Annotated in this window: 51 protein-coding genes and 3 pseudogenes (1 of these 54 only partly in view); 38 read left to right on the forward strand and 16 right to left on the reverse strand. The window is 68.7% G+C overall.

What is annotated here, in order from left to right:
• Window positions 1-642, forward strand: the 3' end of a protein-coding gene (locus tag AB0B28_RS03440; RefSeq protein WP_360115757.1) for an ATP-binding protein. It extends 2,043 nt beyond the left edge of the window; the window shows 642 of its 2,685 coding nt (coding positions 2,044-2,685); the start codon falls outside the window, past its left edge; its stop codon occupies window positions 640-642.
• A 210-nt stretch (window positions 643-852) separates the two neighbouring features.
• Window positions 853-1,575: a hypothetical protein gene (locus AB0B28_RS03445; RefSeq protein WP_360115760.1), complete on the forward strand. Its 723-nt coding sequence runs from the start codon at window positions 853-855 to the stop codon at window positions 1,573-1,575.
• Window positions 1,576-1,625: 50 nt separating this feature from the next.
• On the opposite strand, the gene AB0B28_RS03450 is transcribed toward AB0B28_RS03445, so the two are convergent.
• The 4 genes from AB0B28_RS03450 to AB0B28_RS03465 all read right to left on the reverse strand — a co-directional run bounded on the left by AB0B28_RS03450 (window position 1,626) and on the right by AB0B28_RS03465 (window position 6,447).
• Window positions 1,626-2,324 (reverse strand): helix-hairpin-helix domain-containing protein, encoded by a 699-nt coding sequence (locus AB0B28_RS03450; RefSeq protein ID WP_360115763.1) that lies wholly within the window; start codon window positions 2,322-2,324, stop codon window positions 1,626-1,628.
• Window positions 2,321-3,757, reverse strand: a complete 1,437-nt coding sequence (locus AB0B28_RS03455; protein ID WP_360115766.1) for a serine/threonine-protein kinase — start codon at window positions 3,755-3,757, stop codon at window positions 2,321-2,323. Before AB0B28_RS03455 ends, AB0B28_RS03450 begins: the two co-directional genes overlap by 4 nt.
• 352 nt (window positions 3,758-4,109) lie before the next feature.
• Window positions 4,110-5,195: a hypothetical protein gene (locus AB0B28_RS03460; protein WP_360115769.1), complete on the reverse strand. Its 1,086-nt coding sequence runs from the start codon at window positions 5,193-5,195 to the stop codon at window positions 4,110-4,112.
• 181 nt (window positions 5,196-5,376) lie between these two features.
• Window positions 5,377-6,447 carry a hypothetical protein gene (locus tag AB0B28_RS03465; RefSeq protein WP_360115772.1) on the reverse strand — a complete coding sequence of 357 codons (1,071 nt, stop codon included), beginning with the start codon at window positions 6,445-6,447 and terminating at the stop codon, window positions 5,377-5,379.
• 426 nt (window positions 6,448-6,873) lie between these two features.
• Between AB0B28_RS03465 and AB0B28_RS03470 the strand changes: the two genes are divergently transcribed.
• The 15 genes from AB0B28_RS03470 to AB0B28_RS03540 all read left to right on the forward strand — a co-directional run bounded on the left by AB0B28_RS03470 (window position 6,874) and on the right by AB0B28_RS03540 (window position 19,091).
• Window positions 6,874-7,494, forward strand: a complete 621-nt coding sequence (locus tag AB0B28_RS03470; protein WP_360115775.1) for a DUF4272 domain-containing protein — start codon at window positions 6,874-6,876, stop codon at window positions 7,492-7,494.
• 36 nt (window positions 7,495-7,530) lie between these two features.
• On the forward strand, window positions 7,531-8,631 hold the full coding sequence (locus tag AB0B28_RS03475; protein WP_360115778.1) for an adenosine deaminase: 1,101 nt from the start codon (window positions 7,531-7,533) through the stop codon (window positions 8,629-8,631).
• A 9-nt stretch (window positions 8,632-8,640) separates the two neighbouring features.
• Window positions 8,641-9,879, forward strand: a complete 1,239-nt coding sequence (locus AB0B28_RS03480) for an amidohydrolase family protein (RefSeq protein WP_360115781.1) — start codon at window positions 8,641-8,643, stop codon at window positions 9,877-9,879.
• Window positions 9,880-10,643: 764 nt separating this feature from the next.
• Window positions 10,644-11,282 (forward strand): class I SAM-dependent methyltransferase, encoded by a 639-nt coding sequence (locus AB0B28_RS03485; protein ID WP_360115923.1) that lies wholly within the window; start codon window positions 10,644-10,646, stop codon window positions 11,280-11,282.
• 84 nt (window positions 11,283-11,366) lie between these two features.
• Window positions 11,367-11,825: a MarR family transcriptional regulator gene (locus AB0B28_RS03490; protein ID WP_360115784.1), complete on the forward strand. Its 459-nt coding sequence runs from the start codon at window positions 11,367-11,369 to the stop codon at window positions 11,823-11,825.
• Window positions 11,826-11,962: 137 nt separating this feature from the next.
• On the forward strand, window positions 11,963-12,334 hold the full coding sequence (locus tag AB0B28_RS03495) for a hypothetical protein (RefSeq protein WP_360115787.1): 372 nt from the start codon (window positions 11,963-11,965) through the stop codon (window positions 12,332-12,334).
• A gap of 6 nt (window positions 12,335-12,340) precedes the next feature.
• Window positions 12,341-14,182, forward strand: a complete 1,842-nt coding sequence (locus AB0B28_RS03500) for an alpha/beta hydrolase (protein WP_360115790.1) — start codon at window positions 12,341-12,343, stop codon at window positions 14,180-14,182.
• 20 nt (window positions 14,183-14,202) lie between these two features.
• On the forward strand, window positions 14,203-14,778 hold the full coding sequence (locus AB0B28_RS03505) for a hypothetical protein (protein WP_360115793.1): 576 nt from the start codon (window positions 14,203-14,205) through the stop codon (window positions 14,776-14,778).
• The gene (locus tag AB0B28_RS03510) at window positions 14,775-15,398 is read left to right on the forward strand and encodes a hypothetical protein (RefSeq protein WP_360115796.1); all 624 of its coding nucleotides are present in this window, start codon (window positions 14,775-14,777) and stop codon (window positions 15,396-15,398) included. The genes AB0B28_RS03505 and AB0B28_RS03510 overlap by 4 nt, the downstream gene beginning before the upstream one ends.
• Before the next feature lie 110 nt (window positions 15,399-15,508).
• Window positions 15,509-16,015: a hypothetical protein gene (locus AB0B28_RS03515; protein WP_360115799.1), complete on the forward strand. Its 507-nt coding sequence runs from the start codon at window positions 15,509-15,511 to the stop codon at window positions 16,013-16,015.
• Complete coding sequence (locus AB0B28_RS03520; RefSeq protein WP_360115802.1) at window positions 16,012-16,587, forward strand: hypothetical protein; 576 nt, start codon at window positions 16,012-16,014, stop codon at window positions 16,585-16,587. The genes AB0B28_RS03515 and AB0B28_RS03520 overlap by 4 nt, the downstream gene beginning before the upstream one ends.
• Window positions 16,588-16,664: 77 nt before the next feature.
• A complete protein-coding gene (locus AB0B28_RS03525) occupies window positions 16,665-17,570 on the forward strand; it encodes a hypothetical protein (protein WP_360115805.1) in 906 nt (301 codons plus the stop codon).
• Between the two features lie 55 nt (window positions 17,571-17,625).
• Complete coding sequence (locus AB0B28_RS03530) at window positions 17,626-18,093, forward strand: HAD hydrolase family protein (protein ID WP_360115808.1); 468 nt, start codon at window positions 17,626-17,628, stop codon at window positions 18,091-18,093.
• An 8-nt stretch (window positions 18,094-18,101) separates the two neighbouring features.
• On the forward strand, window positions 18,102-18,488 hold the full coding sequence (locus AB0B28_RS03535) for a hypothetical protein (protein WP_360115811.1): 387 nt from the start codon (window positions 18,102-18,104) through the stop codon (window positions 18,486-18,488).
• A gap of 168 nt (window positions 18,489-18,656) precedes the next feature.
• Complete coding sequence (locus AB0B28_RS03540; RefSeq protein WP_360115814.1) at window positions 18,657-19,091, forward strand: HEAT repeat domain-containing protein; 435 nt, start codon at window positions 18,657-18,659, stop codon at window positions 19,089-19,091.
• A gap of 345 nt (window positions 19,092-19,436) precedes the next feature.
• Here AB0B28_RS03540 and AB0B28_RS03545 read toward each other — a convergent pair whose 3' ends face one another.
• Window positions 19,437-20,930, reverse strand: a complete 1,494-nt coding sequence (locus tag AB0B28_RS03545) for a DUF222 domain-containing protein (protein WP_360115816.1) — start codon at window positions 20,928-20,930, stop codon at window positions 19,437-19,439.
• Between the two features lie 876 nt (window positions 20,931-21,806).
• Between AB0B28_RS03545 and AB0B28_RS03550 the strand changes: the two genes are divergently transcribed.
• Window positions 21,807-22,940 carry a DUF6183 family protein gene (locus tag AB0B28_RS03550; RefSeq protein WP_360115819.1) on the forward strand — a complete coding sequence of 378 codons (1,134 nt, stop codon included), beginning with the start codon at window positions 21,807-21,809 and terminating at the stop codon, window positions 22,938-22,940.
• Between the two features lie 70 nt (window positions 22,941-23,010).
• Here AB0B28_RS03550 and wrbA read toward each other — a convergent pair whose 3' ends face one another.
• Complete coding sequence (gene wrbA, locus AB0B28_RS03555; RefSeq protein WP_360115822.1) at window positions 23,011-23,631, reverse strand: NAD(P)H:quinone oxidoreductase; 621 nt, start codon at window positions 23,629-23,631, stop codon at window positions 23,011-23,013.
• A 446-nt stretch (window positions 23,632-24,077) separates the two neighbouring features.
• Here wrbA and AB0B28_RS03560 point away from each other — a divergent pair, with 446 nt between their 5' ends.
• From AB0B28_RS03560 to nuoN, 15 genes and pseudogenes are all read left to right on the forward strand, one after another.
• Complete coding sequence (locus tag AB0B28_RS03560; RefSeq protein ID WP_360115825.1) at window positions 24,078-25,364, forward strand: geranylgeranyl reductase family protein; 1,287 nt, start codon at window positions 24,078-24,080, stop codon at window positions 25,362-25,364.
• 2 nt (window positions 25,365-25,366) lie between these two features.
• Window positions 25,367-25,726, forward strand: a complete 360-nt coding sequence (locus AB0B28_RS03565) for an NADH-quinone oxidoreductase subunit A (RefSeq protein WP_360115828.1) — start codon at window positions 25,367-25,369, stop codon at window positions 25,724-25,726.
• An 11-nt stretch (window positions 25,727-25,737) separates the two neighbouring features.
• Window positions 25,738-26,373, forward strand: coding sequence for an NADH-quinone oxidoreductase subunit B family protein (locus AB0B28_RS03570; RefSeq protein WP_360115831.1), 636 nt, complete (start codon window positions 25,738-25,740; stop codon window positions 26,371-26,373).
• 11 nt (window positions 26,374-26,384) lie between these two features.
• A pseudogene (locus AB0B28_RS03575) lies at window positions 26,385-27,014 on the forward strand (NADH-quinone oxidoreductase subunit C); the annotation flags it as partial.
• A complete protein-coding gene (locus AB0B28_RS03580) occupies window positions 27,011-28,345 on the forward strand; it encodes an NADH-quinone oxidoreductase subunit D (RefSeq protein ID WP_360115833.1) in 1,335 nt (444 codons plus the stop codon). The pseudogene AB0B28_RS03575 and the gene AB0B28_RS03580, both read left to right, overlap by 4 nt.
• The gene (gene nuoE, locus AB0B28_RS03585; RefSeq protein ID WP_360115836.1) at window positions 28,342-29,040 is read left to right on the forward strand and encodes an NADH-quinone oxidoreductase subunit NuoE; all 699 of its coding nucleotides are present in this window, start codon (window positions 28,342-28,344) and stop codon (window positions 29,038-29,040) included. The genes AB0B28_RS03580 and nuoE overlap by 4 nt, the downstream gene beginning before the upstream one ends.
• 8 nt (window positions 29,041-29,048) lie before the next feature.
• Window positions 29,049-30,368 carry an NADH-quinone oxidoreductase subunit NuoF gene (nuoF, locus tag AB0B28_RS03590; protein WP_360115926.1) on the forward strand — a complete coding sequence of 440 codons (1,320 nt, stop codon included), beginning with the start codon at window positions 29,049-29,051 and terminating at the stop codon, window positions 30,366-30,368.
• 2 nt (window positions 30,369-30,370) lie between these two features.
• Window positions 30,371-32,818, forward strand: coding sequence for an NADH-quinone oxidoreductase subunit G (locus AB0B28_RS03595; protein WP_360115839.1), 2,448 nt, complete (start codon window positions 30,371-30,373; stop codon window positions 32,816-32,818).
• A complete protein-coding gene (nuoH, locus tag AB0B28_RS03600) occupies window positions 32,815-34,119 on the forward strand; it encodes an NADH-quinone oxidoreductase subunit NuoH (protein ID WP_360115842.1) in 1,305 nt (434 codons plus the stop codon). The genes AB0B28_RS03595 and nuoH overlap by 4 nt, the downstream gene beginning before the upstream one ends.
• On the forward strand, window positions 34,120-34,686 hold the full coding sequence (nuoI, locus tag AB0B28_RS03605; RefSeq protein WP_360115845.1) for an NADH-quinone oxidoreductase subunit NuoI: 567 nt from the start codon (window positions 34,120-34,122) through the stop codon (window positions 34,684-34,686). It begins immediately after the preceding gene.
• Window positions 34,683-35,465 (forward strand): NADH-quinone oxidoreductase subunit J, encoded by a 783-nt coding sequence (locus tag AB0B28_RS03610; RefSeq protein WP_360115848.1) that lies wholly within the window; start codon window positions 34,683-34,685, stop codon window positions 35,463-35,465. The genes nuoI and AB0B28_RS03610 overlap by 4 nt, the downstream gene beginning before the upstream one ends.
• Window positions 35,462-35,761, forward strand: a complete 300-nt coding sequence (nuoK, locus tag AB0B28_RS03615; RefSeq protein ID WP_360115851.1) for an NADH-quinone oxidoreductase subunit NuoK — start codon at window positions 35,462-35,464, stop codon at window positions 35,759-35,761. The genes AB0B28_RS03610 and nuoK overlap by 4 nt, the downstream gene beginning before the upstream one ends.
• A 19-nt stretch (window positions 35,762-35,780) precedes the next feature.
• Window positions 35,781-37,673: an NADH-quinone oxidoreductase subunit L gene (gene nuoL, locus AB0B28_RS03620; protein WP_360115854.1), complete on the forward strand. Its 1,893-nt coding sequence runs from the start codon at window positions 35,781-35,783 to the stop codon at window positions 37,671-37,673.
• Window positions 37,670-39,214, forward strand: coding sequence for an NADH-quinone oxidoreductase subunit M (locus AB0B28_RS03625; RefSeq protein WP_360115857.1), 1,545 nt, complete (start codon window positions 37,670-37,672; stop codon window positions 39,212-39,214). The genes nuoL and AB0B28_RS03625 overlap by 4 nt, the downstream gene beginning before the upstream one ends.
• Window positions 39,207-40,745, forward strand: a complete 1,539-nt coding sequence (nuoN, locus tag AB0B28_RS03630) for an NADH-quinone oxidoreductase subunit NuoN (protein ID WP_360115860.1) — start codon at window positions 39,207-39,209, stop codon at window positions 40,743-40,745. Before AB0B28_RS03625 ends, nuoN begins: the two co-directional genes overlap by 8 nt.
• 54 nt (window positions 40,746-40,799) lie before the next feature.
• Here the strand turns inward: nuoN and AB0B28_RS03635 are convergent, their stop codons facing one another.
• From AB0B28_RS03635 to AB0B28_RS03650, 4 genes are all read right to left on the reverse strand, one after another.
• Window positions 40,800-41,342: a hypothetical protein gene (locus AB0B28_RS03635; RefSeq protein WP_360115863.1), complete on the reverse strand. Its 543-nt coding sequence runs from the start codon at window positions 41,340-41,342 to the stop codon at window positions 40,800-40,802.
• Between the two features lie 191 nt (window positions 41,343-41,533).
• Window positions 41,534-42,124 (reverse strand): Uma2 family endonuclease, encoded by a 591-nt coding sequence (locus tag AB0B28_RS03640; protein WP_360115866.1) that lies wholly within the window; start codon window positions 42,122-42,124, stop codon window positions 41,534-41,536.
• Between the two features lie 72 nt (window positions 42,125-42,196).
• Window positions 42,197-43,129: a polyprenyl synthetase family protein gene (locus AB0B28_RS03645; RefSeq protein ID WP_360115929.1), complete on the reverse strand. Its 933-nt coding sequence runs from the start codon at window positions 43,127-43,129 to the stop codon at window positions 42,197-42,199.
• Between the two features lie 140 nt (window positions 43,130-43,269).
• The gene (locus AB0B28_RS03650) at window positions 43,270-44,442 is read right to left on the reverse strand and encodes an MFS transporter (protein ID WP_360115869.1); all 1,173 of its coding nucleotides are present in this window, start codon (window positions 44,440-44,442) and stop codon (window positions 43,270-43,272) included.
• A 593-nt stretch (window positions 44,443-45,035) separates the two neighbouring features.
• Here AB0B28_RS03650 and AB0B28_RS03655 point away from each other — a divergent pair.
• On the forward strand, window positions 45,036-45,812 hold the full coding sequence (locus tag AB0B28_RS03655; protein ID WP_360115872.1) for a helix-turn-helix domain-containing protein: 777 nt from the start codon (window positions 45,036-45,038) through the stop codon (window positions 45,810-45,812).
• Between the two features lie 101 nt (window positions 45,813-45,913).
• Window positions 45,914-47,050 carry a hypothetical protein gene (locus tag AB0B28_RS03660; RefSeq protein ID WP_360115875.1) on the forward strand — a complete coding sequence of 379 codons (1,137 nt, stop codon included), beginning with the start codon at window positions 45,914-45,916 and terminating at the stop codon, window positions 47,048-47,050.
• Window positions 47,051-47,100: 50 nt separating this feature from the next.
• Here AB0B28_RS03660 and AB0B28_RS03665 read toward each other — a convergent pair whose 3' ends face one another.
• From AB0B28_RS03665 to AB0B28_RS03690, 6 genes and pseudogenes are all read right to left on the reverse strand, one after another.
• Complete coding sequence (locus AB0B28_RS03665; protein ID WP_360115878.1) at window positions 47,101-48,120, reverse strand: 2-oxoacid:ferredoxin oxidoreductase subunit beta; 1,020 nt, start codon at window positions 48,118-48,120, stop codon at window positions 47,101-47,103.
• Window positions 48,113-49,966, reverse strand: a complete 1,854-nt coding sequence (locus AB0B28_RS03670) for a 2-oxoacid:acceptor oxidoreductase subunit alpha (RefSeq protein ID WP_360115881.1) — start codon at window positions 49,964-49,966, stop codon at window positions 48,113-48,115. Before AB0B28_RS03670 ends, AB0B28_RS03665 begins: the two co-directional genes overlap by 8 nt.
• The gene (locus AB0B28_RS03675; protein ID WP_360115884.1) at window positions 49,963-51,300 is read right to left on the reverse strand and encodes an NADH-quinone oxidoreductase subunit C; all 1,338 of its coding nucleotides are present in this window, start codon (window positions 51,298-51,300) and stop codon (window positions 49,963-49,965) included. Before AB0B28_RS03675 ends, AB0B28_RS03670 begins: the two co-directional genes overlap by 4 nt.
• Window positions 51,301-51,404: 104 nt before the next feature.
• A pseudogene (locus AB0B28_RS03680) lies at window positions 51,405-51,884 on the reverse strand (NADH-quinone oxidoreductase subunit B family protein); the annotation flags it as partial.
• Window positions 51,875-52,243 carry an NADH-quinone oxidoreductase subunit A gene (locus AB0B28_RS03685; protein WP_360115887.1) on the reverse strand — a complete coding sequence of 123 codons (369 nt, stop codon included), beginning with the start codon at window positions 52,241-52,243 and terminating at the stop codon, window positions 51,875-51,877. The gene AB0B28_RS03685 and the pseudogene AB0B28_RS03680, both read right to left, overlap by 10 nt.
• 138 nt (window positions 52,244-52,381) lie before the next feature.
• Complete coding sequence (locus AB0B28_RS03690) at window positions 52,382-52,621, reverse strand: hypothetical protein (RefSeq protein WP_360115890.1); 240 nt, start codon at window positions 52,619-52,621, stop codon at window positions 52,382-52,384.
• Between the two features lie 112 nt (window positions 52,622-52,733).
• Between AB0B28_RS03690 and AB0B28_RS03695 the strand changes: the two genes are divergently transcribed.
• The 3 genes and pseudogenes from AB0B28_RS03695 to AB0B28_RS03705 form a co-directional block, all read left to right on the forward strand.
• A complete protein-coding gene (locus AB0B28_RS03695) occupies window positions 52,734-53,336 on the forward strand; it encodes a sigma-70 family RNA polymerase sigma factor (protein WP_360115893.1) in 603 nt (200 codons plus the stop codon).
• Window positions 53,333-54,214: a hypothetical protein gene (locus AB0B28_RS03700; protein ID WP_360115896.1), complete on the forward strand. Its 882-nt coding sequence runs from the start codon at window positions 53,333-53,335 to the stop codon at window positions 54,212-54,214. Before AB0B28_RS03695 ends, AB0B28_RS03700 begins: the two co-directional genes overlap by 4 nt.
• Window positions 54,215-54,221: 7 nt before the next feature.
• A pseudogene (locus AB0B28_RS03705) lies at window positions 54,222-54,324 on the forward strand (hypothetical protein); the annotation flags it as partial.

The following is a 54,324-nucleotide window of genomic DNA, read 5'->3' on the forward strand; positions in this document are numbered from 1 at the left end:
GAGCGGGGCCTGGCCGTGCTCTCCCCGTTCCGCGCCCAGGCCGAGGCCATCGAGGCGGCCCTCATGAAGCGCTTCGACCTCACCACCATCCGCGAGCGCCGCATCCGCTCGGGCACCGTCCACGCCTTCCAAGGCTCCGAGGCCGAGACCGTGATCGCCGCGCTCGGCGTCGCCGACGGCGACAACGCCGGACGCAAGCGGTTCCTGGCCGGGGCGAACCTGTTCAACGTCATGGTCACCCGCGCCCGCGCCCACCTCCACGTCGTCACCGCGCTCACCGAGCCCACCGGGCTGGTGGGGGAGTTCCTCGACTACGCCGACCGCCCGCCGCGCTCCCCCGAAGGCGGCGTCGAACCCGCCGATTGGACCGGGAAGCTCGCCGGGGCGCTCGCGGGCGCCGACGCGACCGTGCGCGTCGACTACCCAGTGGGCCACTGGACCGTCGACCTCGTCGTCGGCGAAGGTGACGACGCGCTCGGCGTGGTGTGCCTCCCACATCCCGAAGGGCCCCAGGCGCACCTGGCCCGGCACCGGGCCCTGCGCCGGGCCGGGTGGCGGCTCGTGGACGCGTTCCCCTCCGCCTCGGGCGACGATCCGTCCCGCGCCGCGGTCGCCGTCCTGGCAGCACACTCGCAAGGGTGATCTTCGCCATGCGTTGTGGTCGTTGATTTCCGGAATTCCCTGAAACCGCTGGTCGATGCCCATTGCATGCGTCCTGTAGCGGTATGCGCCGCCACGGTAGTTGAGTGCTGCACATATGGTCGCCGCTGTATTCCCGCGTCACCACTCCCCGGTAGCGTGGTCTCGATTCCCAGCGCCGTGACGATCCCGGCGCCCCACAGAAAGCAGCACATGAACCTCAATTCCGAGACCTTCGGTCCCATCCGCCGCGTCCTCGCCATGGGCGGCCTCGCCGTCGCCGCCGCAGCGGCCCTCTCCGGCTGCGGTTTCCTCGACGACGCCGGTACCGACACCGATGAAGGCGAAGTCAGCAACGCGCAACTCGACGCCGCCGGCGACGCCTCCCCCGGCGACTGCCTCCCCGAAGAGGTCCTCGCCTCCGACGGCAAGACCTTCGCCGTCGACTGTTCGGGCGCCGAAGCGTTCTGGACCATCACCGCGATCGAGGCCGACCCCGGCGTCACCGCCTCCGGCGGCGACATCGCCGACACCCAGGCCATCTACGACGTGTGCGGCACCGAGGTCGGCGCCCAGCTGCCCGGCAAGCCCTGGACGGACTGGAACATGATCTACGACCAGACCACCGGCTCGGTCGACTACCTGTTCTGCGTCGAGGCCATCGACCAGCCCAACGCCGAAGGCGTCGTCCCGGTCGTGCCCTCCGCCGCCGGGGAGTGCTTCTCCAGCGCCGAGTGGAACTTCGGGACCTTCCCGTGCGACTCGCCCGCCGTCGACTCCACCGTCGTCCAGGTCGTCGAGATCGACCAGGCCGAGTGGGAGACCGTCGACGCCGAGACCGTCGCCATGGAGCAGTGCACCGGTGACGACTGGACCTACTACATCGGCGCCGTCGACCAGTTCGGTCGCACCGCCGCCGTCTACTGCACCAACTAAGCGCCGCAAGTGAACAGGGCCCCGAGGTTCGCCTCGGGGCCCCTTCGCGTCTACGGGATGAACACGCAGTACTCGTGCAGGTGGTACTCGTACGCGGGACTGATCTCGACCACGAGCATCACCTCGCCCAGGTTCGCGAAAGGCCCCACCCGCTCCACCCGGTCCTGGATCTGACGCGCGCTCGACTCGCCCACCCCCGGCAGCGTGAGCAGCACATGCAGCGGCGCGTGGTTGAGGTCGACCAGGCCGCCGTCGTCGTACTGCCGCGGCAGGTCCGGGCGGCCGATGCCAAGCCGCTTGGCCAGCATCGGGTCCGCCGAAGCGGTACGCCTGGCCTGCTCGCGCAGCATCCGCGCCTGGTCGACCGCCTCCATGCCCGCGGACCGCTCGACCGGCTGCGGCGGAAGCGGCGGCAGCGCCCACACCGCCGAACGGATGATCAACAGATGCGCGGTCGCCCCGACCGAGGTGATCCCCACGGTCGCGTAGAACAGCGCGTTCGCCCACTCCGGCGGCGGCGAATCGTGCACACCGATCGCGGTGCAACCGGACACCATCAGTACCGAGTGGACGATCAACGCGGTGAGCGTCAGATTGTCCCGCCGCTTGGCCAAAGCGGTGGCGAACCCGATCGGGGCGGCGAAACCGCACGTCAGCAACGGCATGAACGCCCACAGGTAGGTGCCGACGACGCCTACGACTGAGCGGCGCTGATGATATCGGGGGACTTGGGGACCGGGGACGGTCATCGCGGAGGACTCCCAGGCGAGGCGGGGTAGGCGGGCAGGCTCGGCTGGGGCGGCGCGGACCAGGTCCGCAGCAGCCGTTCGGCGTCGATCGTATCGGGGGCGGCCGGACCGAACACCGCGGCCAGATCACGCACCAATGTAGACAACTCCCCGAACGCCTCCGCGCTGCGCCCCAGCGCCGCGAGCATGTCCACGGCCACCCGCCGCGACCGCAAGGTCGCATGCGCCCGTTCGCCTTCGAGGCGCTTCTGCCGTTCGATCACGCCCCGCAGGCCATTCAGCGCGCTGGCGGCGTTCCCCAGGGACGCCAGGCACTGCGCGGCCCGCACCTGGCAGTGCAGGGCCAGCGCCGGGTCGGGGCTCTCGGCGTCCTTGGCGAGGGACCTGAACGCCGAGAGCGCGCCGTTGAAATCGCCTGCGGCCCAAGCGCGGTCGGCGGCGGCGAGGCGTTCGGAGGCCCGGTCGGCGACCGGGCCGCGCCTCGCGGCGGCGGCCACCGCTTCGCGGGCGACGCGGGCCGGAGCCAGCGGGGCCCGCATCGGCCAGGTCGGGTCGCCGCAGTCGCGCGCGGGCGCTGCGGATACGGGCGCGGCCGCGAGCATCGCAGCGAGTCGCAAGTGGACGGCGGCGGCGTCGGAGCCGCGCTCGGCCGGTTCCTTCGACAGCAGGCGCGAGACCAGCCCGTCGAGTTCGGCCGGGAGGTCGGGCCGCCTGCGGCGCACCGGTTCGGGGACTTCCCGCAGGTGCGCGGTCTGGACCTCGTAGGCCGAGCCGCGGCCTGCGAACAGCCGCTCGCCCGTGGCCATCTCGTAGAGCAAAGCGCCGAGCGCGTAGAGGTCGGCGGCGGGCCCGGCCGGCTGGGCCCGGATCTGCTCGGGGGCCATGTATCCGCGGGTGCCGGGCTTGTCGCCGGTGGCCGTCAGGCGCGAGACCTCGGGCTCGAGGACGGCGGCGATCCCGAAGTCGACCACGTGGACGAGTCCGGCGGGGCCGACGATGATGTTGGCGGGCTTGAGGTCCCGGTGGATGACCTGCCGGGCGTGGGCGGCTTCGAGCACGGACGCGAGCTGCGCGCCGATGGCGAGGGTCCAGTCGCCGGGGAGCGCGCCGGTCTCGTCGAGGAGGTCGCGGAGATTGAGCCCGGGCAGGTAGGCCATGACCAGGAACAGCTCGCCGGATTCCTCGTTGAGTCCGGCGTCGAAGATCGCGGGCACGCCGGGGTGCTCGATCTGGGCGGTGACGCGGGCTTCGCGGCGGAAGCGGGCCACGGCCTCGTCCTTCAAGGGGCCGGCGAGGAGGTCGGGTTTGACGACCTTGACGGCGATCTCGCGGTCGAGGTGGAGGTCGGTGCCCTGCCACACGCGCCCCATGCCGCCCGCGCCGACGGGCCGCACCAACTGGTAGCGGCCGCCGACGACTTGGAGTGTGCTCACCCGCTCAAGGATGCCCGTTCGCCGCGCGTGACCGGACGCGGCACCGGCCGGTGCGAAGCGTGCCGCAGTGCCTCTGCGCCCCAAGCTGAGCGGGTGCCGGTGGTGCGATAGCGGCTGGGCGGTGGGACCGGGGTTGCGCCCCAAGGGAACTAGGGGTCGGTGGTGCGTTGGCGGCTGGACGGGGGTTGCGGCCCAAGCCAAGCGGGTGTTGGCGGTGCGATAGCGGCTGGGCGGTGGGACCGGGGCTGCGCCCCAAGGCAAGTGGGGGTCGGTGGTGCATTGGCGGCTGGACGGGGGTTGCGCCCCAAGGGAAGCGGGTGCCGGGCCCCCTCGGGCCCGGCACTGCTCGCTGTTACTCGCAGGTCCAGGTGACGGCCTTGAGGATGTGCCAGTCGTATTCGTCGTCACCGGCGTAGACCTGCCCGGCCAGGAGCTTCCCGGTGGGGTCGATCTCGGTCGCCATGTCGCCGAACCAGTTGTCCTCGGGCGCGGTCAGACCCGGCAGTTCCACGACCTCGCCTCCTGCGGGCTGGTAGACCGCCGAGGGGTATCCCTCGCCCGCGGCGGTGCCTTCGGCGTTGACGCCGGGGGCGTAGACCATGTCGAGGACTTCGACGGTGCCTTCGGCGAGGTTCCAGCGCACGCCCCCTTCGTATTCGGGGGTGAGGACGTAGCCGGTGGCCCAGTCGCCTGCGAGGTCGAGCGTGTAGAGCACGTCCTCCTTGCCGAAGCCTTCGGGCGCGGGCAGGGCCTCGCCGGTGCCGTCGGGGTGCCACACGTACGGCGTGGACACGTCGATGCCGTCCTCGTCGAACTGGATGCCGAGCGTCCCGATGACGGTCCCGTCGTCGCGGATCTCGTCGGCCGAACCCCAAAGGGTGCCTTCGGGAACGGGGAGTTCGACCGGCTCGGTCTTCCCGGCGGGCCAGAGCGCCGGCAGCCACCATTCGTCGCCGCCGACGCTGCCGACGATGTCGCCGGACTCGTTGATCCCGTTGGCCGAGCCTGCGCCGTCGAGCTCGGTGAGGACGCCGTCCTGCCACACGTACGGCTTGTCGACGTTGTCGACGAGGCTGCGTCCGACGGCGGTCCCCGAGGAGTTGACGTCGTTGAGGAGCTGCTCGACGCCGGGCATGACGACTTCGGTGGCCTCCCCGTCGAGGTAGACCATCGGGTAGCGCTCGTCGCCGGAGATCCCGACCGGGTAGGCGCGGTAGGCGATCGCCGATCCGTCCTCGCTCATGCCGGTGACGATGCTGAAGTACGTGTCGCGGGGCATGGGGAGCTCGGTGATCTCACACGCGGCCCCGTCCGCGGGCTCGGCGGCCTCGGCCGCGGTGGCCGACAGCGCCGCCGCCGCGACGGCCGCGAGCGCGGCGGTCCCGGCGAACAGGCGCGCGCGGCGGGTTCTGGTTGCGATTGCCGCTGTGTTCGACATGCGGTAGTCCTTCCCAGGTGGGTTCGCCGGATCCGTCCGGATCCGGCACCCCTCAATACCGGCGTTCGTCCCCGCCGGGTTGCCCCGATCGGTCCGTGAATCTGTGCAATTGCGTTGTGACACAAGGGAATAGACGCGACGAGGCCCGCTCGTGAGTCGGGCGGGCCTCGTTCGATGTGTGTTACTCGCAGGTCCAGACGACCGCGTTGAGGAGGTGCCGGTCGTTCTCGTCGCGGCCGACGTAGACGCTGCCGGCGATCGTGGTGCCGTCGGCGCTGATCTGGTCGGCCTGGTCGCCGAAGTGGTCGTCGGACGGTTCCGCGACGCCCGGCAGCGTCACGACCTCGCCGCCGAAGGTCTGGAAGGCCGCGCTCGGGTACAGGTCGCCCGCGACGGTGCCCTTGGCGTTGACCGTGGCCCGACCTTCGAGGTCGGTGACGTGCGCGGTGCCCTCGGCGAGGTTCCAGACCACGCCCACCGCGTCCAGGCCCGGCGCGCTCAGGAAGCCCGAAGCCCAGTCGCCCTGGATGTCCGAGGCGTAGGCGTGCGCCTCGTCCGGGTCGACGCCCTCAGGCATCGGCAGCGGTGCGCCGTTGAGGTCGGCGTCCCACCAGTAGGGCACGAAGTCGCCTTCGGCGTCCTCGTAGTAGCCGACGATGACGCCCTCGTCGTTGATCTCGCTGGCCGAACCCGAACCGGCGCCCTCGGGCAGCGGCAGGTCGATCACCGTGCCCTCGAACCCGGGCGCGAACACCGGCACCTGCGGATACTGGCCGCGCGCGCCCACGACGTCGCCCTGCTCATTGACGCCGTTGGCCTCGCCGCCGTCCTCCCAGGACAGCTGGGCGACCTTGCCCTCCTGGACGATGTAGGGCAGGACCCTGCCGTCGATGTAGGTCGACCCCGAACCGAAACCGGTGGAGTTGACGTCGCTGACCTCTTGGTCCTCGCCGGGGATCGGGACCGCGTGGGCCTCGCCGAAGATGTACATCATCGGGAAGCGCTCGTACCCGCCGTCGGTCGGGTAGCCGCGGTAGACGACGGCCGAGCCGTCGTCGCTCATGCCCGTGGTGAACGTGAAGAGCTGACCGTCCGGAATGGGCAGTGTCGTCATCTCGCACGTCGGCGCCCCGGTCTCGGCGGCCGCGGCCCCCTGGACCGGCAGCGTGATCGCGCCCGCTGCGGCGGCTACGGCTGTCGCCGCAATGAATGCCTTGCGGCCGTTGATCTTTCGTTTCGCCGTGGTTGACATCGTGGCGTCGTCCCTTCGGGAAGCGGAGTGTCGGAATCTTGTGATTTCAACACCACTACGACGCTCGTCGCGGTACGCCGGGTTGCCCGGGGGCGTCGGTTTCATCGCCTTCGCGGCGCTTGTCGAGCTCGCGCCGTTGTGCGCCTCCACACTGCTTCGCCGGAAAACTGTCAACAACCCGGGGCATTTCGCCCCCCAGGACATTCGCGCCTCACTCATGCCCCGATGAAACCCCTGCGTAACACGCCTACTTGCAGGTAAGAATTTCCTGTGCCCGCGTTGACGGTGGCATGTGTCGGACGCTACAGTTCTTCACTATTACCCTTCCGAGTGACTGCGCACTCGCCCCCACAGGTGAACCCCAAAGTGGCAGGGAGCCATATGCCGACGGTGATCTCAGACCCCCGGAGCGTCCGCCTGCGAACAGTGGACGGACTCAGTGCCCTCGGCATCCCCGCGCCTCCCGCGCAGTTCCCGCTGCCGTTCCCCTCCGGACGCCTGCCCCGGCTGCGCTCCAGGGGCCACCTCGAAGCGCGCGCGGCGATCCTCAACATCGTCCAGGCCCGCGTCTTCGACATGCCCGAGGAACTGGCGATGCGCTGGCTCCTCGACGCCCATGTGCTCGACCACCTCGCCCCCGACGAATGGGGCTTCATCGCCTGCGGCCGCGGCGAGCGGGAGCGCTACGCCGATCAGCTCGAAAGCCTCTACACCGTCTCCTGGCTGCTGGGCCTCGTCGACGACCTCGACCCGGCCGTGCCGTGCACCGAGGAGCTCCCCGAGCTCCTGCCCGACCTGCGGCGCCCGGAGTCCTTCGGGTCCTGGCGCGACCGCCAGCTCACCCCCACCCGCGACCCCGGCGCGGTGGCCGAGATGCTCGACCTCTACTACTGCCTCGACTGGCTGTGCGACCAGGCCCGGCGCGCCGGGCAGGCCCCGCCTAGGGGCGTGGACGACAACCTGGTGTGGCACCGGCGCTGGGCGCTGGAATGGGCCGTGGTCTTCGCCGACGAGCGGCCCGTCCACTGGGACGAAGTCCGGCTGTGAGGCGGCCTCGGTTCATCCGAGGACTATATTCATAGGATGAATTCGACGCCGCTGTCCCACGACGACCTCCGCGCCGCCCCCAAGGTGGTCCTCCACGAGCACCTCGACGGCGGCCTGCGCCCCGAAACGCTCATCGAGATCGCCGACGAGATCGGCCACGAGCTGCCCGCGACCGAACCCGACGCGCTCGCCGAGTGGTTCTTCACCGCGGCCGACTCGGGGACCCTGGACCTGTACCTGGAGACCTTCGCGCACACCATCGCGGTGTCGCAGAAGGCCGAGCACTGCTTCCGCATCGCCTCCGAGGCCGCGCAGGACCTCGCCGCCGACGGCGTGGTCTACGCCGAGATCCGCTACGCCCCCGAGCAGCAGCTCCTCGGCGGGCTCAGCCTCGAAGGCGTCGTCGAGGCCACCCTCGCCGGGTTCGAGGAGGGCGAGCGCCTCGCCGAGAAGGCCGGGAACCCCATCAAGGTCCGCACGCTCCTGTGCGGGATGCGCCACGCCGACCGCACCCTGGAGATCGCCAAACTCGCGGTGTCCTTCCGCGACAAGGGCGTCGTCGGCTTCGACATCGCCGGCGGCGAGATCGGCAACCCGGCCGAGCGCCACGCCGAGGCCTTCGCCTACCTCAAGCGCGAGTCGATGCCGTTCACGATCCACGCGGGCGAGTCCTGCGGCCCCGAGTCGATCTGGGGCGCGGTCGCCGTCTGCGGCACCGACCGCATCGGCCACGGCGTGCAGCTCATCAAGGACATCGACCTGACCGGCGACGAGGCCAAGCTCTCCAACCTCGCGCACTACATCAGGGACCGGCGCATCGCCCTGGAGGTCGCGCCGTCCTCGAACCTCCAGACCGAAGGCGCCGAGTCGATCGAGACGCACCCGATCAAGGCCCTCTACGACCTCGGCTTCCGCGTCACGGTCAACAACGACAACCGGCTCATGAGCCGCACCAGCACCTCCCGGGAGTTCCAGCTCCTGTCGGAGACGTTCGGCTGGGGCTGGGCCGAGGTGCGCCGCTGCACCGAGAACGCGATGAAGGCCGCGTTCGTCCACCACCCCGAGCGGCGCCGCATGATCGAAGAGGTCATCCGCCCCGCCTACGCGGCACTGGAGACCGGCACTGCCGCTGAGTAAGCTCGGCTGATGCACGTTTACACCGCTCCCGTCGTCGTCCCCATCGCGACCGAGCCGATCCGCGACGGCGCGGTCGGGGTCGACGACGGGCGGATCGCCTACGTCGGCCCCGCCGCCGACGCCCCCGAAGCCGAAGGGACCACCGCCTTCGACGGCGTGCTCCTGCCCGGCCTGGTCAACGCCCACACCCACTTGTGCTACACCGCGTTCGCCGACATGTACGGCAACGAGAAGGAGTTCTTCGAGTGGATCCAGGAGTTCGCGCGGCGCAATCCCGAGACCGCTGACGACGCCTGGAAGGCCTCGGTGCGGCTCGGCATCGAGGAGTCGATCGCCAACGGCGTCACCGCCGTGGCCGACATCGTCACGCCCGCAGCCGGTTTCGAACCGCTCTTCGCCTCAAGCCTCGCCGGGGTCGCCTACTGGGAGGCCTGCTTCATCGACGACGCCGCGTGGGAGGTGCGCCGCACCCCCTGGCGGGAGGTCGTCACCGAATCCCGCGCGGTCAACAACTCCGACATCGCCGTCGGGATCAGCCCCCACACCCTCTACACGCTGGGCACCAACGTCGGCAAGGGCCTGGCCGAACTGGCCCGCACCCTCGACATCCGCCTCCACCCGCACCTGGCCGAGACCACGCACGAGGACATGTTCGTGCGCCGCGGCTCGGGCCCGTTCGCGTTCATGAACCGCCGCGCCGGGCTCGACCTCGAACTCGGCGACGGCGGCGCGGGGCACTCCCCGGCCGCGCAGATGGAGAAGGTCGGCTGGCTCGGCGCCGACGCCCACGTGGCCCACGGCGTCCACCTCGACGAGGACGACCGGGAGATCCTGCGCGCCAAGGACACCGTGATCGCCCTGTGCGCGCGCTCCAACGCCCGCCTCGAAGCCGGCGAGCCGCCCGTGGCCGCGCTGCGCGCCGAAGGCAACGCCGTCGCCGTCGGCACCGACTCGCGGGCCTCGGCCCCCGACCTCGACGTGGCCGCCGAATGGCCGCTGCTGCGCCGCCTCGCCCTGGCGCAAGGCGACGACGGCGCCGGGCTCGACGAGTGGATCGTCCGGGCCGCCACCGAAGGCGGCGCGAAAGCCCTCGGCCGCAGGGACATCGGCCAGATCAAGGTCGGCGCGCGCGCCGACCTCGCGCTGTTCGCCGTCGACACCGAAGGCGACCCGTACGCGGCCCTGGTCAAGGGCGCGGCGGGCAACTGCAAGGCCACCGTGCTCAAGGGCGAACTCATCGAACGCTGAGGAACGCTCCATAACGCTTCGATATCGGACCTTGCCGATCCCGGCCCGGTCCGCGATGCTCGATGGGGCCCCTGTGACGAACGGGGCCCCCGAGCCTGATTCACAGGAGAGGTCTCCTCTCCGTGTATCCCCTGGAGAAGGCGGGGCGCGCACCGCGCGCCCCGCCGTTCCTCTCTCTTCTTCGGACGGGCTTCGCCTCGCAAGGGCTCCGAAACCACCGCAACAGCGCCGCAAACCAGCGCTATCGGGCTTTCGTGACGAGGCGGCCGCTCTTTGTGACAACCCCCACGCCGTAGTTATCGGAAGGGTTACGCGCGATAACGGTTCGGCTTCATAGATCGACATCACAGCCCGCATGCGTCAAGGTAATCCTGTAGCGCAGGCCGCACTCGGGGGAACTCTCAGCGACGTCCCAGCCGGGCGAGCGGCGCCACTGCGCCGGTCCGAACCGACGACGACGAGGAGGCGCAGGTGCCAGGTCCACACCCGAACCGCATCACCGTTTCCTTTGCGCCACAAGCACTGTCGTCAGATCAGGTCGGACCCCGAATCTCCTCACCGGGCGAGTGCGCGGCCCATCCCCGCACCCTCGTGGCCGCACACGCCGTGTAACCCCGCGCGCGCCCGATATAACCCCTTGATCCGCCGGGGCCCACACCGACAGGGCTCCGGCGGATTTTTTCTGCGCCCTGTGCAAGGCTGTCGAGGTGATCGAAGCGAACGAAGCGAGTACCCCGCGTAAAGAACCCGGCCGCATCGCCGCGATGTTCGACCGGGTCGGACCGGGCTACGACCGCACGAACACCCTCATGTTCGCCGGGCAGGACAAGCGCTGGCGAAAGTCCGTGCGCGAGGCCTTGAGCCTCCAGCCCGGCGAGCGCTGCCTCGACCTGGGCGCGGGCACCGGCGTCTCGACCGTCGAGCTGGCCAAGTCCGGCGCCGACGTCATCGGCGCCGACTTCTCCCTGGGGATGCTCCAGGCCCACCAGGACCGCCAGGTCCCGCTGGTCAACGCCGACGCGCTGCACCTCCCGTTCGCCGACAACGCGTTCAACGCCGTCACCGGCTCCTTCTTCATCCGCAACGTGGTCGACCTCGACGCCTGCCTCGCCGAGATCCTCCGCGTCCTCGCCCCCGGCGGGCGCCTGGTCCTGTGCGAGGTCTCCCAGCCGGTCTGGAAGCCCTACCGCAAGGCCCACGGCGTGTTCGTCAAGCACGTCATGCCCCGCGTGGCCGCCCGAGTCGCCTCCGACCCCGAGGCCTACCGCTACCTCGCCGAATCCACGCTGGTCTGGCCCACCCAATCCGAGTTCGCCGACCGCATCGTGGCCGCCGGCTTCCGCAAGGTCGCCTGGCGCAACCTCGCCGGAGGAGCGGTCGCGATGCACCGCGGCTTCAAGTAGCGAACTCCGAGTGGCTCGATCCGATCCGATCAGGCGCGGGGTCGGGTTGCTTGACCGGTCAAGTATCGAAGTTAAGCTGGTGCCATGAGTGATGCTGCCCCGTGGCTCGACGATGCGGAGATGGAGACCTGGCTCGCGCTCATCGGGGTCGTCATGCGTCTGCCCGGGGCGCTGGACGGGCAGTTGCGGCGCGACGCCGAGCTCTCCTACTTCGAGTACGTGGTCCTGGCCGGGCTCGAACACGCCCCCGACCAGACCATGCGCATGAGCGATCTCGCGTTCGTGTGCAACGGGTCGCTCTCGCGGCTCTCCCATGTGGCCAGGCGCCTTGAGGGCGAAGGGCTCATCACCCGCTTCGCGTGCCCCACCGACGGCCGCTCGACCCTGGCGACCCTCACCGACGGCGGCCGCGAGCGCCTCGCCACCGCCGCGCCCGGGCACGTGACCCTGGTGCGGCAGTTGATCTTCGACGAGCTCGACGAGGTCGAGGTGCGCGAACTGGGAGCGCTCGCGAAGCGCCTCCTGGGCCGCATCCAGGCCTGAGAGGGCCGCGTCCGATTGGGCGCGATATCGGTGCAGTCGCGGCTTGCGGACTCTCGGTATAGTGGGGCGAATCTCATCAACTCCCCTGGACCCCCGAGGAGCCCCGATGTCAACTCCATACCTCCTGGAGGTCGGCGATGGCCGGCGCTGACGTGTTCACGCTGGACCCCGACGAAGTCCACAAATCGGTCGCCGTCCTGTTCGAGATCGAGGCCGACGTCAAGTCCCAGACCGATTCGATGGTCGCCTCCAACGCCGACGCCGCCGCTCCTTTGACCGCCGCGAGCACGGCGCTCGGCCCGGCGCTCGAAGCGGCCGGCGAGTGGTGGAAGATCCACCGCGCGGGCGGCTTCACCGGCCTGCTCGGCAACACCGGCGAGTACCTGGCCGTGTGCGCCCAGGAGGCCGTCGAGGTCGACGACTTCAACGCGGGCACCTTCGCCAGCGTCGCGGGGGACATCTACCCCGACCGGGCCAACGCCACCGCCTCCTCCCGGCCCGACTGGTAGCCGCGCATGAGCGAGATGACCTGGCAGCAGCTGCGCGACCTCGACTGCGGCGCGGTGCGCGCGCTCGGGGACCTGTGGAAGTCCCATGTCGAGACGATGCTCGACCAGACCGAGCGGCTGCGGGCCGACGTCGTCGAGGGGCACCTCTCGGTCGAGAACTTCGAGTCCGACACCGCCACGCAGGTGCGCGAGCACATCACCTTGACCGCCGACCGGTACGAGGACGACCTCTCCGACTACGCCACCACGCGGATCGCCACGACGCTGCATGAGGCCGCCGACGCGTTCGAGGCCGAGCAGAACGAGCTCAAGGAGCTCATCCCGCTCATCGAGAGCCGCGACTTCGACATCGAAGGCCCCCACAAGGAATACGACGTCAACCTCTCGGGCGGCCTTCACCAGGCGATCCTGACGCTGGATCCGCCGCAGTGGCTGTGCGACATGGTCGGCATCACCAAGCCCAGCGGGTTCTGGGACTGGGACACCCTCAAGGCCCTGTTCAACAGCGTCGACCTCTACGGCACCGCGATCGGCCTCGCCGGCCAGTACCAGGACTGGCTCCGCGCCGTCATGTCCAGGGCCCACGACGCCGACGACGACGCGGCCGCGGCGCTCTCGGAGATGAGCGACAACCCGACCGAGCTCCCGCCGCATCTGGGCGCGACCTATGACGACCTCATTGACGACTACAAGGAGGGCGTCTCCGACGAGGTCGCGAACGAGGCCCGCGCGATCGCCGAGGGCACGTCCGGCATGTCGCCCGAGCAGGTCAACCAGTGGTGGGAGAACCTGAGCGACGCCGAACGCGAAGCGCTCCTTGAGGAACACCCCGAATGGGTCGGCCCGGTCGACGGCATCCCGACCGAGTACCGCGACACCGCCAACCGGGTGCTGCTGGACCGCAACATCGACAGCCTGGACTCGCAGATCGCGGCGAAGGAACAGGCCTTGGCGGGCATGGACCCCGACTCGGACGAATACGAGCGGGCGAAGGAAGAGCTCGACGGCTTGAAGGGCGACCGGTCGGATCTGGTGAGGCTCCAGGAGCACATCACGAACGAGGATGGCAGCCCCAAGGTCTACGGGATCACCGACCAGCAGTACTACCTGCTCGGCTTCGACACCGAAGGCAGCGGCAAGGCGGTCGTTTCCATCGGCAACCCCGACACGGCCGACAACGTGAACGCCTACGTGCCTGGCACCGGCGGCAACCTCGCGGGCGCCAGCGGGGGCCTCATGGACCGCACCGAGACGATGGCGCGCGACGCCGACAACGCCAGCGACGCCGAGACCGCGACGGTGCTGTGGCTCGGCTACGACGCGCCGGACTCGATCGTTCCCGAGGCCATGCAGTCGAAGTGGGCCGAGGACGGCTCCAAGGCCCTGGAGAGGTTCACGCAGGGCGTTCGCGCCACCGCCGAAGGCGAGCCGTCGAACCTGACGCTCACCGGACACTCATATGGCACCACGATGGTCGGCACCGCCGCAGCGACGCAGGGCGTCGAGGCAGACAACCTCGTGTTCATCGGCTCTCCTGGAGTCGGGGTCGACACCGCATCCGCGCTCGGGGTCGACGAGAGCAATGTATGGGCCTCAACCAATGACGAGGACGTCATCCAGTACGGCCCGGTGCACGGCAACGCGCCGGTGAACGAGAGCTTCGGCGGCAACACCTTTACCAGCGACTCGCCGAGGGAGAAAACCGAATGGTGGAAGTTCTGGGAAGGCGCGACCGAGAACCACAGCTCCTACTGGGACGACGGCAGTGAACCGGGCGAAGCGAACAACGAGATCAGCCGCAGCAACCAGGCGCACATCGTCACCGGTCAGGAGGACATGGTGCGATGAACCCGCCAGTGGAAGAGAACATGAACGAACAGCCGCCCGCATCCGCCTACACACAGGCGACGGCGTACGCGCCGATGGAGGCCGCAGTCGCGGACCTGGTCGAGGCGCTCCCCGAATTCCCCGGCTTCGAGCGGCGCGTCTGGGCCAAGACTCCTTGCAGCCGAGGCGGTGTCGATGATCCGCGCTACACCAATGTCGAAATCGAGTACCGGTTCTCCAAGGAGGACTCGCAGACGGCGAAGGTACGCGAGCAGTACATCGACGCCTTGCGCGAGCATTGGCTCGGGCTCGGCCTGCGCATCGTGGCGGACCGTCCCCTCGAATCCCGCGACCGGACCGATCACGACCTCGTCGCCTACCGGCCCGAGGACGGCGTCAAGCTTTGGTACTCAGTCGCCTTCTACGCGTCGGTCCGGGTCCGTTCGGGTTGCGTCCCGGTCAGCGACTTGAGCGAGATCGAATACGTTCCGCCCACTGGCGGCATCCTGCCCGGCGGTCGGCGAGACCTGGTCAGCTCGTACTTCCCCGACGGTATTCCTGAGCAGGAGGCCGTCAACCCCTTCGCCTCTCCCGATGACTTCGAGGATCAGCTGTGAGGAAGCGGCATTCGGTGATGGCGGCGGCAGCCGCGGTCCTGCTGGCGACCGGGGCGTGCTCGGTGGTGGACGGGATCGGCGGCGGCGATGAACCGCCCCAGTCGATGTACACGCAGGCCGAGGCCTTCGTGGCGATGGAAGCGGTCGCCGCTGACATGGTCGCGGTCCTGCCGGACTTCCCCGGCTTCGAACGGCGGCTGTGGCTCGATCACCCGTGCAGCCATGACGGGGTCGAAGATCCCGACTATGTGAGCGTCGAGATCGAGTACACGTTCGCCGAGGCCGACGCGGCGACGCCGCTCGTTCGCGAGGAGTACGTGGACCTGCTGAAAGACCACTGGGTCGAGCAGGGCTACGAGGTCGAGCTCGACCACGCCGTCGAAGGCGACGAACGCACCGACAGGAGCCTGGTCGTCTCCAGCGACGAGAACCAGCTTCAGATCACTTACCGTGTGGCCCACAAGGTGCCGATCATGATCACCTCAGGGTGCGTGCCCGTGAGCGATCCCGGCGAGCTTGAGTACGTTCCCCCGCTCGGCGGCGTCGAACCCGGCAGCAAACACGACCTAGTCGCCGAATTCTTCCCCGAAGGCATCCCCGCTGCCGAAGAGCAGCAATGACTCGGACTCGATTTCGGCGCCAAGGCACTCGGCGCACCGCTGAGCATCTCGTCAAGTTCGCCGCCCTCGCGATGCTCGCCTTCGGCGCGGGTGGTTGCTCGGGGCCGCGAGTGAACGAGGACTTCGACGACGTCTCCGCGCTTGCCGCGATGGAGGGGTTCGTAGCCGATTCGGTTGCGCAGCTGTCGGACTTTCCGGGCTTCGCGGCGCGGAGTGTGGAGTTGCGGGGGTGCTACTACGGGGTCGATGTGGAGAAGACGCTCGAAGGGCATGACACCGTTCATCTGCGATACGAGTTCCCCGAGCCGAGCTGGGAAGACCCGCTGGTTCGCGAGACGTATCCGGAGGAGTTGGCGAGTATCTGGGAGGTCGAAGGACACGAGGTGGAGGTCGACCGCGACGACTCCGGGGCGATCACGCATGTGAGCGCGACCAGGGACGACGGGATCGCCTTGTACTACACGGTGCTCGGCAAGGTCCTCATCGAGGCGTCACTGGGCGGTGGTTCCGAATGCGTGGCGGTTGCCGATGGCGAGTTCACGATTCCTGAACCGGTCGGCGGCGTGCCGCCGGAACAGGACATCTTCTCCGACTCCGGACCCCGGGAGAGCGAATGACCTTGAAACGCACAGGCATCGGCCTGCTCGCGGCTGCTGGATTTCTGGTTTTGCCGAGTTGTTCCAGTCCGAGGATCGATGAGGACAGGACCGATGTCGAGACCCTCGCCGAGCAGGAGGCCTTCGTTGCCGAGACCATCGCGGACCTGGAGGATTTCCCGGGCTTCGAGGAGCGGGAGATCGAACTCGACAACTGCTACTACGGCATGCACGACGACCAGATCGCCGAGAACGGCGCCCGAGTCGACCTGATCTATCGCTTCCCCGAGGCTCTCGCCGAGGACCCCGCCGCCGTGGATGAACTGGTGACGCAGATCGAGACCCGTTGGCTTGAAATGGGACACGAAGTCCAACGGGAATTCGCCGGCGACGGCTCCTTCTGGACCGTCAGAGCGCGAGGCGAAGAGGTCGCCGCCAAACTCTTCTTCCGAAATATCCCGACCATAGAATTCACCTCCGGCTGTGTCCTCATCGCCGACGGCGATTTCACCATCCCCGACCCCCTTGGCGGCGTCACCCCGGAAAACGACTCCTTCAACGACCGAAGCCCCCGCTCCAACCCCGTCGACTGACCGTGAACGGGGACAGGCCGTCCGGGGTTGACGTGCCCGTGGAGCCGCGCTACTACGGGGGCGCACGATTCGCGCTCGTGGTGCAGATCATGGTCAATGCGGGGATCGGGTTCGTCGGACTGCCGGTCGCCACTGGGCTTGGGGCGATGTCCGGGTACGCCACTGCTCAGTATCATTCGATGACCTTGGGATTCATCATCCTGACCGTCATCCCGAGCGCATTGCAGCTCTTGGCGGCCTGCAACATTGGGATCACTGCGCGAGGTTCGGTCTACCTGGCGCTGGCGGTCGCCGCATCAGCAGTCCAAGTGTTGGTGGCGATCCTCTGGGGGCCGCTCGGTTGGTGCGTCGCCGTTGTGATCGTTGTTCTGGCGATCGTCGCGGCGGTCAACGGACGGGCCCGAGAGGACAAGGCGAGGATCGCTGCGCGCCCGCGTTCTCGCGGTCGAGTCGTCGCCGACATCGTGATCGCTGTGGCGTCGACGATCCTGCTGATCGCCTTGATCGTCCTCAACGACCAAACCAACGATCTCGACAACCGCCGTCCGGCAAGGGAGTTCGACAGCAGTGAGGCAAGCGAGCGATTGGACGGCGCCCTCGCGCCTATCCTCGCGGCCCTCGCCGAGGTCGAGGGTATGCCCGACCCGCGTCGGGACTTCGGCGGTGAACAGGCCTGTATGGATGGTGGGCACGAGGACCCTGACTGGATCGAGTTCGAGGTGGACCTTCAGTTCGAGGACCCGAAGGCGGTCGTCAATATCTCGCCCTACGCCGGAGCCGGTGCGCGAGCAATCGAGGCTGTCAAGGCGAGCCTCATCGAGAACGGCTGGGAGATCTCCGATGAGCGAGTCCACTCCCGCGTGTACGACCTGTATGCGGAGCGGGAAGACGGCATCCGGATCGGGTTCGAAGTCGGAGCCGGCATGACCCGCCTATGGGCCACCACCGGCTGCGTCCGCAATGCCGACAACGGCCAGGACTGAACCCGAACCGGGGCAGCCGAACCGCGCTAACCGGTTGCGTTGATGCGATGCGGGCTTGAATACTTCAACCTGTGGACAACTGGAGAGTGATCGCGACCGATCTGGATGGCACGTTCTTGATGAGCAGCACCAACTCTCGGAGCGGAATCGTGAGGCGTTGCGTGCGGCTCGTGCGCGTTGCATCAGCGTGGTTGCGGTGACCGCCCGGACCCCGCCGGGTCTTGCGGTCGTACCCGGGTTGGCCGCTGAGATCGACTTTGCGATCTGCAACAACGGTGCGATCTGGCATGATCTGGCCGGCGGCGCGATCGAAGTGCGGCTCACCATCGCGGTCGAGTCGGTGTGCGAACTGCACCGCCGGGCTCGCAAGGCACTGCCGACGGCCACCTTCTGGGCAGGCCGCTCCTGCGCCATGGCCGGAGCCCTACCGGAGGCCAAAGCCGCAGCCAAGTCCCAAACCGCCTCATACCAAGAAGACGGCGTAGCCCAAGCGATCGAAGCGCTCTTCGAAGCGACTGAATGAGGAGATCTATGCAGTACTCAAGCGTTGAACTTGGTGACGTCGACTATGTGGTCAAGATGTTGGCGATGGAAGAGCTTGTTGCGGCGCATGAGGTTGCGAAGGAGCGACATTGGGGGGCTGCGTGGAGCTCAACTGGTGCTTTGGAGGCGGAGGTGGATTCGGCGTCGCCGAAGTTCTTGCTCCCTGCCATGCGGAATGCGGCCGGTGACTCGGAGATCGAGTCCCTGCGTTGCCAGCTCTGGTATCTGCCTTGCTCGGGGCCGAGGCTTGGTCGAGTAACGACCTTCGATATCGAGCTTGCTCGCTTTCGGGCACTTCGTGAGATTCCTCGGGACAAGGAAGCCGCAGCGTTGCGTCTGCTGATCGACTTCCATCCTCTTTCTTCCACGAGCTAACTTGAGGCCTGTTCGGTGTGGAGGGGAAAGTGCTGAGTTGAACGGCGGGTCTGGAGCCCCGAGAACGGCTCGATCCAACACGTCTCAGCCGCTGTCACCACACGCACCGTGGCACCATATGACCATGTGTCCCAGGTAATGGCGGACCGTTCTTCCAGGAGATGCGTGATGATCGGATCGGCCAAAGAGTTCGTGAGGCTTCGATCGAGCAGTGATCCCGCCGAGTATCGGCGGGCTGCACACGAGGAAGCACCTCTCGAGGTCTGGATGGCGGTGATCGCTGACCATCCAGCTTTTCGGCAGTGGGTAGCGCACAACAAGACGGTGCCACTGGAGGTTCTCGACCTTCTGGCGGGCGACGAGGACGTGACGGTCCGCTTGGTTGTCGCCGGCAAACGGAAGGCGCCCGATCGGATCCTCCGTCGCCTGGCTGTTGACCCAGACGAATCGGTTCGGCTGCGAGTCGCGAGCCATCGGAACGCTGCGGAGGCGACGCTGCGCATGCTTGCATCCGATGCCTGGGACGAAATCCGCAAGGTGGTGCAAGACAGGCTCACCACCGAGCGCCCCTTAACCGACCCCGGCAACCACGCCCGGCGATAGCGGGACAGCCTTTAGGGGGAGGTCGGGTCGGGTTGGGGTTCGGCTTGCTGGGGTTGGTGGGCACGGGTCTTTTTGGCGGCGACGACGAGGTGGGGGCCGGGCTGGGCGGAGTTCTGCGGGTTTCCGGTTTGGGGATGGTTAGGGTTAGTGCGGCGGCGGCGACGACGGGGTGTGGGGTTGGGCTGGGCGGGTTTTGCGGCTTTGCGGTGGGGTTGGGTTCTGGTTAGTGCGGCGGCGACAACGAGGTGTGGGGCCGGGCGGGGCTGGGTTTGCGGCTGTCTGGCGGGGATTGGGCGCGGGTTTGGGGGGTGGGTTGGTTTTGGGCATGCTGGTGCCCCAGGGGTCTTAGCCCTGTTTCTCAGCTGCTGGGTTTGCGAAGCGTTCCCTGCATCGCGCCTTGGCTTTCTTGAGGGCGGCGTGTGCTCGTTCTCGTGAGATGGCTTCGGCTCTGGCATCGAGGTCCGGTTTCATGGTCGGGGGCCATTCGGTTCGGTAGAGGCCGGTGGGGAAGACATCCCAGTCGGAGTCTTGGTTCTCCGCGTCGATGTCGTGGTCGGTGCGCCAGTCCTCGCAGCCACAATCGGTCTGCCCGGTCGCGCCTTGCTTGGCGGCGGTGCCGGTGGTGTCGTGGTCGTGGTGGGTGATGAGTGCTTGGCCGGGGCCGGTTTTCTCGACCGTCCAGCCTTGGGTGTGGATGCGCCCGTGATGGAAGCGGCAGAGGAGGATGAGGTTGTCGGCGGTGGTGTCGCCGCCGTCGGCCCAGTGGGTGATGTGGTGGGCTTCGGTCCAGGCGATCGGGCGGTTGCATCCGTACCAAGCGCACCCGCCCTGCTGTTCGAGTTCGAGCTTCCTGCGGAGGGCGGTGTTGGGGAGACGCAGGGCTCGGCCGAGTTCGATCGCTTCACCGGTGGCGTAGTTGAACACCGAGGGGATGACTCCTGCCTCGCACGCCAGCAGGCGGGCCTGAGCGACCGAGACCGGCTTGCCCTCCAGCATCGGGAGGCGGTCGGTGTCCTTGCCCTGCAACGTCTCGATGTCCACGGCGAGGTCCAGGGTCGCGGTGTGGCCGTGGCGTGTGGTGGCCTCGGGGCTGGTGCCGTAGCCGGACAGGAGTTGGTGCAACGCTTCGGCATCCCGGTTCGCCTTCGCAGGCAGCACATCTTCACTGTCCTGCTCTTCTTGGCGCGGGGGCGGGCAGGCGGTCTTCAAGTACTTGTCAAGCAGCCGCCCGGTCTCATCGGCGAGTTCCCCTGAGAGCGACCACATGCCGTTGCCTTGTTCGACCAGCTCGATCCATTGCAGGGACTGCTCCCCAAGGGTTTCGAGCAGCTCGGTCTCCTCGGCCAGGTGCGCGGCGAGTTCATCGAGATGGCGCTGGAGGTCTTTGAACGGGGCGTGCGCGCAGTACTGGGCGATGAGGTGTTCGGGCGTCTCGCAGGAAACTGAGGGGTCGAAGGGGGAGGCCACCGGGACACGGAAGGGGGTGCGGGCGAACAGGCGCATGGCAGGGGTGCGGTCGAGTTGGCGGACTGCGAACGCCACTTGATCAATCCTGGCCGCCCCTGAAGTGGCAGCACCCGAGAGGATCTGGAACTTCCGCGACAGGCGAGCGATCGCTGCGATATCGGCGGCGGTGCGGGTGTGGAAGTCGAACTTCGCGCAGAGCCAATCGCGGAGCCCGGAGTAGCCGTCGACATCCCGGTGGATCTTCCAGGCTTGGGCCTCGATCACCGCAGCAAGTACTCGGGCATGGAAATCGTTGATCGCAGTGGCGGCGTCATCGAGGAGCGTGTGGATGGCAGTGGACTTCTCCGTGCGGGTCACAGTGTCGGTTGCCATCGGGAACACCTCCTCAAACAAGATCGTGGTTTTCGCTTCCTTGTACTGGTTCAATGATAGAACCACCCAAACGCACTGTCATCACCCACAAGGGGAAAGACTACTCATATTCCCAGGTCACAGCCCCCACAAGCCGCGCCGCGCCACCAACCCAACCCCGCCACGAAAACAAACCCCCGGCCGCCGCTCACCCTTTTGTCGCCGCCGCACTAACCCCGGCCCAAACGAGCCCGGCCACGAAAGTCGGCTCTTTGGTTAGTTGTTGCAGGTTCGGGTGGTTTGGTTCCAGAGTTGTTGTGCGGTGTGGGTGAGGGGTTGTTCGTGGTTGAGGGCCCATTCGGTGTGGAGGGGTTCGGAGACGACCAGGCGTGGAGTTGGGGCGTCGAGGGCGATTATGTGGCCTATGAGGGTGGGTGATGTAGGAGCTTGGTCGGTAGGTCGGGCGGGGGCGGTGCTGGCGAGGCACGTTGCGCCAGTGAGGGTTGCGGGCGGTGCGGGCTCCGTTTATGGTGGCGGCCATCGTGGTGGCCGGTTGCTTTTGCGGGCTGGGTCGCCTGGAGTTGGGCTTCTTCTGAGTGCTGGGTCGCCTGGAGTCGGGCATCTTCGGTGGTCTGGGCATGGGGATGAGGCCGCAGGTGAGGATTGCCAGCAGGCAGCGGAGGAGGCGGAGTGCTCGTTCTCGAAGGTAGGGCTTTGCGGGTTGGAAGTGGGCCGCTCTGAGTTCGGCCGACTCGATCATGAATCTGGTGAAGGCCTGCTCGCGCAGGTTCGAGAAGCGGTGTTCGGGGGTCGGTCGGTGGTCCCGCGTTGGATAGCAGGGGTTCAGCTGATGAACAGGCACCATGGCCACACTGGAGTGCGAACTAAGCTCAAGGTGTGAGTACGCGAATCCAGCAGATCGTTGCTGAGTTGCCCCGCTTGAAGAAACCTCGGGAGATATACCAAGAGATCGAACAACGCTTCGCTGAGGGCGATGCCGAGTTCGTGGCCGATCTCGCGATCGCGGTCAAGGCCGCGAACGTCGAGGCGAACCCCCCTGAGACCTGGCGGTACGATGCCTCTTTCAAGTTCCTGCTGCGGCTTTTCGCCACCACGCCAGGGCCCCACCATGTGGAACAGGTGCTGCGATTGCTGTTCGCACCTCCGCAATCGGATCAGAAGCGCATCCAATTCTTCGCTTCAGTGCTGGCCGCATCCCAAACCCCCGAAGACCTGTCACCTGTCTTCACCGGCGACGGATCCGTCGCAACAGACGAGCTGCGGGCCTGCCTGATTCACGAGCTAGTACTCCGGCAGGCGGTGATCGACGCGGTTCCGGCGATCCGCCAGTGGGCAGAGTCCCCGCACTGGCGTTCCCACCCGCTAGGCGGCCTGCCGAACCGATTGGCCGCGTTCGAGAAGAACCCCGCACTACCCCAATACTCCACGCGCAGCTCAGTCGTCTCCACACCCTTCCTGTCCGGGGAAACGCCCGAAACTGTCGACGGCGCTTCATACTCGCTCTCAGTGACTGATTCGACTACTGAGGCCTTCAGTGTCAATGCTCCTGCAGCGGTACAGAACTGGATCGCGGACTCCAACGGCCGCGTAGAGGCTCGCGCCTTCGACCTCACCGAGCCCGTCGAACCCGACGCCGTCCCCGAACTGCTGAAAACCCTGGGCATGGAAAGCCTTCAGCGCGCAAGCGACGAATCCGCTTTTCGCTTGACGCGCACGACCGCCAACGGGGCCTGGCGTCTACTGTTCGCAGCGGCCTCCACGGGCGGGGCGTACAGCGGAGACTTCGGCGCCTATGGGCGGCTGCACGCCTGGAAATCCATCGCAGCACTGGTCGGCGCAGCCGCCGAGACGTCCCCCGCGCAGTTGGAGCACCAGGTCGGGGCCTGGAACTGGTTCAGCTTCGGCGGTGCCACCCCCTGGTTCGAGCGAGTCGCCTGGGACCTCGGGCTGGTCGCCGTCTCCCCCGATTCACGACAAGTCACCGTCCTGGCCGCGACGGATACGGACTGACCCCGACACGAGTCGCGATACAAGCGAAACGCCCGGCCGTTTGGCCGGGCGCTTTTTTGTATGTGGTTGTTTAGGCGGCGACCGCTGCTCGGCCTGCGTTGAGGGCTGCTGCTACCTCTACGACGCGCTCGGCCTGGGCGGCTGCTCCGGCGAGGGTGGTTTCGTCGATGTCGGAGCCGTTCCAGTGAGTGACGCCGTAGGGGGAGGCGTTGGCGAAGAGGGCTTCGTTGGCGTAGCCGGGGGCAACGACGATGCCGCCGAAGTGGTGGAAGGTGTTGTAGAGCGCCAGGATGGTGGACTCGTTGCCGCCGTGCTTGCCCGAAGCAGAGGCGAAGCCGGAGTAGACCTTGCCCGCGAGCTTGCCCTGGAACCACAGGCCGCCGAGGGTGTCGAGGAACTGCTTGAGCTGCGACGCGACGTTGCCGAAGCGGGTGGGGGAGCCGAGGATCACCGCGTCGGCCCACTCCATGTCCTCGGGCGTGGCCTCGGGGATGTCGGCGCTGGCCTGCACGTTGGCGGCCCACGCGGGGTTGGAGTCGATCGCTGCCTGCGGGGCCAGCTCGGTCACGCGGCGCAGGCGCACCTCGGCGCCGGCCTTCTCGGCGGAGTCGGCGATCTGGCGGGCCAGCGCGGTCACGTTGCCGGTGGCGGAGTAGAAGATCACCGAGAGCTTCACGGGTGCGACGGTCATTTCGTCCTCTTCCAGGAATTCAGGATGGGTAGTTCAGATTTGAATTACTCAGTCGACCCTAGCGGCCCGGCGGCATAAGTTCAAATTTGAACGATGTGGCACTCGCCACCTGACCTCGGCGCAGGCGCAACCGGCCGCCTCCTGAGACGCGTCACTCCTCCGGTTGTTACGAGAGTGTTTCGAGATATTCAAGGCCATCTGTGACCTCGATTGTCGGCTTCATCACGGTGATGGCGGCCGTCACCATTGACTCTTCCTTCGCTTCCGCAACTCTGGTTCAGGCACGCCTGTTCGGTTCGTGACCTCGAATAATGACTACTTAGGCGGACCTAAGTGACAGGGCGTCGATAACGGAGTTCTAGACTTGCGGCAAACGCTTGTGAATAGCTTCACAAGTGGGTTGATCGTTATTAGGATCACCACCCCATTCGCCTGAGAGGACGCCCGTGACCACTCACGCAACCCCGGATGCCGACGTCATCGTCGTCGGCGCGGGACCCGGTGGTTCCGCCGCGGCCTACCATCTCGCCGCCCGCGGCCTGGACGTGCTTCTGCTGGAGAAGACCGTCTTCCCGCGCGAGAAGGTCTGCGGCGACGGCCTGACGCCCCGCGCCGTGGCGCAACTGCTCAAGATGGGCGTCGACACCACCGAAGCCGCCGGTTGGATCCGCAACCGCGGCCTGAGAGTCGTGGCCGACGACCTCGCCATCGAGCTGGACTGGCCCGACCTGGAAGACTTCCCCGCCTACGGCCTGACCCGGACCCGCTTCGACTTCGACCAGATCCTCGCCGACCGCGCCGTGGCCGCCGGAGCCGAGCTCCGCTGCGGCGTCAAGGTCACCGCCCCGGTCTTCGACCTGGCCGGACGCGTCTGCGGCGTCACCGCGAAAGTCGACGGCGAGCACGTCCAGTTCAACGCCCCCTTGGTGATCGCCGCCGACGGCGTCTCCGGGCGGCTCGCGCTCTCCCTGGGCCTCAAGCGAGACGAGAAGCGCCCCATGGGCGTCGCGGTCCGCCAGTACTACAAGTCCGAGGCCAAGCACGACGACGACTACCTCGAATCCTGGCTGGCGCTGCGCACCGCCGCCGAACCCGATGTGCTGCAACCGGGTTACGGCTGGATCTTCGGCCTGGGCGACGGCCGCGTCAACGTCGGCCTCGGGGTGCTCAACTCCTCGGCCGGCTACGGCAAGACCGACTACCGCGCGCTGCTTCGCGACTGGCTCGCCAACACCCCCGAGGAATGGGGCCTGACCGACGAGGCAGGCGCCGACGGGCCCGTGCGCGGGGCCGCGCTCCCCATGGGCTTCAACCGGACCCCGCACTACAGCCGGGGCCTGATGCTCGTGGGCGACTCCGGCGGCATGGTCAACCCGTTCAACGGCGAGGGCATCGCCTACGCGATCGAAGCGGGCGAGACCGCCGCCGACGTCGTCGCCGCGGCCCTCCGCGCGCCCAACGTCCCACGGCGCGAAGCGATCCTGAAGACCTACGCCACCCGCATGGACGAGCTCTGGGGCTCGTACTACCGGATGGGCGGCATCTTCGTGCACCTCATCGGCCGCCCCGCGGTCATGAAGCTGTGCACCGAGCACGGCCTCAAGCGTCCCGCGCTCATGCGCGTCGTACTGAAACTGCTGGCGAACCTCACCGACCGACCCGGGCGGGACGCCGCCGACCGGATCGTCAACGGGATGCGGATCGTCACGCCCGCTATCGGAAGGAGGTTCTGAGGATGGAAGTGTACGTACCGGTCGTCATCATGTTCGCGATCGGACTCGGCTTCGGCGTCGTCTCGGTCGTCGCCTCGCGCATCGCCGGGCCCTACCGGAGGAACCGCGCCAAGGCCGACCCGTACGAGTGCGGCATCGAGCCCGCGCCCACCACGTCCGGGCCCACCAAGTTCCCGGTGAAGTTCTACCTCACCGCCATGCTGTTCATCGTCTTCGACATCGAGATCATCTTCCTGGTGCCGTGGGCCGTCCATCACGACGTGCTCGGGATCTTCGGGTTCTGGGCCGTCCTCATGTTCATCGCCGCGCTGTTCGTCGCCTACGCCTACGAGTGGCGTCGCGGCGGACTCGACTGGGACTGAGGCACAACGCAATGGGTGTAGAAGAGAAACTCCCGCAGGGCATCATCCTCACCACCGTCGAAGCGCTGGTGAACTGGACGCGCAAGTCCTCGATGTGGCCCGCCACCTTCGGCCTCGCCTGCTGCGCCATCGAGATGATGGCCACCGGCGCGGCCCGCTACGACACCGGCCGCTTCGGCATGGAGGTCTTCCGCGCCTCCCCGCGGCAGGCCGACCTCATGATCGTGGCCGGGCGGGTGAGCCAGAAGATGGCCCCGGTCCTGCGCCAGATCTACGACCAGATGCCCGAACCGAAATGGGTGCTGTCGATGGGCGTGTGCGCCACCTCCGGCGGCATGTTCAACAACTACGCGATCGTCCAGGGCGTCGACCACGTCGTCCCCGTCGACATGTACCTGCCCGGCTGCCCGCCCCGCCCCGAGATGCTCCTCGACGCGATCCTCAAGCTCCACGAGAAGGTCATGCACGAGCCCCTCGGCGAGAAGCGCAAGCAGGCCCTCGCCGACCTCCCCGAACCGGTCGTCAAGCCCGGCGCGATGCCCTCCTCCTACCGCTTCGACAAGCAGCGCAAGAAGGAATGGACCGAGGCGGTCAAGGCCGGAACCGAGGAGCAGCTGCGCATCCGGAAGGCGGTGGCCAGGAAATGAGCGATCAAGAACAGGGCTTGTTCGGTGTCAAGGGCACCGGCGACACCTCCGGCTTCGGCGGCCTGGTCCGCCAGAGCCCCAGCACCTACGAGATCGTCTCGACCCCCGAGCCGCTCGGCGGCTACTTCGACGAGATCCTCGCCGCCCTCAGGGAACTGCTCGGCGACGACGTGGCCCGCGCCGTGATCGTCGACCGCGGCGAACTCACGATCCACGTGGCCCCCGACCGGGTCGCCGAGGTCTGCAAGGCCATGCGCGACGACGAGAGCCTGCGCTTCGAACTGTGCAACTCGGTGTCCGGTGTGGACTACCCCGAGCAGCGCAACCGCCTCCACGTGGTCTACCACCTGACCTCGCTGACCTACCGCAGGCGGGTGCGCCTCGAAACCGCCGTGGGCCTCGACAACCCCACCGTCCAGTCGGTGACCGCGGTCTACCCGACCGCCGACTGGCAAGAGCGCGAGGCCTACGACATGTTCGGCGTGATCTTCGAGGGCCACCCGCACCTGACCCGCATCCTCATGCCCGACGACTGGGAGGGCCACCCCCAGCGCAAGGACTACCCGCTCGGCGGCATCTCGGTCGAGTACAAGGGCGACGCGCACATCCCGCCGCCGGACGAACGGAGGGCCTACAAGTGACCGCCACAGAGAACGCCCAAGACGCCTACGCGGCCGAACGGGACACCACCGAGGGCCGCGTTTACACCGTGACCGGCGGCGACTGGGACGAACTCGTCGCCTCGGTCGACCCGGTCTCCGAAGAGCGCCTCATCATCAACCTCGGCCCGCAGCACCCCTCCACCCACGGCGTGCTCCGCCTGGTCTGCGAGCTCGAAGGCGAGACCGTCCGCTCGGTGCGCCCCATCGTCGGCTACCTGCACACCGGTATCGAGAAGAACATGGAATACCGGACCTGGACGCAGGGCACCACGTTCGTCACCCGCGCCGACTACCTCGCCCCGATCTTCAACGAGACCGGCTACTGCCTCGCCGTCGAGAAACTCCTCGGCATCGAAGTGCCCAAGAGAGCCGACGTGATCCGCGTGATCATGATGGAGCTCAACCGCATCAGCTCCCACCTCGTGGCCCTGGCGACCACCGGCATGGAGCTCGGCGCGCTCTCGATGATGATCTACGGCTTCAGAGACCGCGAGAAGATCCTCGACATCTTCGAAGCCGTGTGCGGCCTGCGCATGAACATGGCCTACGTCCGCCCCGGCGGCGTAGCGCAAGACCTCCCGCAGGGCGGCGTCAAGATGATCCGCGAGTTCGTCGACTACATGCCCAGGGGCCTCGACGACTACGAAGGCCTGCTCACCGGCAACGCGATCTGGCAGGAACGCACCCAAGGGGTCGGCTACCTCGACGTCTCCGGCTGCCTCGCCCTCGGCGTGACCGGCCCGGTGCTCCGCTCGGCCGGGCTCCCCTGGGACCTGCGCAAGACCATGCCGTACTGCGGCTACGAGGAGTACGACTTCGAAGTGCCGACCCACAACGGGGCCGACGCCTGGGCGCGGTACCTCGTGCGGCTCGAAGAGATCCGCGAGAGCCTCAAGATCATCACGCAGGCCCTCGACAAGCTCGAACCGGGCCCGGTCATGGTCGAGGACAAGAAGATCGCCTGGCCCGCGCAGCTCGCCGTCGGCGGCGACGGCTCGGGCAACAGCCTCAACCACATCCGGCACATCATGAGCCAGTCGATGGAAGCGCTGATCCACCACTTCAAGCTCGTCACCGAGGGCTTCCGGGTCCCGGCCGGGCAGGTGTACACCGCGATCGAAGCACCCCGCGGGGAGCTGGGCATCCACGCCGTCTCCGACGGCGGCACCCGGCCCTTCCGCGTCCACATGCGAGAGCCCTCCTTCATCAACCTCCAGTCCATCCCCGCCCTCGCCGAGGGCGGACTGCTGGCGGACGTCATCGCGGGCGGGGCCTCGCTCGACCCGGTCATGGGAGGTTGCGACAGGTGAACTACCCCGAGAAGATCCGCGAGCAGGCCGAGGCCATCCTCGTCCGCTACCCCGAGGGCCGCGAGCGCTCGGCGCTGTTGCCGCTGCTCCACCTGGTGCAGTCGCACGACGGCTACGTCTCCGAGGACGGCATCGCGTTCTGCGCCGACGTCCTCGACATCACCAAGGCCCAAGTGCAGGCGGTCTCGACCTTCTACACCATGTACAAGCGGGAACCGGCCGGAGACTGGCTGGTCTCGGTGTGCACCAACACCCTCTGCCGCGCCAAAGGCGGCCAGCAGGTGTTCGACGCCCTGAGCGGCGAACTCGACGTGGGCCACGACGAGACCACCGCCGACGGCAAGATCACGCTCGAACACGCCGAATGCCTCGCCGCGTGCGACTACGCGCCCGTCGTGACCGTCAACTACGAGTTCTACGACGAGATGGACGAGGACAAGTCCCTCGAACTCGTGCGCGAGCTCAAGGAAGGGCGCCGCCCGGTCCCCAGCCGCGGCGCTCCATTGTGCACGCTGCGCGAGACCTCCGTCCAACTCGCCGGATTCGACGAGGAGCGCACCGCCGGACTCGAAGGCAACGCCCAAGGCGACGCCACGCTGGCCGGGGCCCGCCTGGCCGCCGAGGCCGGGATCACCGCGCCCCCGTTCGACCCCGCCGCGCCATTGCTGGCCAAAGAGCCCGAGGAAGCGAAGTGAGCGTGACCGTGCCAGCTCCCAGAAGGCCCCGCGAGGACGTCCTCGACAAGCTCAAGCCCGTCGTCACCAAGCGCTGGATGTCCCCGGGCGCGTGGAAGATCGACGTCTACGAGCAGCTCGACGGCTACAAGGCCCTGCGCAAGGCCCTCGGCTACTCAGAAGCCGACCTCATCGCCTTCATGAAGGAGTCCGGCCACCGCGGACGCGGCGGCGCGGGCTTCCCCGTGGGCATGAAGTGGCAGTTCGTGCCCGACGACGGCCAAGAGCACTACCTGGTCGTCAACGCCGACGAAGGCGAGCCGGGCACCTGCAAGGACCTGCCGCTGATGATGAACGACCCGCACTCGCTCATCGAAGGCGTCATCATCGCCTCCTACGCCATCAAGGCGTCCCGCGCGTTCGTGTACGTCCGCGGCGAGGCCATCCACGCCGCCCGGCGCCTGCGCAACGCCGTGCGCGAGGCCAAAGAGGCCGGATACCTCGGCAAGGACATCCTCGGCTCCGGATTCGACCTCGACGTCGTGATCCATTCGGGCGCAGGGGCGTACATCTGCGGCGAGGAGACCGCGCTCCTCGACTCGCTCGAAGGCAAGCGGGGCCAACCGAGGCTGCGGCCCCCGTTCCCGGCCACGCACGGGCTCTACAACAAGCCCACCTGCATCAACAACGTCGGATCCATCGCCGCCGTCCCGCACATCGTGCTCGGCGGCGCGCAGTGGTGGAAGGACCTCGGCTCCGAGAACGCCGCGGGCACGATGATCTACTCGCTCTCGGGCCGGGTCAAGCACCCCGGCCAGTACGAGTGCTCGCTGGGCACGACGCTGCGCGAACTCATCGAACTCGCAGGCGGCATGGAGGACGGGCACGAGCTCAAGTTCTTCACCCCCGGCGGGTCCTCGACCCCGATGCTCTCGGCCGACTCGATCGACGTCCCGCTCGACTTCGACAACGTCGCCAAGGCAGGGTCGATCCTCGGCACCACCGCGGTCATGATCTTCTCCGACCAGGACTGCCCGGTGGTCTCGTGCTGGCGGTGGCTGAAGTTCTACCAGCACGAGTCCTGCGGCAAGTGCACCCCGTGCCGCGAGGGCAACTACTGGATGGTCCGCGTCTACGAGCGCATCCTCTCCGGCACCGGCTCCATCGGCGACCTCAAGCTCCTGGAGAGCGCCTGCAAGAACCTCCTGGGCCGGTCCTTCTGCGGCCTCGGCGACGGCGCGACCTCCTGCGTCACCTCGTCGCTGAAGTTCTTCCGCCAGGACTACCTCGACTACATCGAAGGCAATAAACCCGCCCCCTTCGATGCAGAGAAGATCGGAGCGCACTAGACATGACCGATCAAGTCACCTTCACCATCGACGGTATGGAGGTCACGGTTCCCAAGGGCACCTTGATCATCCGCGCCGCCGAAGAGCTCGGCATCGAGATCCCCCGGTTCTGCGACCACCCCCTGCTGGAGCCCGCGGGGGCCTGCCGCCAGTGCCTGGTCGACGTGCCCGACATGGGCAACGGGCGCGGGATGCCCAAGCCCGCGGCCTCGTGCACGACCACCGCCATGGAGGGCATGGTCGTCAAGACCCAGCACACCAGCGAGGTCGCGAAGGAAGCCCAAGAGGGGATCATGGAGTTCCTCCTGATCAACCACCCCCTCGACTGCCCCGTCTGCGACAAGGGCGGCGAATGCCCGCTCCAGAACCAGGCCATGAGTACCGGGCGCACCGAGACCCGCATGGAGGCCGCCGACAAGCGGACCTACAAGAAGGCCCTGCCGATCTCCTCGCAGATCCTCCTCGACCGCGAACGCTGCGTCCTGTGCGCCAGGTGCACCCGCTTCTCCGACCAGGTCGCCGGGGACCCGTTCATCGAGCTGATGGAACGCTCGGCGCTCGAACAGGTCGGGGTCTACGAGGACGAGCCGTTCGAGTCCTACTTCTCGGGCAACACCGTGCAGATCTGCCCGGTCGGGGCCTTGACGGGGACGCAGTACCGGTTCCGCTCAAGGCCGTTCGACCTCGTCTCCAGCCCCAGCGTGTGCGAGCACTGCTCGGCCGGGTGCGCGCAGCGCACCGACCACCGCCGCGGCAAGGTCCTGCGCCGCCTCGCCGGTGAGGACCCGGCGGTCAACGAGGAGTGGAACTGCGACAAGGGCCGCTGGGCCTCCTCCTATGTGGATGCCGCGGACCGGATCACCAAGCCGCTCGTGCGCGACGCCGACGGGTCGCTGCGCGAGGCGTCGTGGCCCGAGGCCCTGCGCCGCGCCGCCGCCGGACTCAAGGCCGCCGCCGGAGTCGGGGTCCTGCCCGGCGGGCGGCTCACCGTCGAGGACGCCTACGCGTACTCCAAGTTCGCGCGCATCGCGTTGGGCACCAACGACATCGACTTCCGCTCCCGCCCGCACTCCACCGAGGAGTCGGAGTTCCTCGCCCACGCCGTGGCCGGGGTCTACCCCTCCAGCGGCGCGGTCACCTACGAGGACCTGGAGAACGCCCCCGCGGTGCTCACCGTGGGACTCGAAGCCGAAGAGGAATGCCCGATCGCGTTCCTGCGCATGAGGAAAGCCGTCCGCAAGGGCACGCAGCGGGTCCACGTGGTGGCCCCGTTCGCGACCCGCGGCTCCCGCAAGCTCGGCGCGAACCTCATCGAGGCCCTGCCCGGTGAGGAAGCCGAACTCCTCGACGGCTGGAAGAGCGGCGGCTACGTCCGCGACGCCCTCGCCGAGGACGGCGCGGTGATCCTCCTCGGGGAGCGCCTGGCCACCGTCGAAGGCGCGTTCTCCGCCGCGGTGCGCCTCGCCAAGGCCACCGGCGCCCGCCTCGCCTGGATCCCCCGCCGCGCCGGAGACCGGGGCGCGGTCGAGGCCGGATGCCTGCCCGGGCTGCTGCCCGGCGGCGGCCTCGCCTCCTACGCGGCCGACCGCGAGCAGCTCGCCGAGTACTGGGGCGTGGAGTCCCTGCCCGGCGGCGACGGAAGGGGCGCGTGGCAGATCCTCCAGGCCGCCGCGGACGGCGAACTCGACGCTCTGCTGGTCGGCGGCGTCGACCCGTACGACTTCGCCGACGGCCCGGCCGTCGAGGCGGCCCTCATCGCGGCCCGCTTCGTGGTCTCGCTGGAGATCCGCCACTCGGCGGTGACCCGCGCGGCCGACGTGATCCTCCCGGTCACGCCCGTCACCGGCAAGGCCGGGGCCTACTTCGACTGGGAAGGCCGCCTGCGGACCTTCGAGACCGTGATCGAGTCCGAGCTCATGAGCGACCACGCGGTCCTCGACGCGCTCGCCGATGCGATGGGCGCCAAGCTCGGCCTGGCCGAGACCCGCACGGTGCGAGGCGAACTCGCCGGGCTGCCCGACCCGATCACGCGTCAGGAAGCCCCGGACTGGACCGCCGACAAGCCCGCCCACGCCAATGAAGAAGGCAAGGCCGTACTCGCCACGTGGCGGCAACTGCTCGACGGCGGCTCGCTCCAGGAGAACAACCCGCACCTGGCCGGATGCGCGCCCGACCCGGTGGTGCGCCTGAGCGCCGCCACCGCGAAGGCCATCGGCGCCGCCGAAGGCACCGGGGTCACCGTGTCGACCTCGCTGGGCGGGATCACGCTGCCGCTGGCGGTGACCGACATGCCCGAAGGCGTGGTCTGGCTGCCGCAGAACGCGCCCGGTCGCGGGATCTACCGCCACCTCGGCGCGGGCTCCGGCGACGTGGTCACGATCAAGGCCTACCCGAACGTGCCGCGCCCAGCCGCTGACGCTGGCGAATCCGTGGAGGCGGTCAACTCATGAACGATCCGATCTGGCTGATGCTCATCAAGGGCGTCCTGGTCTTCGTGGTCCTGGTCCTGCTGGTGCTGTTCACCATCTGGTTCGAGCGCCGCGTGGTCGCGATCATGCAGGTGCGGCCCGGGCCGAACCGGAACGGCCCCTTCGGGCTGCTCCAGTCGCTCGCGGACGGCCTCAAGCTCGCGTTCAAAGAGGACACCATGCCGCGCACCGCCGACAAGTGGGTGTTCCTCGCGGCCCCCGTGATCGCCGTGACGTGCGCGTTCACCGCGTTCGCGGTGATCCCGTTCGGGCCCGAGGTCAGCGTGTTCGGGATGGAGACCGAACTCCAGCTCACCGACTTCGAAGTCAGCGTCCTGGTGATCCTGGCCTGCTCGGCCCTCGGCGTGTACGGCATCGTGCTCGCCGGATGGGCCTCCGGCTCGGCCTACTCGCTGCTGGGCTCGCTTCGCGCCGCGGCCCAAGTGATCTCGTACGAGATCGCTTTGGGCCTGGCCGTGCTCACGGTGTTCTTCCAGTCCCAGCTCATGTCGACCGGCGCGATCGTCGAAGCGCAGGCCGAGGGCCTGCCGCTCAACCTCGGCGGCCTCGAACTGACGCTCCCGGGCTGGTACTTCATCATCCTCGCGCCGAGCTTCGTGATCTTCGTGATCTCGATGGTCGGCGAGACCAACCGGGCCCCGTTCGACCTCCCCGAGGCCGAATCCGAGCTCGTGGCCGGGTTCGCCACCGAGTACTCCAGCCTCAAGTACGCCTCGTTCTTCCTCGCCGAGTACGTCAACATGGTCACCATGTCGGCCCTGGCCGTGACGCTGTTCCTCGGCGGCTGGGCCGCGCCGTTCCCCGCCTCGTGGTGGGCCGGGGCGAACGAGGGCTTCATGCCGCTGGTGTGGTTCTTCGGGAAGGTCCTGGCGTTCCTGTTCTTCTACGTGTGGCTGCGCGGCACCCTGCCGCGTCTGCGCTACGACCAGTTCATGCGCCTGGGCTGGAAGGTCCTCGTCCCGGTCTCCCTGGTGTGGCTCATGGTCCTCGCGGCCATGAACATCGGCCTCGACACCGGCAACGAGCTGCCCACCCGCATCGCCTTCGCCGGCGGCGCGGCCATCGTGGTCATGGCCCTGATCTTCTTCTGGCCCAGCCGCAAGCAGTACGAGGACCCCACCGAACCCGACACAGGGCTCGGCGGCTTCCCCGTGCCCCCCTTGGACCTCGCCGTCCCGCCCAACCCGCGGGCCCTGCGCGAGCTCGAACCCGCCCGCACCGGCACTCCCGCCGAAGACAGCGACCCGAAGGAGGAGGTCTAGATGTCAGGTTTCGCCAAAGGCTTCGCCGTCACCTTCTCGCACATGTTCAAACCGAAGGTCACGGTCGACTACCCCGAGGAGCCCTCGAAGCTCGAACCGCGCTACCACGGCCGCCACGTGCTCAACCGGCACCCCGACGGCCTGGAGAAGTGCATCGGCTGCGAGCTGTGCGCCTGGGCCTGCCCTGCCGACGCGATCTATGTCGAGGGCGCCGAGAACACCGAGACCGAACGCTTCTCGCCCGGTGAGCGGTACGCCAAGACCTACCAGATCAACTACGCGCGCTGCATCTTCTGCGGCCTGTGCATCGAGGCCTGCCCGACCCGCTCGCTCACCATGAGCAACGAGTACGAGCTCGCCCGCGACGACCGCCGCGACCTGATCTTCACCAAAGAGGAACTGCTCGCACCGCTCCTCGAAGGCATGGAGCAGCCGCCGCACCCGATGCGCCTGGGCGACAGCGAGAAGGCCTACTACGAGTCCGGGCCCACAAACCCCGGAGCGAGCGAAGGCGCGGAGTTCTCCCTCACCGAGATGCTCGCCGAGACCAAACGGGGGACGCAGTGATCGACCTGGCCCAGACCGTCGCGCAGAACACCTCCGTCGGCGAGTCGGTGTTCTTCTGGATCCTCGCGCCGATCGCGCTCGGCGGGGCCATCGGCCTGGTCCTGGCGCGCTCGGCCATCCACGCCGCGCTCATGCTCGCCATCACCATGATGTGCCTCGCGGTCTTCTACATCATGCAGGCCGCCCCGTTCCTCGGGTTCGTGCAGATCATGGTCTACACCGGCGCGATCATGATGCTGTTCCTGTTCGTGCTCATGCTGTTCGGGCGCGACTCCAAGGACTCCATGTTCGAGACCCTCAGGGGCCAGCGCTTCCTCGCCGTGTGCCTGGGCATCGGATTGGCCGCGCTGCTGTCGGCGGGGCTGGCCCGGGGCGTCTCGGGGCTCATCGTCCCGGCCGAGCCCGCGGGCTGGGCCACTGGAGCGACCTCGAACGTGGAGACCATCGCCGAGGCGCTGTTCACCACGTACCTGTTCCCGTTCGAGGTCATGTCCGGGGTGCTCACCGTCGCCGCGGTGGGCGCTCTGATGTTCGCGCACGTGGCCAAGAAGGGCGCGCACCGCGGCCAGAAGGAGCACTCCCGCGAGCGCTTCGCGCCGGGCGTGTACCCCGGGCCCAAGCCCGGGCCGGGCGTGTTCGCCACCTCCGACTCGACCGCGACGCCCGCGCTGCGGCCCGACGGCTCGATCGAGCCCGCGAGCCTGTCCGAGTACGTGCCGCCGCGTCAGCTCACGGCCGCCGAGTCGGCCCCGAAGCACACCGAAGGGCGGGACGCATGAGCCCGGAGTACTACCTGATCCTCGCCGCCGCGCTGTTCTGCATCGGCGCGGTCGGGGTCCTGGTGCGGCGCAACTCGATCGTGGTGTTCATGTGCGTCGAGCTGATGCTCAACGCCGGGAACCTCACGCTCGTGACGTTCGCGCGCACCACCGGCACCATCGACGGCCAGGTCATGGCGTTCTTCGTCATGGCCGTGGCCGCCGCCGAAGTGGTCGTGGGCCTCGCCATCATCATGTCGATCTACCGGTCCCGGCGCTCCGCCTCCGTCGACGACGCCAACCTCCTGAAGGCCTAGAGGGGACACAGTGGACGAAATGACGTACGCGCCCGCGACCGGCGCGCTGGCCTGGACGTGGGCGCTCATCGCCCTGCCCGCGCTCGGGGCGGCGATATTGCTGCTCGCGGGCCGCCGCGCCGACAAGTGGGGCCACCTGCTCGGCACCGCCACCGTCGGCGCCGCCTTCGCCTTGGCGCTGGCGCTGTTCGCCTCGCTTTCGGGGCTGGACAACAAGAGCGTCCACATGGACCTGTTCACGATCATCTCCGTGGGCGAGGTCCAGATCGACGCGAGTCTGTTCCTCGACCCGCTGAGCGCGATCTTCTGCCTGCTCATTACCGGGGTCGGCTTCCTCATCCACGTGTATGCGATCGGCTACATGTCGCATGACGCGGGGCGCCGGAGGTTCTTCGCCTACTTCAACCTGTTCGTGGCCGCGATGCTCGTGCTGGTCCTGGGCGGCAACTACTTCATGACCTTCATCGGCTGGGAGGGCGTGGGCCTGGCCTCGTACCTCCTGATCGCGTTCTGGCAGCTCAAGCCAGCCGCCGCGACCGCCGGGAAGAAGGCGTTCCTCGCCAACCGCGTGGCCGACGTCGGGTTCCTCCTGGCGCTGTTCACGATGCTCGGCACGCTCGGCACGGTGGACTTCGCGGGGGTCTTCAACGGGGCTGAGTCGCTCACGACCGGCACCAGCCTCGCGCTGGGGCTGCTGCTCCTGGTGGCCGCGTGCGGCAAGTCCGGGCAGTGGCCGTTCCAGACCTGGCTCCCGGACGCGATGGAGGGCCCGACCCCGGTGTCGGCGCTCATCCACGCGGCCACGATGGTCACCGCGGGCGTGTACCTGATCGCCCGCTCCAACGTGATCTTTAGCCTCAACGCCGACGTCCAGACCGCCGTGGTCGTCGTCGGGGCCCTGACGCTCCTGTTCGGTTCGATCGTGGGCTGCGCGAAGGACGACATCAAGCGGGTCCTGGCCTGGTCCACGGTCTCGCAGATCGGCTACATGTTCCTCGCGGTGGGCCTGGGCGGCGGCGCTTACGCGCTCGGGATCATCCACCTGCTCGCGCACGGGTTCTTCAAGGCCGGGCTGTTCCTCGGCTCCGGTTCGGTCATGCACGCCATGAACGACCAGACCGACATCCGCCGCTTCGGCGGCCTGTGGCGGGTCATGCCGTGGACGTACGCGACGTTCGCGGCCGGGTGGGTCGCGATCATCGGCCTGTTCCCGTTCTCGGGCTTCTTCACCAAGGACCCGATCATCTACGCCGCGTTCGCCCGCGAAGGCTGGCAGGGCTGGGTCACCGGCGGGGCCGCGCTCCTGGGCGCCGCGCTCACCGCGTTCTACATGACCCGCCTGTTCGTGCTCACCTTCCACGGCCCGAGGCGCTGGACCGAGGACGTGCACCCGCACGAGTCCCCGGCGATCATGACCGGCCCGCTGGTCGTGCTCGGCCTCGGCTCGCTGGCCGCGGGCGGGCTCATGGCCTCCCCGGTCACCACCTGGCTCACGCCGGTGTTCGGCGAGACCCATGAGGCCCACGGGCACTTGACGCACACGCAGGTCACCATCGCCGCCACGGCCGTGGTGGTGCTCGGCGCGGCCCTGGCGTGGTTCCTGTTCCGCCGCGGCACCGACGAGGTGCCGCGCGCGGCGGCCTGGCCGGTCCGATTGGCCCGCGCCGACCTCGGCGGCGAAGCGGTCAACCGCGGCGTGCTCGAACGCCCCAGCCGCTTCGCGGCCGGCGCGGCCGTCTCCATCGACGCCCGCGGCGTCGACGGGGTCGTGAACGGACTCTCCGCGGCCGTCGGCGGGACCTCGCGGCGGCTGCTCGCGCTCCAGACCGGCTTCGTCCGCTCCTACGCCCTGTCCATTCTGTCCGGCGCCGTCATCGTGGTGGCCGCGCTCATGGTGGTGGTCATCCAATGAACGAACTCCCATTGCTGTCGGCGCTGGTCGCCGTGCCGCTGATCGGCGCGATCGTGGTCGCCTCGGTCAGGCGTGAGCAACCCGACGTGGCCCGCTGGACCGCGCTCGGGTTCTCCGGGGCCGTCGCGGTCATCGCCGCGCTCGTCGCGCTCGGCTTCGACTACGGCGACGGGGCCCCGTGGCTCCAGTTCACCGAGTCCTACACCTGGATCGAGGCCTGGGACCTCAACCTGTCGTGGGGCGTCGACGGGATCGCGCTGCTGATGGTGCTGCTCACCGCCGGGCTGACCCCGATCGCGATGCTCGCGGCCTGGCGGGACCTCGACGCGGTGCAGCGCTCGGTGCCCACGTTCTTCGCGCTCATCCTGGCCCTCCAGGCCACGATGCTCGCGACGTTCCTGGCCTCCAACGTGCTCTTGTTCTACTTCTTCTTCGAAGCGATGCTCGTCCCGATGTACTTCCTCATCGGCTCCTACGGCACCGGCCCGAAGAAGCAGTACGCCGCCGTCAAGTTCTTCCTGTACTCGCTGCTCGGCGGCCTGTTCATGCTCGTGGCCGTGATCGCGTTGTGGGTCAACAACGGCGGGGTCTTCGACTGGCAGACCCTCGTGGCCTCCGAGGCGATGGCCGACGGGACGCTCCAGAACTGGCTGTTCCTCGGGTTCTTCCTCGCGTTCGCGATCAAGGCCCCGTTCTTCCCGTTCCACACCTGGCTGCCCGACGCGGGCGGGGCGGCCCCGGCCGCAGTGGCCGCGCTGCTGGTCGGCGTCATGGACAAGATCGGCACGTTCGCGATCCTGCGCTACTGCCTCCCGCTGTTCCCCGACGCGACGAAGACGTTCGCGCCGTGGGTGATCGGGATGAGCCTCATCGGGGTGATCTACGCGGCGTTCGTCGCCATCGGACAGACCGACCTCAAACGGCTGGTCGCGTACACCTCGATCGCGCACTTCGGGTTCATCGGCATCGGGATCTTCGCGTTCACGCAGACCTCGGCCACCGGCGCGGTGCTCTACATGTTCAACCACGGCCTGGCCACGGGCCTGTTGTTCATCGTGGTCGGGTTCCTCGCGCTTCGCCGCGGCTCGGCGCAGATCGCCGACTACGGCGGGGCCGCCAAGACCCTGCCGCTCTTGGCCGGGATCTTCCTGTTCGCCGGGCTCGCGTCGCTCTCCTTGCCGGGCACGGCCCCGTTCATCTCGGAGTTCCTGGTCCTGTTCGGCGCGTTCACCGAGAACGGCCCGGTCGCGGTGGTCGCCGCGCTCGGGATCATCCTCGCCGCGGCCTACGTGCTGTGGATGTACCAGCGGACCATGCAGGGCACCCGCAACCCGGCGCTCGACGAGGTCCCCGCGATGCGACGTGACCTCACGATCCGCGAGAAGGCGCTCGTCGCGCCGCTGGTGATCGCGATCATCGGCTTCGGGTTCTACCCGCAGCCGCTCATCGACACCGTCGAGCCGGCCGTCGAGCACACCCTCGGGTTCCTCGCCGAGAACCCCGAAGACCTGCCCGCCGCCGAAGGAGTCAGCAATGAATGAGGTCCAGATCGACTGGGGCGGCCTGGCCCCGATGATCATCGTCTTCACAGCGGCCTTCGCCGGGCTCCTCGTTGAGGCCTCGGTGCCCAAGGCCGTGCGCCTCCCCGTGCAGGTCGCCCTCGCCGTGGTCGCACTCGGCGCGGCGTTCGTCGCGGTCGTCCTCAACGCGGGCAAGAGCGCCGCGGCGTTCACCATCGAAGGCGCCGGGATCGGCTCGGTGATCCTCGACGGGCCCGGGCTGTTCCTGCAAGGGACCATCGTGCTCCTCGCGGTCGTGGCGATCCTGCTCCTGGCCGAGCGCCGCACCACCCGCGGCGGCGACTTCGTGGCCGAGGCCGCCGTCGTGGCCGACTCGGCCGCCGACATCGAGCAGCGCAGCGAACCCGGCGCGACCGAGATCTTCCCGCTCACGCTGTTCGCCGTGGTCGGCATGATGATGTTCGTGACCGCGGGCGACCTGCTCACCATGTTCGTGGCCCTGGAGATGTTCAGCCTCCCGCTGTACCTCCTGTGCGGCCTCGCCAAACGCCGCCGCCTCATCAGCCAAGAAGCCGCGCTCAAGTACTTCCTGCTGGGCGCGTTCGCGTCGGCGTTCTACGTGTACGGCATGGCCATGCTCTACGGCTTCGCCGGGACGGTGAACCTCGCCGAGCTCGGCCAGGCCGGCGTCAGCTCCGGACAGCCGCGGATGTTCCTCTACATCGGCGTCGCCATGATCGCCGTGGCGCTGCTGTTCAAGGCCGCCGCGGTCCCGTTCCACATGTGGACCCCCGACGTCTACACCGGCGCCCCGACACCGGTCACCGCTCTGATGGCCGCCTGCGTCAAGGTCGCCGCGTTCGGCGGGCTGCTGCGGGTGTTCAACGTGGGCCTGGCGTCCTCGGCGTGGGACTGGCACCTGATCCTCACGATCATCGCCGTCGCCACCATGATCGGCGGCGCGATCTTCGCCGTGACCCAGCGCAACATCAAGCGGCTCCTGGCGTACAGCTCCATCGCCAACGCCGGATACCTGCTCATCGGGGTCATCGCCCTCGGCGACGCGGTCGGCCAGACCATGTTCTACCTGGCCGCCTACGGGTTCACCGTGCTCGCCGCGTTCGCGGTCGTCTCGCTCGTGCGCGACGGCGACGAGGAGGCCACGCACCTCTCGCGCTGGGCCGGACTCGGCAAGAACTCCCCGGGCACGGCCGTGGTCGTCACGGTCCTCATGCTGGCGCTGGCCGGACTCCCGTTCACCAGCGGCTTCGCGGCCAAGTTCAACCTGTTCACCGCCGCGCTCCAGGCCGACGAGCTCGGGCTGGTGATCGTCGGCGTGATCTCCTCGGCGATCCTGGCGTTCCCCTACCTCCGGGTGGTGGTCCTGCTGTGGCTCAACGAGCCCGCGCCGGACGCCCCCACGGTCAACCTCCCCAGCCCGATGGCGGGTACCGTGGTCGCCGCGGGCGTGGCCGCCACGATCATCCTGGGCGTGGCGCCCGGTTTCCTGCTCGACATCGTGGAGCAGGCAGGGACGTTCCTAGGGACCTGACGTAAGACGAACAAAGCCGCGGGGAGCATCGCTCCCCGCGGCTTTTCTGTTCGACTAGTGGACCGTTTCGAGTTCGCCCGTCTCGGCGAGCTCGCGGTCGATCTCCTCGAACAGCTCGGCCGCGGCGAACCAGGCCCTCGCCGCGCGGGTGCGCAGCAGGAGGAGGGTCGCGGTCGGGAACGAGCCGCAGACGACGAGCATCACGGCGGCGCTGAGGAAGAACGGGGCCTCGTCGGGGAAGGTCGCGAAGTAGGCGCGGCCCAGGATCCAGGCGTACATGCCCAGCGGGATGATCGCCAGCGCCCACCAGGCGGCCTTGACGGCGTGGGCGCGGCGCTGGCCCAGGCGGATCGCGATGAACGGCATCGAGACGGTGATGGCCACGCTGAGGAGGATCGTGACCGCGTTCTCCAGGCCGATCCCGGAGATGATGTCGAGCATGGTCTCGTGGCTTGAGGTCGACCTCGTGGCGTCGAACAGGAACCGCAGCCCCATCGAGTACACGAAGAGGATGGCCGCGAACTGGAGCCAGACCACGCCTTGCGCTGCGAGGACGGTCTTCGGCTTGACAGGGGGCCCGGCATGGCTGGGTCGCACTGCTCTCCCATCTCGGCGCCCGCGACGCGCCGGAGGATCGTCCGGCGGATCAGCGATCGACACCGGGACCGGTCAGGGGGGCCGCACTCCAAAGGGGGAACCGCGGCCCTTCGAAGATAGCGAACCGCGACCACCCGCGGTGACCCGGTGCGCGCCAGAACACACCCCGACCAGCCCACACCCGTGTGAGGCTAGGCGAAGGCCGTGGTGTCGAGGGAGAAGTCGAAGGGGGCGGGAATCTGGACGGGCTTGCCGAACGCGACCGCCGTGTGAGTCTGGTATCCGCGCTCTGAGGGGTCGGAGTAGACGGTGAGCCGCTGCTGCTTCATGTCGAACAGCAGGTAGACAGGGACTGACCGACCGTAGATGTCGAGCTTGATAGTGAGGTCGTTGCCGCGGGTCGAGGTCGAGGTCAGTTCGCCGACCAAAGCGAGCGATTCACTTGGCGCGAACGGGGTGTCGTTGACCGCGATTTTCGGATCGACAACATAGATGTCAGGGCCCAACGCCCCGTGTGCTGATGGAAAGATGAACTTGAACGGGCTGTCCGAGGCGATGAAGCCGTCGGGCGTGTGGGTCTCGAGCTGACGGAGTACCGACTTCATCGGCTCGAAGTAAGTCCACCTCGACCACGGCGACACGACGATGTTCCCCCCGAAGACCTCGACATTGTGACCGGGAACGTCCATCGCGTCCGCAAAGGCGAGTTGCTCACGAAACTCCCGTTCCGCGCCATCATAGTCAATCGCGTCGTTTGTCTCCCGTGCGAGGGCCATGACCATCGTGCCTCCTCGTTTCGACCGCGCCCACAATCGCAAGCACTCTCGATTATTGCAGGTGTCCAGTCAATCGGGTCAAGCGTCGCGTTCGATCATGTAGTCGCAGATGTCGACCAGGGCCTTTTGGGCGGGGCCGTCGGGGAGGGATCTGGCCAGGGTTCGGGCGCGTTCCTGGTACTGGTGGAGGGTCTCTTTGGCCTGGTCGAGGGCCTTGGAGGCGCGCAGGAGCGTCAGGGCCTCATCGAGGTCGGTCTCGGCGACCGGGGCGGAGACGAGGGCTCGCAGGCGCTCCTCGGCCGGGTCGGAGCCGGCGAGGGCGTAGAGCACGGCGAGGGTGGGGACGCCTTCGAGGAGGTCGGTGCCCGGGGTCTTGCCCGAGGTGTCGGACTCGATGTCGATGATGTCGTCGGCGAGCTGGAACGCGACCCCGATGACCTCGCCGAACTCCTCGGCGGTGGCGATCGTGGGCTCGTCGGCCCCGCCGAACCAGGCCCCGAACTTCGCGCACGTGGCGATGAGCGAGCCGGTCTTCTCCGAGAGGATCTCCAGGTGCCACTCGACGGCGTCGATCCCGTCGGGCCGGGGCATCGTCTCGTTGATCTGGCCGCGCACCAACCGTGCGAACGTGGCGGCCTGGAGGCGCACCGCCTCGGTGCCGAGCTCGGACATGATCTGCGCGGCCTGGCTGAACAGGTAGTCGCCGGTGAGGATCGCCACCGAGTTGTCCCAGCGGGCGTTCGCGCTCGGAGCGCCGCGCCGCAGCAGGGCCTCGTCCATGACGTCGTCGTGGTAGAGCGTGGCCAGGTGGGTCAGTTCGAGGGCCACGGCCGCTTCGAGGAGGTTCGGGCGGCCCGGGTCGCCCAGGTGCGAGCACGCGAGGGTGAGCATCGGGCGGAAGCGCTTCCCGCCCGCCCGGATGAGGTGGGACCCGGACTGGCGCAGCAGCGGCTGATCGGTGTCGACGGCTTTGAGCAGCCGCTCCTCGACCAGTTCGAGGGAGGCCCGCATCTGTTCGGCGAAGGCCTCGTCGGTGAACGTCAGCGAGGTCTGGGCATGTCGGGTGGTCACCACAGGCTCACCTTATCGTGTGCGGTCGGGAGCGGCCACGGCGCGGGAACGGGGAGTCGCCCGGGCCGCAGCGAGCATCGTCAATGCCGGGCCCGCGCGGCCACGGCGCTGCCCAGGACGATGAACAGGGACGACGCGGCCATCGCGCCCGCCACGGCGATCCAGCCCGCGCTCCACCCGGCGTGGTGCACGAGCAGCCCGAAGCTGAAGGGCCCCAAGGCCCCTCCGAGGAAGATCCCGGTCTGCGTGACCGAGGTCGCCAGCGCCGGAGCGTCGGGGTAGCGGCTGGTCACGGCGTGGTTCATCAGGCCCGGCCAGGCCCAGCCGAGCGCGTAGGCCGCCACGGTGCCGACCGGGAGGAGCCAGGGGAGTTCGAACAGGTAGGTGGCGATCCCGGCGGCCCCGCCGAGCAGCATGAGGGAGATGACGAGGAACTCGCGGCCGGTGCCGCGGTCGCCGACGGCGCCGAAGCCGGTGCGGGCGATGACTCCGGCGATGCCGCCGATGGTGAGGTTGAGTCCGGCGAAGCTCTCGGAGCCGCCGATGTCCACGGTGTACGTGGTCAGGAACGAGCCGATCGGGGTCGCGGCGGTGGCCCCGAGGAACGTGGCCGCGGCGAACAGCAGGAGCGTGGGGTCGAGCGGGCCCGGGGTGTTGCGCCGTTCGCGCGGGGCGGGGCGGCCGAGCCCTGCGAGGGGCACGAGCGCGGCGAGGACGAGGACCGCGCCGAACACGAAGGCCCAGCGCCAGCCGATGGTGAGCGCCACGACCGGCACGGAGAGCCCGCCGAGCATGATGCACAGCGGCACGGAGGCCTGTTTGGCGCCGAACAGGAGTCCGCGCCGCTTCGCGGGCGCCCATTCGGTGAGGACGGTGTTGGACGCGAGCTGGCCGAGGCCGTTCGCGGGCGCGCAGAGTACCAGGAAGACGGCGAGCACGATCGGGTCGTGGGCGAGGCCTGCGATCCCGGCGAGCGCGCAGGCCGAGAGCGCGACGGCGACGCGGGCGGTGACGAGCGCGCCGAAGCGGTCGACGAGGCGTCCGGAGGGGACGGTGGTGAGCGCCGAGATCGCGAAGTAGAGGCCGGTGACGAGGCCGATCTGGCTGACGCTCATGCCGAGTTCGGCGGCGACTTGCACCGCGAGGCCGCCGAAGAGGAACAGCGGGAGCACGGCGGCGACTTGGACGCTCATCGCCGCGGTGACGGTGGTGGCGATGGTGGGGCGGGTGGGGGCGGTGGTGGAGGCGGACACCTTGGAAAGCGTACTCCAAGCGGTCGGCTCGACCCGATTCCTGTTCACATCAAGGGAATCGCCCGTTCTGCGTACCTATTACGGGTGAACGATCTTGACGCGTGCACGCAGCGTGTGCGAACGTGGACTTCGGCGTCACCGATCGCTCTCGCAGTCGGGTGCGGCCGCGGTTCGCAGCCAGGTCGAGAACATGCGAAACGCGGCGGCCCTGGTGGGAGGGAGCCGCCGCGTTTCGGTTATTCGATTTGTTCCGCGGTGGTGACGAGGAAGTTTGGTGGGGACTCGACATCGCCACCGCGGTGTGTCCGCGACCGGCGAGCCGGACCGCGAACGGTGCTGACACATTGATACTGCCCCGAATGCGACCGTGACGCAACCGGCTGTTGTTTATATAGTTAGAACCCAGCCGATCGGGCCGGTGCCGAACCAGGCGCCCGGCCGTCCGATCAACGGTGCGCAATTGGAGCGGCGGCATGGTGGAGCAGCGGCGACCAGGTGACGAGTCGCATGGTGATGCGAGGCGCGCGGAGGGCCACCGGGCGCGCAGATCGAGACCGGAATCACCGGTCCCCAAGGCCCCGAAGCGGATCGGGGTGTTCCCGGCCGACAAGTCCGAGCCCACGAAGCTCATCCAGTCCGTCCAGCGTGCACTGCGCATCATGGAGCTGGTGGGTCGCCATGCCGACGGGGTCTCGGCTCCGAGGATCGCGTTCGAGTGCGGCCTCAACCGCGCCACGGCCTACAACCTCCTGCGCACGCTCGTGTACGAGCGGTATCTGCGCCGTGACGAGGAGGGACGGTATTCGCTGGGTCTGGAGGTCTCCGACCGCTACTCGGAGCTGACGAGGGCGATGGCCGGGCCGAGCACGTGCGGCGACTACATGCGCCGCATGTCCGGCGAGACGGGCTACTCGACGTTCGTGGCGCGCTTCGTGGAGGGCCGCCCGGCGGTCACCGACGTCATCGAGGGCAACAAGAGCCCGCACGTCGAGGAGCTCATCGTCGGCTTCGACGACGGCGCCCACGCCACGGCCCTGGGCAAGGCGCTGCTGGCGACGCTCCAGCCGATGGACCGCGCCCGGTTCCTGCGCGCGGCGGGGATGCGGAAGTTCACCGGGCACACGCTCACCGAACCGGACGCGTTCGAGTACGACCTGGCCGTCTACGGCGAGTCCGGGGTCTACGCCGAGATCGGCCAGTTCAAGGACGGCGTGGCCTGCGCGGGCGTGGTGGTCCGCGAGGACGGGAACCCCTCGGATCGGATCGTGTTCGCGGTGGCGATGCCCTTGGAGCACATGAGCCGGTCCTGGTCGATCCTCACCGAGCAGCTGCGCGTCGCCGCGGCCGAACTCCAGCCGCTGTTGCACTGAGGCACAACCGAACCGCGCCGCCGCCGCGTCCTTGAAGAGATCGACCGACGATCGCCGAGAGGACACACGTGAAGCGACAGTGGAGCACAGGCGCCGTTGCCATGATCGCGACGGCCGCTTTGGCGGCCGCGTCGGCCTGCACCGGAGACACCGGTGACCAGGGCGCGAGCGGCCAGAACGGCACCTCCGACGAGGACCGCCTGCTGGAGATGATCAACGAGGGCAGTCGGATCGAGGCCGAACTCGACACGATCGAGCTGCGGGTGGTCAAGCAGTGCCTCGAAGACGAGGGCTACACCGTCCATGACGAGATCGAACTCATGGGCTGGGAGGCGGTCCCGATCACCGGCCTGTTCACCGAGTACCCGCACTCGTCGTTCCTGCCCACGGCCGAAGAGGCCGCCGAGGAGGGCTTCGGGTTCTGGCGGACCGCCGACGAGGACGCCGACGTGGAATGGGGCGAGGACGACCAGGGCGAGCAGATGCCCGACAACACCGCCTGGGAGGCGCTCTCGGAGCGGGAGCAGTACGACTGGTACGAGGCCTTCTACGGCGCGGAGCACGCCGAGGAGTACTACCGCTTCCTGATCGACCCCGACGCCCCGACCGGCCACGAGGGCGGCGGGCGAAACAACGACGACGACGAGGGCGAGGACGGGGAGATCGGCGTCTCGGACGGCGTGGCCTTCACCGCCCCCGAGCCCGGCGGCTGCCAGCGGGAGATGATCGACGCGCTCTACGACGACCTGCGCCTGGTCGAGGAGGTCAGCCTCGAAACGGACGAGACCCACGCGTACTGGCGTTACCGGCCCGAGAACCCGACCTGGAACGAGGAGTCCCGCATCGCCGTCGAGGACGAGTACCTCAGCCGCGTCCGGGGCGCCGAAGGCGACCTGATCGAATGCCTCGTCGAGCGCGGCCAGAGCGACTGGGAGTTCAACGACCACGGGCAGGTGCTCGTGTACGAGTACTTCAGTTCGCTCTACTGGGGCGAGGACGCGGGCGGGGTCGAGCTGCCCGAGGACGCGCCCACCGATTTCGAGGGCAAGAAGGCCCACGAGATCGCGACCGCCGTCGACTTCGCCGAATGCGGCGACGCGAGCGGCTACCGCGAGACGGCCGCGACGGCCTACACCGAAACACAGGTCGAATACTTCGCATCGGTCGAGACCGCCTCGTACGCGTGGCAGGAGGAGATGCGGGCGGTGCTCGACGAAGCGCAGAAGCTGCTCTCCTGACGCGGACGCGAAACGGCCGGCCCCCGAGGGGCCGGCCGCTTCACGATTCGCTACAGGACGGTCCAGGTGTCGCCGGAGTTCAGCAGCCGGTCGAGCGCTTCCTTCCGGTCCACGCCCGCCGCGGCCTCGTCGACCTGGGTGCGCACCCCGTGGTCGTAGGTCGGGCGTTTGACATTGCGGAACACCCCGATCGGGGTGTGGTCGAGCGCCACGCCGGACAGGCGCGAGAGCGCGAACGCGTACGACGGGTCGTCCACGTCGGCCTTGTGGACCACGACCTCGGACTCGTCCACGTCGGCGGCGTCCTTGACCTGGAGGCCGTACCCCGACTGCACGACGACCTTGTCTCCGAATCGGATCGGCTCGCCGTCCTGGAGGCGGATGATCGCCTCGTCGCGGGTGTCGGGGTTCTTCAGGATCTCGAACGCGTTGTCGTTGAAGATCGGGCAGTTCTGGTAGATCTCCACGAACGCCGAGCCCTCGTGCTCGGCCGCGGCCCGCAGGACCTCGTGCAGGTGCGCGCGGTCGGAGTCGAGCGTGCGGGCCACGAACGTGGCCTCCGAGCCCAAAGCGAGCGAGAGCGGGTTGAACGGCGCGTCGACCGAGCCCATCGGGCTGGACTTGGTGAGCTTGCCCGGCTCCGAGGTGGGGGAGTACTGGCCCTTGGTGAGCCCGTAGATCCGGTTGTTGAACAGCAGGATCTTCAAGTTCACGTTGCGGCGCAGCGCGTGGATGAGGTGGTTGCCGCCGATCGACAACGCGTCGCCGTCGCCGGTGACGACCCACACCGACAGGTCCGGGCGCGAGACCGCCAGGCCCGTGGCGATCGCCGGGGCGCGGCCGTGGATCGAGTGGATGCCGTACGTGTTGAGGTAGTACGGGAACCGCGAGGAGCAGCCGATGCCGGACACGAACGCGATGTTCTCGCGCTCCAGGCCCAGCTCGGGCAGGAACGACTGGACGGCCGCGAGGATGGCGTAGTCGCCGCAGCCGGGGCACCAGCGCACCTCCTGGCTCGACTTGAAGTCCTTGGCCTTCAGCTTGGGGGCGTCGAGCTTGACGTCAGCCATTCTTGATGACCTCCTCGAGGGCGTCCTGGAGTTCGTTGGAGGTGAACGGCAGCCCGCGCACCTGGTTGTAGCCGACCACGTTCGTGCCCGGGAAGTTGCCGCGCAGCAACAGCGCGAGCTGGCCGAGGTTCATCTCGGGGACCACGACCTTGTCGTAGCGGGCGAGGACCTCGGCGGTGTTCTTCGGCATCGGGTTGAGGTAGCGCAGGTGCGCGCGGGCGATCGAGACGCCCTTGTCCCTCAGGCCCCTGACGGCCGCGCCGATCGGGCCCCACGTCGAGCCCCAGCCCAGGACCAGCGTGTCGGCCTCGCCCGGGTCGTCCACTTCGAGGTCGGGCACGTCGACCCCGGCGATCTTGGCCGCTCTGGTGCGCACCATGTGGTCGTGGTTGGCCGGGTCGTAGGAGATGTCGCCGGTCTTGTCGGCCTTCTCGATGCCGCCGATGCGGTGCTGGAGCCCGGGCGTGCCCGGGATCGCCCACGGCCGCGCGAGCGTCTCGGCGTCGCGCAGGTAGGGCAGGAACACCGGCTCGCCCTTGGCGTCGACGCCGTTGGGCTCGGTGGCGAACTCGACGGTCAGGTCGGGCAGGTCGGCGGGCTCGGGCAGCAGCCACGGCTCGGCGCCGTTGGCGATGTACCCGTCGGAGAGCACCATGACCGGGGTGCGGTACGTGGTGGCGATCCGGGCGGCCTCCAGCATGATCGCGTAGCAGTCCGAAGGGGACTGCGGGGCGAGCACGGCGACGGGGGCCTCGCCGTGGCGGCCGAACATGGCCATCACCAGGTCGGCCTGCTCGGTCTTGGTGGGCAGGCCCGTGGAGGGCCCGGCGCGCTGCACGTCGACCACCACGAGCGGCAGTTCGAGCGACACGGCGAGCGAGATCGTCTCGGACTTGAGCGCGATGCCCGGTCCCGAGGAGGTGGTGACGCCGAGCGCCCCGCCCCACGAGGCGCCCAGGGCCGCGCCCACGGCCGCGATCTCGTCCTCGGCCTGCACGGTGGTCACGCCGAAGCGCTTGTGCTTGGAGAGCTCGTGGAGGATGTCGCTGGCCGGGGTGATCGGGTACGCGCCGAGGAAGACCGGCAGGCCCGTGGCCACGCCCGAGGCGGTGATGCCCCACGCGAGCGCCTGGTTGCCGGTGATGTTGCGGTAGGTCCCGGCCGCGAGCTTGGCCGGCGGGATCTCGAAGCGCACCGCGAAGGCCTCGGCGGTCTCGCCGTAGTTCCACCCCGCGCGCAGCGCCGCGATGTTGGCCTCGGCGATCGCGGGCTTGGCCTTGAACTTGCCGCGCAGGAAGTCCTCGGTGGCCTCGGTGGGCCGCGAGTACATCCAGGAGACCAGGCCGAGCGCGAACATGTTCTTGGAGCGCTCGGCGTCCTTCTTGCTCACCTCGTGCTCGGCGAGCGCGCCGATGGTGAGGCTCGCGAGGGCGACCTGGTGGACCTGGTAGTTGTCGAGCGAGCCGTCGTCGAGCGGGTTCACGTCGTAGCCGACCTTGGTGAGGTTCCGCTTGGTGAACTCGTCGGTGTTGACGACGATGGTGCCGCCGGCCTTGAGGTCGCCGAGGTTGGCCTTGAGCGCCGCGGGGTTCATGGCGATGAGGACCTCGGGCTGGTCGCCGGGGGTGAGGATGTCGGTGTCGGCGAAGTGGATCTGGAAGCTCGACACGCCCGGGAGCGTCCCGGCGGGGGCCCGGATCTCGGCGGGGTAGTTCGGGAGGGTCGACAGGTCGTTGCCGAGCTTGGCGGTCTCCGCGGTGAAGCGGTCACCCGTGAGCTGCATGCCGTCGCCGGAGTCCCCTGCGAAGCGGATGACGACCCGGTCGAGCTGCCGGACGGTGTTCACCTAGTTCTCCTCTTGCGGGTGCGGGGGCGCGCAGGGTCATGCGGCGCTTCGGGCTTGGGGGAGCGGGGCTCCGCCGGTCTTACTTGCGATGCTACGCGGGCCCGCACCCGCCGCGCCAACCCCGCGACGCGGGCGCGATGTAGGCGACACCACTTCGTGGCCCAACTCTCACTGGCTGGGACGCGCTCGCCCCTGAAGTGACACAGACCTCTGGTTTCGGCATGTCGGGAGTAGTCCTCAGGTCCTAAGACCGTCCCGGATCGTGGAAGCGGGGACGCGATGGAGACTGAGGGAAGTCGCCGATCCGACTCGCGGGAGGACGGTGGGAGGAGCGGGGCGAGACGGCGGGAGGGTGCGGGGCCGGACGGCGGGGCGGAGGGAGCGGCGGCGAAAGGGAGGCGTGACGCGCGGGGCCCGAGAACGGCGGGCGCGGGGCGCGGCGCGGCGGGCGGCGCAGCTTCGGGAGGGTCGGCGGGCGCGGGGCGCGGGGCGCGGGGCGCGGGCGGCGCGGACTTCGTCTCGGGCGCCTGGGCGGGGCGCTCCGCCTCGCTCGCCTCGGAACGCGACGCAGTCTCGGCGGGCGACGCGTCCTCCACCTCGGGAAACTCGGCAGCAGGCGCGGGACGCGGTGCGGCAGGCGGCGCCGCCTTCGCCTCGGGCGCCCGGGCGGGGCGCTCCGCCTCGCTCGCCTCGGGGCGCGGCGCTGTCGCCCCTGGCGCTGCGTCCTCCGCCGACCTTGCGGGGCGCTTCGCCGCCGTCGCGGCCTTCGCTTCGGGCTTGCGCGTCGAGGCCTCCGGTCTCGGCTCCATCCAGTCCTCTGGGACTCCCGGCGGGCGTTTCGGGGCTCGTTTCCTTACGCCCCCATGACCTTCACCGGGCTCTTTCGCTCCCGGCCACGGCTTCACCACTCGTGAGGCCAGGACGAAGTCCTTGCGCAGCGGGTGGCCCTCGAACTCGGGCGCGAGCAGGAGCGGGCGCAGGCCGGGGTGGCCGGTGAAGTCGACGCCGAACATCTCGTGGGTCTCGCGCTCGTGCCAGTCCGCGCCCGGGTACAGGTCGATCACCGAGGCGATCGCGCCGGTGGCGAGCATCGCCCGCAGGAGCACCCCGCGCCGCTCGGCCACCGACCACACGTGGGCCACGACCCGGAAGCCCTCGCCTTCGTCCACTGCGGACAGCCAATCGAAGAAGTCGCAGCCCATCTCGTCCCGGCAGGCGCGCACCGCGTCATGCCACTGCTCGGGCTCGACGTCGGCGACCGCGCGAGGACCGTCCGCTCCCAGCTCCTCGACGCCGAGCGCGGCGCGGACGCGGGTCTCCCAGGGGTCAGTCACGACTCGACCTCCCGGCCGGAAATCCTATATCATATAGGATATATCCTATATGGTCAGTCACGGGGCCTCCGCAGGAGCGGGCGCAGGCTCGGCTTGCGCAGCGGTTCGGCGGCGATCTGCTTCTGGAGCTGCCCGATCCCGTACAGCAGGGCCTCGGGGCGCGGCGGGCAGCCGGGGATGTAGACGTCGACCGGGATGATCTGGTCCACGCCCTTGGTCACGCAGTACGAGTCCCAATAGGGCCCACCGGAATTGGAGCACGCGCCGAAGGAGATCACGTACTTCGGCTCGGGCATCTGCTCGTAGAGCCGCTTGATCGCCGGGGCCATCTTGTCGGTGACAGTGCCCGAGACGACCATGAGGTCGGCCTGCCTGGGCGAGTGCGCGAACGGGATGACCCCGAGGCGCATGAAGTCGTGGCGGCTCATCGACGCCGCGATGAACTCGATCGCGCAGCACGCGAGCCCGAAGTTGAAGACCCACAGCGAATACCGCCGGCCCCAGTTGAGCACGAAGCGGATCGGCTCACCCAGCACCCCTGAGCCCTCACCGGAACGCGAGGGGAACGGGAGCTTCACCGCCATCGCAGGACTCCTTTCCTCCAGGCGTACGCCAGCCCCAGGGCCAGGACCCCCACGAACACGCCCATCTCGACCGCCGCGGCGGCCCCGAACTCGCGGAAGACCGCGGCCCACGGGAACAGGAACACGGCCTCGACCGCGAAGAGCACGAACAGGAACGCGTACACGTAGTACCGGATCTGGACCTGCGCCCAGTCGCCGCCGACCGGGTCCACCCCGCACTCGTAGGTGAGCCCCTTTTCGCGCGTGGGCTCGGCGGGCCGCAGGACGCGGTTGGCGGTCATCGCCGCGGCCACGAACGCGAACCCGGCCAGCAGCAGCACCCCGAAGACGGCGTAGTCGCCGAGCGAAGAGGTTCCCATACCGACACCCTAGTGCCGCCAAGGGTCCTGGGGAACCCGTGAAACCGCTCGCTTCGGATTCGGTGGGCGCGAGGCGGATCTCCCCCATACGCGCCGCAACCGTCCGGCGCCTGCGGGCGTGTGTTGTACGAAGAGGATTCACGCCGAAGGCGGCGCCCGGACCTCGGCCGACGCCGAGGGCCGCCCCGCCCGGACGTGGCCTGCGACCACGACGAACAGGAACGCCATGACCGCCGCCAGCGCCCCGCCGCTGACCAGGGCCTCCAGGCCCCCGGCCGATGCCGCCCGCGCGGCCGCGGCGGTGGACGGCGAGTTCGCCGCTCTCGTGGGAAGCTGGACGGAGACGACGCACCGCGAGCCTCGAGACGGCGCGGACATGTCGACCCCGCCTCGCGTCTGCGCCTTTGAGAAAGCGACAATGGTCGCCGCCGGGCACGCGCTGGAGGGCCCGATGGTTGCCCTTGTCCCCCCTACCTGTGCTGGAGCGGATGTGCGAACGGAGGCGGAGTTCACCGACCTCTACGAGAACCACTTCTCGGAGCTCGCTGCCCAGGTGTGCGCTTATCTCGGCGATGCCACCGAAGCGCAGGACCTGGTGCAGGAGGCCTTCCTGCGGGCGTGGCAGCGCTGGGACAAGGTCGGCGGCTACGAGGAGCCGGTGGCGTGGGTGCGCCGCGTGGCGTGGAACCTCGCCACGAGCCGCCACCGCCGCAACCAAGTCGCGCGCAAGTTCCTCCAGAAGTCCTCGGCCCCTGAGGCGGCTCCGGCCGCGAGCCCCGATCACGTGGCGCTGGTCGAGGCGCTCAAGCTCATTCCGGCGAAGCGTCGCCGGGCGATGGTCATGCACTACATGGCCGACATGACGATCAGCGCGATCGCCGAGCAGACCGGCGCGCGCGAGGGCACCGTGAAGTCCTGGCTGCACCGCGGCCGCAAGGAGTTGGCCGCGCTGCTGGCCGACGAGACCCCGGGCGCGAGGCGCCGCGCGGAGGACCCGGACACGATGCCGATCCGCATCCGGCGCGGGATTCCCGGCGCGCGGGTGCCGCGGTCGTCCGGCCGCCGGGCTTCGGTGAAGGAGGACCGTTCATGAGCTTCGATCGCGACGACGAGACGGTCGCCGAGGCCTTCGCGAGCCTGAAGGCCTCCGCGTCCGAGCAGTTCCCGCCGCCGCCGGTGCACGAGCTGATGCAGCGCGGCCCGGCCGCGCTGCGCCGCCGCAGGCTGGTCTCGGTGGCCGCCGTGGTGGGCGCGTGCACCGCGGTCACCGCGGGCGGCTTCGCCGTGGCCTCGACGCTCGGCCCGCTCGCGAGCGGCCCCGAGTCGGCCGAGACCGGCACGGCGGTGACGAAGGACGCGAACTCCGAGGACGAGCACTACGAACCGTCGGGGAGCCCGGCCGCGCCTGAAGGCGAGGACGGCGAACCGGCCACGGCCACGACCCCACCGGGCGACGTGTCGGCGATCGTGCTCGGCGGCCCGTTCACCGGGACCTGGGCGGACGCGTGCGCGACCGGCCCGCAGGAGGCGGACTTCGCGACCTGGACGATCACGGCCGACACGGGCTGGTCGATCGACGCGGTGGCCGAGGGCGACGCGGACGGCGACGGCGATGCCGAGACGGTCCTGGCGCTGACCTGCGAGAACGCGACGGGCGTGGCGGCGTTCACGATGGACGAGGAATCCGAGGACGGCCCGGTCCTCTCCTCGTTCGCGTGGGTGTGGCAGCCAGAGGGAACGGCGGAGTTCGAGCAGATCGTCGCGGTCGAGAGCGGCGAAGTGGTCCTGAACGGCACGAGCGCGGACACGGCGTGGACCGAGCGCTTCGCATGGGACGGCGAGTCCTTCGCCCCGGTCGAAGTACCGCCCACGGCGGACCCGACTACTCCGAGCGAAACGCCGAGCAGCCCGACCCCCTCGGACACCCCGACGACGGACGCGGCAAGCGCGACCACGGCAACGAGTTCGTAAGGCAAAGCGCGTGGAGTCGTCGCGGCGCGGGCTCGCCGGGTTGAAGCCCGCGTTCAAAGCGGACGGGTCGGTCACGGCCGGTTCGTCCTCGCAGATCTCGGACGGGGCCG

It is taken from the genome of Glycomyces sp. NPDC046736 (genome assembly GCF_040645615.1).
In the GTDB taxonomy this organism is placed as follows: Bacteria; Actinomycetota; Actinomycetes; order Mycobacteriales; family Micromonosporaceae; genus Glycomyces.

Bases quoted from the DNA above. Each gene is read 5' to 3' on its own strand.
- AB0B28_RS03570 (WP_360115831.1), top strand. From the start codon at position 25,738: ATGGGTGTAGAAGAGAAACTCCCGCAGGGCATCATCCTCACCACCGTC.
- AB0B28_RS03485 (WP_360115923.1), top strand. From the start codon at position 10,644: ATGTTCGACCGGGTCGGACCGGGCTACGACCGCACGAACACCCTCATG.
- nuoI (WP_360115845.1), top strand. From the start codon at position 34,120: ATGTCAGGTTTCGCCAAAGGCTTCGCCGTCACCTTCTCGCACATGTTC.
- AB0B28_RS03700 (WP_360115896.1), top strand. From the start codon at position 53,333: ATGAGCTTCGATCGCGACGACGAGACGGTCGCCGAGGCCTTCGCGAGC.
- AB0B28_RS03640 (WP_360115866.1), bottom strand. From the start codon at position 42,124: ATGGTCATGGCCCTCGCACGGGAGACAAACGACGCGATTGACTATGAT.
- AB0B28_RS03500 (WP_360115790.1), top strand. From the start codon at position 12,341: ATGAGCGAGATGACCTGGCAGCAGCTGCGCGACCTCGACTGCGGCGCG.
- AB0B28_RS03660 (WP_360115875.1), top strand. From the start codon at position 45,914: ATGATCGCGACGGCCGCTTTGGCGGCCGCGTCGGCCTGCACCGGAGAC.
- AB0B28_RS03460 (WP_360115769.1), bottom strand. From the start codon at position 5,195: ATGTCGAACACAGCGGCAATCGCAACCAGAACCCGCCGCGCGCGCCTG.
- AB0B28_RS03645 (WP_360115929.1), bottom strand. From the start codon at position 43,129: ATGCGGGCCTCCCTCGAACTGGTCGAGGAGCGGCTGCTCAAAGCCGTC.
- AB0B28_RS03465 (WP_360115772.1), bottom strand. From the start codon at position 6,447: ATGTCAACCACGGCGAAACGAAAGATCAACGGCCGCAAGGCATTCATT.
- AB0B28_RS03690 (WP_360115890.1), bottom strand. From the start codon at position 52,621: ATGTCCGCGCCGTCTCGAGGCTCGCGGTGCGTCGTCTCCGTCCAGCTT.
- AB0B28_RS03495 (WP_360115787.1), top strand. From the start codon at position 11,963: ATGGCCGGCGCTGACGTGTTCACGCTGGACCCCGACGAAGTCCACAAA.
- AB0B28_RS03595 (WP_360115839.1), top strand. From the start codon at position 30,371: ATGACCGATCAAGTCACCTTCACCATCGACGGTATGGAGGTCACGGTT.
- AB0B28_RS03685 (WP_360115887.1), bottom strand. From the start codon at position 52,243: ATGGGAACCTCTTCGCTCGGCGACTACGCCGTCTTCGGGGTGCTGCTG.
- nuoH (WP_360115842.1), top strand. From the start codon at position 32,815: ATGAACGATCCGATCTGGCTGATGCTCATCAAGGGCGTCCTGGTCTTC.
- AB0B28_RS03665 (WP_360115878.1), bottom strand. From the start codon at position 48,120: ATGGCTGACGTCAAGCTCGACGCCCCCAAGCTGAAGGCCAAGGACTTC.
- AB0B28_RS03520 (WP_360115802.1), top strand. From the start codon at position 16,012: ATGACCTTGAAACGCACAGGCATCGGCCTGCTCGCGGCTGCTGGATTT.
- AB0B28_RS03450 (WP_360115763.1), bottom strand. From the start codon at position 2,324: ATGACCGTCCCCGGTCCCCAAGTCCCCCGATATCATCAGCGCCGCTCA.
- nuoL (WP_360115854.1), top strand. From the start codon at position 35,781: ATGACGTACGCGCCCGCGACCGGCGCGCTGGCCTGGACGTGGGCGCTC.
- wrbA (WP_360115822.1), bottom strand. From the start codon at position 23,631: ATGACCGTCGCACCCGTGAAGCTCTCGGTGATCTTCTACTCCGCCACC.
- AB0B28_RS03475 (WP_360115778.1), top strand. From the start codon at position 7,531: ATGAATTCGACGCCGCTGTCCCACGACGACCTCCGCGCCGCCCCCAAG.
- AB0B28_RS03445 (WP_360115760.1), top strand. From the start codon at position 853: ATGAACCTCAATTCCGAGACCTTCGGTCCCATCCGCCGCGTCCTCGCC.
- AB0B28_RS03535 (WP_360115811.1), top strand. From the start codon at position 18,102: ATGCAGTACTCAAGCGTTGAACTTGGTGACGTCGACTATGTGGTCAAG.
- AB0B28_RS03540 (WP_360115814.1), top strand. From the start codon at position 18,657: ATGATCGGATCGGCCAAAGAGTTCGTGAGGCTTCGATCGAGCAGTGAT.
- AB0B28_RS03625 (WP_360115857.1), top strand. From the start codon at position 37,670: ATGAACGAACTCCCATTGCTGTCGGCGCTGGTCGCCGTGCCGCTGATC.
- AB0B28_RS03505 (WP_360115793.1), top strand. From the start codon at position 14,203: ATGAACGAACAGCCGCCCGCATCCGCCTACACACAGGCGACGGCGTAC.
- AB0B28_RS03490 (WP_360115784.1), top strand. From the start codon at position 11,367: ATGAGTGATGCTGCCCCGTGGCTCGACGATGCGGAGATGGAGACCTGG.
- AB0B28_RS03545 (WP_360115816.1), bottom strand. From the start codon at position 20,930: ATGGCAACCGACACTGTGACCCGCACGGAGAAGTCCACTGCCATCCAC.
- AB0B28_RS03480 (WP_360115781.1), top strand. From the start codon at position 8,641: ATGCACGTTTACACCGCTCCCGTCGTCGTCCCCATCGCGACCGAGCCG.
- AB0B28_RS03565 (WP_360115828.1), top strand. From the start codon at position 25,367: ATGGAAGTGTACGTACCGGTCGTCATCATGTTCGCGATCGGACTCGGC.
- nuoN (WP_360115860.1), top strand. From the start codon at position 39,207: ATGAATGAGGTCCAGATCGACTGGGGCGGCCTGGCCCCGATGATCATC.
- nuoK (WP_360115851.1), top strand. From the start codon at position 35,462: ATGAGCCCGGAGTACTACCTGATCCTCGCCGCCGCGCTGTTCTGCATC.